Source organism: Providencia sp. AGC89, from assembly GCF_053543535.1.
Map to the genome: position 1 here is coordinate 1 of NZ_JBIXLP010000002.1, position 57,671 is coordinate 57,671.

At 41.2% G+C, this 57,671-nt stretch carries 48 protein-coding genes, 6 tRNA genes and 1 rRNA gene; 42 read left to right on the plus strand and 13 right to left on the minus strand.

Features of this window, described 5'->3' with window-relative positions; translation table 11 throughout:
- The 3 genes from rrf to ACIPUA_RS00770 form a co-directional block, all read left to right on the plus strand.
- Window positions 1-91, plus strand: a 5S ribosomal RNA gene (gene rrf / locus ACIPUA_RS00760); the annotation flags it as partial.
- 62 nt (window positions 92-153) lie between these two features.
- Window positions 154-230, plus strand: a tRNA-Asp gene (locus ACIPUA_RS00765).
- Window positions 231-238: 8 nt separating this feature from the next.
- Window positions 239-314, plus strand: a tRNA-Trp gene (locus tag ACIPUA_RS00770).
- A gap of 663 nt (window positions 315-977) precedes the next feature.
- Here ACIPUA_RS00770 and hdfR read toward each other — a convergent pair.
- On the minus strand, window positions 978-1,835 hold the full coding sequence (gene hdfR / locus ACIPUA_RS00775) for an HTH-type transcriptional regulator HdfR (RefSeq protein ID WP_042845915.1): 858 nt from the start codon (window positions 1,833-1,835) through the stop codon (window positions 978-980).
- Between the two features lie 112 nt (window positions 1,836-1,947).
- Between hdfR and ACIPUA_RS00780 the strand changes: the two genes are divergently transcribed.
- Window positions 1,948-2,286, plus strand: coding sequence for a DUF413 domain-containing protein (locus tag ACIPUA_RS00780; protein WP_042845913.1), 339 nt, complete (start codon window positions 1,948-1,950; stop codon window positions 2,284-2,286).
- 77 nt (window positions 2,287-2,363) lie between these two features.
- On the opposite strand, the gene ACIPUA_RS00785 is transcribed toward ACIPUA_RS00780, so the two are convergent.
- Window positions 2,364-3,890 carry a YifB family Mg chelatase-like AAA ATPase gene (locus tag ACIPUA_RS00785; protein WP_042845911.1) on the minus strand — a complete coding sequence of 509 codons (1,527 nt, stop codon included), beginning with the start codon at window positions 3,888-3,890 and terminating at the stop codon, window positions 2,364-2,366.
- A gap of 485 nt (window positions 3,891-4,375) precedes the next feature.
- Between ACIPUA_RS00785 and ACIPUA_RS00790 the strand changes: the two genes are divergently transcribed.
- From ACIPUA_RS00790 to ilvA, 6 genes are all read left to right on the plus strand, one after another.
- Window positions 4,376-4,477: an IlvGEDA operon leader peptide gene (locus ACIPUA_RS00790; protein ID WP_071548712.1), complete on the plus strand. Its 102-nt coding sequence runs from the start codon at window positions 4,376-4,378 to the stop codon at window positions 4,475-4,477.
- Window positions 4,478-4,611: 134 nt separating this feature from the next.
- Window positions 4,612-6,258 carry an acetolactate synthase 2 catalytic subunit gene (gene ilvG, locus ACIPUA_RS00795; protein ID WP_449059188.1) on the plus strand — a complete coding sequence of 549 codons (1,647 nt, stop codon included), beginning with the start codon at window positions 4,612-4,614 and terminating at the stop codon, window positions 6,256-6,258.
- Window positions 6,255-6,524, plus strand: coding sequence for an acetolactate synthase 2 small subunit (ilvM, locus tag ACIPUA_RS00800; RefSeq protein WP_042845909.1), 270 nt, complete (start codon window positions 6,255-6,257; stop codon window positions 6,522-6,524). Before ilvG ends, ilvM begins: the two co-directional genes overlap by 4 nt.
- An 11-nt stretch (window positions 6,525-6,535) precedes the next feature.
- On the plus strand, window positions 6,536-7,462 hold the full coding sequence (locus ACIPUA_RS00805; protein WP_042845908.1) for a branched-chain amino acid transaminase: 927 nt from the start codon (window positions 6,536-6,538) through the stop codon (window positions 7,460-7,462).
- Between the two features lie 67 nt (window positions 7,463-7,529).
- The gene (gene ilvD / locus ACIPUA_RS00810; protein WP_042845907.1) at window positions 7,530-9,380 is read left to right on the plus strand and encodes a dihydroxy-acid dehydratase; all 1,851 of its coding nucleotides are present in this window, start codon (window positions 7,530-7,532) and stop codon (window positions 9,378-9,380) included.
- 2 nt (window positions 9,381-9,382) lie between these two features.
- Window positions 9,383-10,957 carry a threonine ammonia-lyase, biosynthetic gene (gene ilvA, locus ACIPUA_RS00815; protein ID WP_272692663.1) on the plus strand — a complete coding sequence of 525 codons (1,575 nt, stop codon included), beginning with the start codon at window positions 9,383-9,385 and terminating at the stop codon, window positions 10,955-10,957.
- Here the strand turns inward: ilvA and ilvY are convergent.
- On the minus strand, window positions 10,949-11,845 hold the full coding sequence (ilvY, locus tag ACIPUA_RS00820) for an HTH-type transcriptional activator IlvY (RefSeq protein ID WP_042845904.1): 897 nt from the start codon (window positions 11,843-11,845) through the stop codon (window positions 10,949-10,951). The two genes, ilvA and ilvY, sit on opposite strands and share 9 nt — an antisense overlap.
- Before the next feature lie 174 nt (window positions 11,846-12,019).
- Here ilvY and ilvC point away from each other — a divergent pair, with 174 nt between their 5' ends.
- Both ilvC and rep read left to right on the plus strand, forming a co-directional pair.
- Window positions 12,020-13,492, plus strand: a complete 1,473-nt coding sequence (gene ilvC / locus ACIPUA_RS00825; RefSeq protein ID WP_449059189.1) for a ketol-acid reductoisomerase — start codon at window positions 12,020-12,022, stop codon at window positions 13,490-13,492.
- A 369-nt stretch (window positions 13,493-13,861) separates the two neighbouring features.
- Window positions 13,862-15,895 (plus strand): DNA helicase Rep, encoded by a 2,034-nt coding sequence (gene rep / locus ACIPUA_RS00830; RefSeq protein WP_042845901.1) that lies wholly within the window; start codon window positions 13,862-13,864, stop codon window positions 15,893-15,895.
- 41 nt (window positions 15,896-15,936) lie between these two features.
- Here rep and gppA read toward each other — a convergent pair whose 3' ends face one another.
- Window positions 15,937-17,439: a guanosine-5'-triphosphate,3'-diphosphate diphosphatase gene (gene gppA, locus ACIPUA_RS00835; protein ID WP_129466658.1), complete on the minus strand. Its 1,503-nt coding sequence runs from the start codon at window positions 17,437-17,439 to the stop codon at window positions 15,937-15,939.
- Between the two features lie 11 nt (window positions 17,440-17,450).
- Window positions 17,451-18,737: an ATP-dependent RNA helicase RhlB gene (rhlB, locus tag ACIPUA_RS00840; protein ID WP_042845897.1), complete on the minus strand. Its 1,287-nt coding sequence runs from the start codon at window positions 18,735-18,737 to the stop codon at window positions 17,451-17,453.
- A 117-nt stretch (window positions 18,738-18,854) separates the two neighbouring features.
- On the opposite strand from rhlB, the gene trxA reads away from it, so the two are divergent.
- The 19 genes from trxA (at window position 18,855) to ACIPUA_RS00935 (ending at window position 36,908) form a co-directional block, all read left to right on the plus strand.
- The gene (trxA, locus tag ACIPUA_RS00845; RefSeq protein ID WP_042845895.1) at window positions 18,855-19,181 is read left to right on the plus strand and encodes a thioredoxin TrxA; all 327 of its coding nucleotides are present in this window, start codon (window positions 18,855-18,857) and stop codon (window positions 19,179-19,181) included.
- Between the two features lie 722 nt (window positions 19,182-19,903).
- Complete coding sequence (gene rho, locus ACIPUA_RS00850) at window positions 19,904-21,163, plus strand: transcription termination factor Rho (protein WP_042845893.1); 1,260 nt, start codon at window positions 19,904-19,906, stop codon at window positions 21,161-21,163.
- 628 nt (window positions 21,164-21,791) lie between these two features.
- Entirely contained in the window at window positions 21,792-22,877 is a 1,086-nt protein-coding gene (gene wecA, locus ACIPUA_RS00855) for a UDP-N-acetylglucosamine--undecaprenyl-phosphate N-acetylglucosaminephosphotransferase (protein ID WP_042845892.1), read from the plus strand.
- 29 nt (window positions 22,878-22,906) lie between these two features.
- The gene (gene wzzE, locus ACIPUA_RS00860) at window positions 22,907-23,965 is read left to right on the plus strand and encodes an ECA polysaccharide chain length modulation protein (protein ID WP_042845890.1); all 1,059 of its coding nucleotides are present in this window, start codon (window positions 22,907-22,909) and stop codon (window positions 23,963-23,965) included.
- 98 nt (window positions 23,966-24,063) lie between these two features.
- A complete protein-coding gene (gene wecB / locus ACIPUA_RS00865; protein ID WP_048605856.1) occupies window positions 24,064-25,194 on the plus strand; it encodes a non-hydrolyzing UDP-N-acetylglucosamine 2-epimerase in 1,131 nt (376 codons plus the stop codon).
- The gene (gene wecC, locus ACIPUA_RS00870) at window positions 25,191-26,453 is read left to right on the plus strand and encodes a UDP-N-acetyl-D-mannosamine dehydrogenase (protein WP_042845888.1); all 1,263 of its coding nucleotides are present in this window, start codon (window positions 25,191-25,193) and stop codon (window positions 26,451-26,453) included. The genes wecB and wecC overlap by 4 nt, the downstream gene beginning before the upstream one ends.
- Window positions 26,450-27,517, plus strand: a complete 1,068-nt coding sequence (gene rffG / locus ACIPUA_RS00875) for a dTDP-glucose 4,6-dehydratase (protein WP_210788863.1) — start codon at window positions 26,450-26,452, stop codon at window positions 27,515-27,517. Before wecC ends, rffG begins: the two co-directional genes overlap by 4 nt.
- Before the next feature lie 8 nt (window positions 27,518-27,525).
- Window positions 27,526-28,407 carry a glucose-1-phosphate thymidylyltransferase RfbA gene (gene rfbA / locus ACIPUA_RS00880; protein WP_048605787.1) on the plus strand — a complete coding sequence of 294 codons (882 nt, stop codon included), beginning with the start codon at window positions 27,526-27,528 and terminating at the stop codon, window positions 28,405-28,407.
- Window positions 28,385-29,125: a dTDP-4-amino-4,6-dideoxy-D-galactose acyltransferase gene (rffC, locus tag ACIPUA_RS00885; protein WP_042845883.1), complete on the plus strand. Its 741-nt coding sequence runs from the start codon at window positions 28,385-28,387 to the stop codon at window positions 29,123-29,125. The genes rfbA and rffC overlap by 23 nt, the downstream gene beginning before the upstream one ends.
- A complete protein-coding gene (rffA, locus tag ACIPUA_RS00890; protein WP_166696435.1) occupies window positions 29,112-30,242 on the plus strand; it encodes a dTDP-4-amino-4,6-dideoxygalactose transaminase in 1,131 nt (376 codons plus the stop codon). Before rffC ends, rffA begins: the two co-directional genes overlap by 14 nt.
- Window positions 30,242-31,492, plus strand: a complete 1,251-nt coding sequence (gene wzxE / locus ACIPUA_RS00895) for a lipid III flippase WzxE (protein ID WP_042845879.1) — start codon at window positions 30,242-30,244, stop codon at window positions 31,490-31,492. The genes rffA and wzxE overlap by 1 nt, the downstream gene beginning before the upstream one ends.
- Complete coding sequence (locus ACIPUA_RS00900) at window positions 31,489-32,571, plus strand: TDP-N-acetylfucosamine:lipid II N-acetylfucosaminyltransferase (RefSeq protein ID WP_042845878.1); 1,083 nt, start codon at window positions 31,489-31,491, stop codon at window positions 32,569-32,571. The genes wzxE and ACIPUA_RS00900 overlap by 4 nt, the downstream gene beginning before the upstream one ends.
- Complete coding sequence (gene wzyE, locus ACIPUA_RS00905) at window positions 32,568-33,923, plus strand: ECA oligosaccharide polymerase (RefSeq protein ID WP_042845876.1); 1,356 nt, start codon at window positions 32,568-32,570, stop codon at window positions 33,921-33,923. Before ACIPUA_RS00900 ends, wzyE begins: the two co-directional genes overlap by 4 nt.
- A gap of 9 nt (window positions 33,924-33,932) precedes the next feature.
- Window positions 33,933-34,685: a lipopolysaccharide N-acetylmannosaminouronosyltransferase gene (wecG, locus tag ACIPUA_RS00910; RefSeq protein WP_042845875.1), complete on the plus strand. Its 753-nt coding sequence runs from the start codon at window positions 33,933-33,935 to the stop codon at window positions 34,683-34,685.
- A 223-nt stretch (window positions 34,686-34,908) separates the two neighbouring features.
- Window positions 34,909-36,285, plus strand: a complete 1,377-nt coding sequence (gene thrP, locus ACIPUA_RS00915) for a bifunctional threonine/serine APC transporter ThrP (RefSeq protein ID WP_042845874.1) — start codon at window positions 34,909-34,911, stop codon at window positions 36,283-36,285.
- A gap of 167 nt (window positions 36,286-36,452) precedes the next feature.
- Window positions 36,453-36,529: transfer RNA gene (locus ACIPUA_RS00920), tRNA-Arg, on the plus strand.
- A 79-nt stretch (window positions 36,530-36,608) separates the two neighbouring features.
- Window positions 36,609-36,684, plus strand: a tRNA-His gene (locus ACIPUA_RS00925).
- Between the two features lie 15 nt (window positions 36,685-36,699).
- A tRNA-Leu gene (locus ACIPUA_RS00930) sits at window positions 36,700-36,785 on the plus strand.
- 46 nt (window positions 36,786-36,831) lie between these two features.
- Window positions 36,832-36,908 (plus strand) — tRNA-Pro (locus ACIPUA_RS00935).
- Window positions 36,909-37,675: 767 nt separating this feature from the next.
- Here the strand turns inward: ACIPUA_RS00935 and ACIPUA_RS00940 are convergent.
- Window positions 37,676-37,903, minus strand: coding sequence for a hypothetical protein (locus ACIPUA_RS00940; RefSeq protein ID WP_042845873.1), 228 nt, complete (start codon window positions 37,901-37,903; stop codon window positions 37,676-37,678).
- 346 nt (window positions 37,904-38,249) lie between these two features.
- Here ACIPUA_RS00940 and ACIPUA_RS00945 point away from each other — a divergent pair, with 346 nt between their 5' ends.
- Window positions 38,250-39,047, plus strand: a complete 798-nt coding sequence (locus ACIPUA_RS00945; protein WP_042845872.1) for a DUF1460 domain-containing protein — start codon at window positions 38,250-38,252, stop codon at window positions 39,045-39,047.
- Between the two features lie 134 nt (window positions 39,048-39,181).
- Here ACIPUA_RS00945 and hemY read toward each other — a convergent pair whose 3' ends face one another.
- From hemY to hemC, 4 genes are read right to left on the minus strand one after another with little or no spacing between them, the layout of a single operon-like run.
- Window positions 39,182-40,375, minus strand: a complete 1,194-nt coding sequence (hemY, locus tag ACIPUA_RS00950; protein WP_129466654.1) for a protoheme IX biogenesis protein HemY — start codon at window positions 40,373-40,375, stop codon at window positions 39,182-39,184.
- Window positions 40,376-40,377: 2 nt separating this feature from the next.
- The gene (gene hemX / locus ACIPUA_RS00955) at window positions 40,378-41,613 is read right to left on the minus strand and encodes a uroporphyrinogen-III C-methyltransferase (protein ID WP_048605790.1); all 1,236 of its coding nucleotides are present in this window, start codon (window positions 41,611-41,613) and stop codon (window positions 40,378-40,380) included.
- A gap of 3 nt (window positions 41,614-41,616) precedes the next feature.
- Entirely contained in the window at window positions 41,617-42,372 is a 756-nt protein-coding gene (locus ACIPUA_RS00960; protein ID WP_042845868.1) for a uroporphyrinogen-III synthase, read from the minus strand.
- Complete coding sequence (hemC, locus tag ACIPUA_RS00965) at window positions 42,369-43,313, minus strand: hydroxymethylbilane synthase (RefSeq protein WP_042845867.1); 945 nt, start codon at window positions 43,311-43,313, stop codon at window positions 42,369-42,371. Before hemC ends, ACIPUA_RS00960 begins: the two co-directional genes overlap by 4 nt.
- A 668-nt stretch (window positions 43,314-43,981) precedes the next feature.
- Here hemC and ACIPUA_RS00970 point away from each other — a divergent pair.
- Complete coding sequence (locus tag ACIPUA_RS00970; protein ID WP_449059190.1) at window positions 43,982-46,561, plus strand: class I adenylate cyclase; 2,580 nt, start codon at window positions 43,982-43,984, stop codon at window positions 46,559-46,561.
- A 16-nt stretch (window positions 46,562-46,577) separates the two neighbouring features.
- Here the strand turns inward: ACIPUA_RS00970 and cyaY are convergent, their stop codons facing one another.
- A complete protein-coding gene (gene cyaY, locus ACIPUA_RS00975; protein WP_042845862.1) occupies window positions 46,578-46,895 on the minus strand; it encodes an iron donor protein CyaY in 318 nt (105 codons plus the stop codon).
- A 216-nt stretch (window positions 46,896-47,111) separates the two neighbouring features.
- Here cyaY and lptM point away from each other — a divergent pair, with 216 nt between their 5' ends.
- The 9 genes from lptM to ACIPUA_RS01020 all read left to right on the plus strand — a co-directional run bounded on the left by lptM (window position 47,112) and on the right by ACIPUA_RS01020 (window position 55,366).
- A complete protein-coding gene (gene lptM, locus ACIPUA_RS00980) occupies window positions 47,112-47,297 on the plus strand; it encodes an LPS translocon maturation chaperone LptM (RefSeq protein WP_042845861.1) in 186 nt (61 codons plus the stop codon).
- A 21-nt stretch (window positions 47,298-47,318) separates the two neighbouring features.
- Window positions 47,319-48,143 carry a diaminopimelate epimerase gene (gene dapF / locus ACIPUA_RS00985; RefSeq protein ID WP_042845859.1) on the plus strand — a complete coding sequence of 275 codons (825 nt, stop codon included), beginning with the start codon at window positions 47,319-47,321 and terminating at the stop codon, window positions 48,141-48,143.
- Between the two features lie 41 nt (window positions 48,144-48,184).
- A complete protein-coding gene (locus tag ACIPUA_RS00990; protein WP_042845857.1) occupies window positions 48,185-48,889 on the plus strand; it encodes a DUF484 domain-containing protein in 705 nt (234 codons plus the stop codon).
- Window positions 48,871-49,800, plus strand: a complete 930-nt coding sequence (gene xerC, locus ACIPUA_RS00995) for a tyrosine recombinase XerC (protein ID WP_042845855.1) — start codon at window positions 48,871-48,873, stop codon at window positions 49,798-49,800. The genes ACIPUA_RS00990 and xerC overlap by 19 nt, the downstream gene beginning before the upstream one ends.
- On the plus strand, window positions 49,800-50,516 hold the full coding sequence (gene yigB / locus ACIPUA_RS01000) for a 5-amino-6-(5-phospho-D-ribitylamino)uracil phosphatase YigB (protein WP_071548707.1): 717 nt from the start codon (window positions 49,800-49,802) through the stop codon (window positions 50,514-50,516). The genes xerC and yigB overlap by 1 nt, the downstream gene beginning before the upstream one ends.
- Before the next feature lie 218 nt (window positions 50,517-50,734).
- Window positions 50,735-52,897, plus strand: coding sequence for a DNA helicase II (uvrD, locus tag ACIPUA_RS01005; RefSeq protein WP_048605792.1), 2,163 nt, complete (start codon window positions 50,735-50,737; stop codon window positions 52,895-52,897).
- Window positions 52,898-53,099: 202 nt separating this feature from the next.
- Complete coding sequence (locus tag ACIPUA_RS01010; RefSeq protein ID WP_449059191.1) at window positions 53,100-53,777, plus strand: hypothetical protein; 678 nt, start codon at window positions 53,100-53,102, stop codon at window positions 53,775-53,777.
- A 245-nt stretch (window positions 53,778-54,022) separates the two neighbouring features.
- On the plus strand, window positions 54,023-54,607 hold the full coding sequence (locus tag ACIPUA_RS01015) for a 2OG-Fe(II) oxygenase (RefSeq protein WP_042845847.1): 585 nt from the start codon (window positions 54,023-54,025) through the stop codon (window positions 54,605-54,607).
- Window positions 54,608-54,772: 165 nt separating this feature from the next.
- Window positions 54,773-55,366 carry a hypothetical protein gene (locus ACIPUA_RS01020; protein WP_449059192.1) on the plus strand — a complete coding sequence of 198 codons (594 nt, stop codon included), beginning with the start codon at window positions 54,773-54,775 and terminating at the stop codon, window positions 55,364-55,366.
- Between the two features lie 44 nt (window positions 55,367-55,410).
- On the opposite strand, the gene prfH is transcribed toward ACIPUA_RS01020, so the two are convergent.
- Both prfH and ACIPUA_RS01030 read right to left on the minus strand, forming a co-directional pair.
- Window positions 55,411-56,022 carry a peptide chain release factor H gene (prfH, locus tag ACIPUA_RS01025; protein WP_226693414.1) on the minus strand — a complete coding sequence of 204 codons (612 nt, stop codon included), beginning with the start codon at window positions 56,020-56,022 and terminating at the stop codon, window positions 55,411-55,413.
- Window positions 56,022-57,155, minus strand: a complete 1,134-nt coding sequence (locus ACIPUA_RS01030; protein ID WP_449059193.1) for an RNA ligase RtcB family protein — start codon at window positions 57,153-57,155, stop codon at window positions 56,022-56,024. The genes prfH and ACIPUA_RS01030 overlap by 1 nt, the downstream gene beginning before the upstream one ends.
- Window positions 57,156-57,671: the final 516 nt, after the last annotated feature.

Sequence of the window (57,671 nt, forward strand, 5' to 3'; positions counted from 1 at the left end):
CACCTGACCCCATGCCGAACTCAGCAGTGAAACGCCGTAGCGCCGATGGTAGTGTGGGGTCTCCCCATGTGAGAGTAGGGAACTGCCAGACATTAATTAAAAATTTATTGCTTATAAGAAGCAGTAAATTGCCGAAAGGCGAAAAGAATAAGTGGAGCGGTAGTTCAGTTGGTTAGAATACCTGCCTGTCACGCAGGGGGTCGCGGGTTCGAGTCCCGTCCGTTCCGCCACTTAATTTAGGGGCGTAGTTCAATTGGTAGAGCACCGGTCTCCAAAACCGGGTGTTGGGAGTTCGAGCCTCTCCGCCCCTGCCAGTTACCAATTAAGTAATAATAAAAGAAGTATCTATTGATAACCCGATTACCTTAATCGGGTTTTTCTTTATATACCATCCGGTTGCCACGTAATAACTCCTTTCCATTTATATTAATAATCCCCTTACTAATCCATGAATAGCTCAATACTTCTGACTATTTATTTAATTTTTATTATTTAATTTTTAAACGCAAAAATTATCTACTTACCTATATCATTGTTTAATAATTGTGCTCTTTTGCTGTTTTAGTTAGCTAATCTATTAGTGGCTTAACTAATTATTTACTCTGAAATTTTTATACTGTGCTCACAGATAAAGGTTAAAGTTTCAGTTGAATAAAATCATAGTTATAAGACGGATAAGTTAGCTAAAGTAGAGGGATGCATGAGTTTTTTTGTTGTTTTTAAGATAACTAGTAATCAATAGACTAAAAAACGTTATAAACCATATACTAATGGACGGTTACATTGCTTTTGGCTTCTGCCATTAATGACCAAGCGCTATTATTCTTAACTTTCATTGATAAGCTTTGACATAAATTTGTATTATTCACCAGAAGTGATTAAAGCAACGTTTATTCATATTAACCCTTTAGTTGATACCCGCTAGGCGTTATTAGTAAATACGGGCAGCTCAGCAATAGTATAGAGACGAGTAAAACTTACTCGTCTTTTGGGTTTTCTTCGGTCAATAGAGCGTTTTTTATTGGTGTTTTAATCAACTGATTAATAAGCGCTTGCTGGTCATTTTTTTGTAACCAGACAGCATAGAGAGGTTTACTTATTGAAGTTTCTGAGAGAGTTTTTAAGCCTGGGTATTGATATACCCAATGTGCAGGTAAAAATGCAGCTGAAAGCGATACAGGAAGTAATTGACGGGTAATATGAGCAGAGGTGGTTATCATTACTGGCGTATCATCTTGCGTTAATATGGATTCACTTTTAGGCTGAAAATCGGCCCCCCACTCAAGCTTGATATAATTATATTTTGTTAATGCAACATTTTTTTGTGAAGCCATCAGTTGTAAGTCAATAGTACCAATAATGGTACTTTCGAACTCATCCATTTTGGGCGGTTCAGTGGCAATTAATAAATCTAATTCTCTTGAATGAAGCTGTTTGACTAATGATTGACGTGTAGAAACCCTTGCTTCAAGCCGTAACTCATCGTGTTGACTATAAAGAGCTTCTATCCAGTCTACTAAATAGCCTTCCCAAAGAGATGCTGTTGCACCAATTGAAAGCTCTGTATGTTGTGATGCATGGGATATTTCTTTTTTGGCTTGTAACCATGTATTCATCAATGATTCAGCATATGGAACGAGTCTTTCACCTGCTGCGGTTAAGCGGATATTATTTCTATGGCGGGTAAAGAGACTTGTTCCGAGTTGAGTTTCTAATTGTCGAATACGAAAGCTGACTGCTGATTGTGTCAAATAGAGTGATTCTGCGGCTCTACCGAAGTGCCTAGTTTTACTAACTTCTAAAAAAGTTCTCAATAACTCGCTGTCCACACTCATCTCCAATTTTTTTTGTCGTGATGATTTAAATGTTTTGTTTTACAGATTGCTTATGCTGTCTAATACTCCGCGCCATATAGAGTTTGACTGTAATAAGTTAGGAGTGTGTCAGATGGCAGATAGCTTCATCACGACTAATCGTTTTTTTGATAACAAAAATTACCCACGTGGCTTTTCTCGTCATGGTGATTTCACCATCAAGGAAGCCCAGTTACTAGAACGCCTAGGCCAAGCTTTTAATGAGCTAGATACTGGTAAACGTGCGGCACAGACAGAAGAAGAAAAACTTTTCGTTGCTGTATGTCGCGGCGAGCGTGAACCAGCTACCCCTGAAGAAAAAGTTTGGGCAAAATATTCTAGTCGTATTAACCGTCCAAAACGTTTCCATACTTTATCAGGCGGCAAACCTCAGATAGACCCATCGGAAGACTACACCGATACAGATGATTAATATTGTCATCGTATGTTAAGAGGGACTTCGGTCCCTTTATTTTTATCCGATAATTAATATTCTCTTCTCTACCCCGCTCAGCTTACTTGTTTTTGCAAATGAAGCAATAACTTATCCATTGTCCTGTACCCAAGGGCTTCTAATAAATGTGCCCGTTCTATATGCTCAGATGCATTAAGATCGGCAATGGTCCTAGAAACCCTTAATACCCTGTGCCAAGCCCGAATAGAAAGCCCTAACTTATTTAACGCATGCTCTAAGAATAACGCATCTTTATCCTTTAGCGGGCAAAATTGTGTGGTTTCTCTCGACGTGAGTAAATTATTTATTTTTCCTGCACGCTCAAGTTGCCTATTTCTAGCCGTGATCACTCTTTGCCTGACTTGTTCACTAGTTTCACCTTGATAATTTTGATTGCTTAATGAGCCGATAGGTAATAATGGTATTTCAATCGAAATATCAAATCTATCTAGAAAAGGGCCTGATATATGCGAAAGATAGCGCAATATGCGGGCGGGAGATGAGCGGCTCATTTCACCTTGGTAGTGACCTGTTGGACTTGGATTAAGTGCAGCAATGAGTTGAAAGTTTGCAGGGTAGCAAACTTTTGCTTTTGCACGAGAAATACTCACTCTTTTTGACTCAAGAGGTTCTCTTAATGAATCAAGGACAGAACGACTGAATTCAGGTAATTCATCTAAAAATAAAATGCCATTATGAGCAAGAGAGATTTCGCCAGGTTTTGGAAGAGAACCCCCGCCGATTAATGCAGCTATTGATGTGCTGTGATGAGGCGTTCTAAAAGGCCTTATAGGCCAATTCACTTTATCACGAGTGGTTTCAGTCAGGCTATATAATGAAGCGACCTCTAGTGCCTCCTGAGGCGTTAATGGAGGCAATAAAGTCATTAACCTGCTGGCTAGCATTGTTTTTCCTGTACCAGGGGGGCCTAGTAGAAGTAAATTATGACCACCTGTGGCGCAAATTTCTAATGCACGTTTTCCTTGTTCTTGCCCAATAATATCATTGATATCACCTTCATATCGAGCCGATGAGGGGGCTTCGTGGATTTGTTGGTTACTGGCTAAGACCTGTTTACCATGTAAGAAGTGGCAAAGTTCTAACAAAGATGTTGCAAAATGGACGCTATTGTCAGCGAGTAAGCTTAATTGGTGCTGATTTTCAATTGAAAGTATTAATACTCGACGTTGTTCTAATGCTGATTGTGCTGCAGGAATGGCACTGTTGACGTAACGTATCAGACCAGATAATGCCAGTTCACCTAAAAACTCATGTTGATTTAATGTTTCATTAGGAATTTGTCCAGATGATGCAAGAATAGCAATTGCAATTGCAAGGTCGTAGCGCCCACTTTCTTTTGGTAAATCTGCAGGCGCTAAATTTACGGTCATTTTTTTAGCGGGATATTCAAACCCACTATTTAGTAAAGCACTTCTTACCCGATCCCTAGCTTCTTTGACGGCGGTTTCAGGGAGACCAACAAGTGTTAGGCCAGGAAGCCCATTACTAATATGAGCTTCAACAGTGACAAGTGGAGCTTCCATGCCAATCGATGCTCTAGTATAAACAATCGCCAATGTCATAAGCCCTCCAATATTATTTGAGTTAACAGAGTAATATTCTGTTGAGAATAAATTGATTTGTAGAGCTGTTTTGTTGTATTTGCGAAGCGGTTCGATAATTTAATTACTTAGTTTCATAGCTGTTTCAGTTTTTTAGAAAACGGCTCGAAATGTTGGTATAACAAAGGTTGCCGTTATTTAATAAAGAATTAAGAATGGAGATACCTTGGATAGGCATCAATAAAACTAATCAATGGGTAGGTGTATTTTTACCTGCTTTTATTTGTGGAGTCTGGATGATGTAGCTGATTGTGCTATCAATTACATTTAAAATTACTGTGAAATTACCTTTTTAATGGTTTTTTATTCTTATTTTTATTTAACATTATGATTTTAAAGTAGTTAAATATTTTGAAAATAAATAAATTAAATAAAAGTTGTCAAAGTGATTTTAAAATGATACCTCTTTAATAAAGATAATTAAGAATGTTGAAAAATTAAAACTCATGAACGCATTTATCCAAGCAGTTAGCCTAATTATTATTCGTGTGGTGGTGATTATTATCCCACCGTGCGGGGCTGCACTTGGACGACGAAGGCTAAAATAACAGCCAGATCTCACGAGAACCCCGCACCGAAAGGCGCGGGGTTTTTTTTGACACTAAAGTTTGTTAAAGCAAATAAAATAGATAAAACATAATAAATACAAATAGATAAAAAGTGGACGGACAGGAGATAAAGCATGAACGGAGCACAATGGTTAGTTCAAGCATTGCGAGCACAAGGTGTTGATACGGTATTTGGCTATCCTGGTGGTGCAATTATGCCAGTTTATGATGCGTTATATGACGGTGGTGTGGAACATCTGCTGTGTAGGCATGAACAAGGCGCAGTGATAGCAGCAATAGGTTATGCGCGCTCAACAGGTAAAACAGGTGTGTGTATCGCGACATCAGGGCCTGGGGCAACAAATGTTATTACAGGATTGGCGGATGCTTTGTTAGACTCGGTTCCGGTTGTTGCTATCACTGGTCAAGTTGCCTCTGAGTTTATCGGAACAGATGCTTTTCAGGAAATTGATGTCTTAGGGTTATCTTTGGCCTGTACTAAACATAGCTTTTTAGTTGAAGCGATAGAAGATTTACCTCGCATCCTTGCTGAAGCTTTCGCAATCGCAAATAGTGGACGTCCTGGACCTGTACTGATTGATATTCCGAAAGATATTCAACTACAACATGCTGAACTATCTCCATTCCTAATGCCTGTTGAACAAGAGACGACCTCTCCATTATCTGAAATCCAGCAAGCAAGAGCATTATTACAACAATCCGAAAAACCGATGTTGTACATTGGTGGCGGTGTTGGGATGTCTGGAGCTGTTAGTGAATTACGAAAATTTATTGAATTTACAGGTATTCCCTCTGTTGCAACATTGAAGGGCTTAGGTACTGCACACCCATCTGATGAAAATTATTTGGGGATGTTGGGTATGCATGGCACTAAAGCAGCAAATATTTCCGTACAACGCTGTGATTTACTGATAGCTGTTGGTGCTCGCTTTGATGACCGAGTCACAGGTAAATTAAATACTTTTGCTCCGAATGCTAAAGTCATTCACCTTGACATCGACCACGTTGAGCTGGATAAGCTAAGGCAAACTCACGTTGCATTACATGGTGATGCGAAGGCTTTATTACCTGAACTGGCACTTAAAAAATCAATCGCTCCTTGGCAGCAGGAAGTTCAGCAACTGAAGAAAGAATTTGGTTGGCGTTATGATCACCCTGGAGAGCTCATCTATGCGCCACTCTTATTGAAACAACTATCAGATAAAATGAAGCCAAATACGGTGATTACGACGGATGTCGGACAACACCAAATGTGGTCTGCACAACATATCACCGTCGATGGCCCAGAGAATTTTTTAACATCAAGTGGCTTAGGCACGATGGGGTTTGGTATCCCAGCGGCAATTGGAGCCCAAGTTGCAAGACCTGAAGATGTTGTTGTCTGTGTATCTGGTGATGGTTCTTTTATGATGAATGTCCAAGAACTTGGAACCATTAAACGTAAACAGCTTCCCGTAAAAATTCTGTTAATTGATAACCAACGCTTAGGCATGGTTCGCCAATGGCAAGAACTGTTTTTTGAGCAGCGTTATAGTGAAACTATTTTGACAGATAACCCAGATTTTATCGCATTAGCTAGCGCATTTGGCATTAAAGGCCGACGTATTACTGACAAATCTGAAGTGAATGCTGCCCTTGATGAGCTGTTAAATAGTGAGGGCGCTTATTTATTACAAGTGTCCATTAATGAATTAGAAAATGTCTGGCCATTGGTTCCACCTGGGGCTAGTAATGAAAAAATGATGGAGAAACCATTATGATACAACATCAACTCTCAATATCGGCCCGTTTCCGTCCTGAGGTTTTAGAGCGTATATTAAGGGTCACCCGCCATCGCGGATTTCGTATTAGTGCCATGAATATGGGCCAGTCAATAGATGGCGATAATGTTAACATTAAACTGACCGTAAGTAGTCCGAGGCCGTTAACGCAACTTTGTGCTCAGTTAACTAAGCTCTCAGATATTACGGAAGTTGAAGTACTACAACAAGAATCACGACTATTAAGCACACAAAGTGCAATGTAAGGAATATACAAATGACTAAGAAAGCTGACTTTATTTGGTTTAACGGTGAAATGACGCCATGGGCTGATGCAAAGGTTCATGTAATGTCTCATGCTCTGCACTATGGTACATCTGTGTTTGAAGGCGTCCGTTGCTATGATTCACATAAAGGTCCTGTGGTCTTTCGCCATCGTGAACACATGCAACGTTTGCATGATTCAGCAAAAATTTACCGTATGCCTGTCAGCTATAGCGTTGAAGAATTAATGGAAGCATGCCGTGAGACGCTGCGTAAAAATAACTTAGTCAGTGCGTATATTCGTCCATTAGTATTTATTGGTGATGTCGGCATGGGTGTAAACCCACCAGAAGGCTACAACACCGATGTCATTTTAGCTGCTTTCCCATGGGGTGCCTATTTAGGTGAAGAAGCACTTGATCAAGGTATTGATGCAATGGTGTCTTCTTGGAATCGTGTCGCACCAAATACCATTCCTACAGGTGCAAAAGCGGGTGGTAACTACTTATCATCTTTGTTGGTTGGTAGCGAAGCACGTCGCCATGGCTATCAAGAAGGTATCGCACTAGATGTTCATGGCTATTTGTCAGAAGGTGCGGGTGAAAATATTTTTGAAGTGAAAGACGGTATCTTGTACACCCCACCATTTACCTCTTCAGCTTTACCGGGGATTACGCGTGATGCAATCCTAACACTAGCAAAAGATATGGGCATTGAAGTACGTGAACAGACACTGTCTCGCGAATCACTGTATTTAGCAGATGAAGTCTTTATGACAGGAACCGCAGCAGAAATCACCCCTGTTCGTAGTGTTGATGGCATTCAAGTAGGAATTGGCCGCTGTGGCCCTGTGACGAAAAAAATTCAGCAAGCATTCTTTGGCCTGTTCACTGGAGCAACTGAAGACAAATGGGGCTGGTTAGATCAAGTAAACCCTTAATAACTAAATTGAAATAGATGTTACAGGCGGACGTTCCCCGCCTGTTTTAAACACGGGAGTTAAAGATATGCCTAAGTACCGTTCAGCAACAACAACTCATGGTCGTAATATGGCTGGCGCTCGTGCATTATGGCGCGCGACAGGTATGACCGATGCTGATTTTGGAAAACCCATTATTGCAGTTGTTAACTCATTCACACAGTTTGTTCCTGGCCATGTGCATTTACGTGACTTAGGCAAACTAGTTGCAGAGCAAATCGAAAATGCGGGTGGCGTTGCGAAAGAGTTTAATACGATTGCCGTTGATGATGGGATTGCCATGGGGCATGGCGGAATGTTGTATTCCTTACCTTCCCGTGAATTAATTGCTGATTCAGTTGAATATATGGTGAATGCACACTGTGCGGACGCGATGGTGTGTATTTCAAACTGCGACAAAATTACTCCGGGTATGTTGATGGCGGCATTACGTCTAAATATTCCTGTTATTTTCGTTTCAGGTGGGCCGATGGAAGCTGGAAAAACCAAGCTTTCAGACCAAATTATCAAGCTCGATCTAGTCGATGCAATGATCCAAGGTGCTAACCCAAATGTTAGTGATGCAGATAGTGAACAAATCGAACGCTCTGCTTGCCCAACCTGTGGTTCATGTTCAGGGATGTTTACAGCAAACTCAATGAACTGTTTAACGGAAGCGCTGGGGCTTTCTCAGCCGGGTAATGGTTCATTATTAGCGACACATGCAGACCGCGAAACACTCTTTATTAATGCGGGTAAGCGTATTGTCGAATTAACTAAACGTTACTACGAACAAGACGATGAAAGTGCGTTACCACGCAATATCGCTAATAAATCTGCATTTGAAAACGCGATGACTCTTGATATTGCTATGGGAGGGTCAACGAATACGGTACTTCATTTGTTAGCAGCAGCACAGGAAGCCGATATTGACTTTACCATGGACGATATAGACCGATTATCACGTCAAGTTCCTCATTTGTGTAAGGTTGCACCAAGTACGCAAAAATATCATATGGAAGATGTTCACCGTGCTGGTGGTGTTATCGGTATTTTAGGTGAATTAAGCCGCGCAGGCTTGCTGCAAGAAAATGTAACGAATATTTTAGGGTTAACCTTCCAAGAGACATTGGCGCAGTATGATGTGATGTTAACCAAAGACGAAGGTGTGAAGTCGATGTTTTCCGCGGGCCCTGCCGGTATCCGCACGACAAAAGCGTTTTCACAGAACTGCCGCTGGCCGTCATTGGATACTGATCGTGAAAATGGGTGTATCCGTAGCATTGAACACGCCTATAGCTTAGATGGTGGCTTAGCCGTCTTGTCCGGTAATATTGCCGAAGATGGTTGTATTGTGAAAACTGCAGGGGTTGATGAAGGCAGCTTAACATTCCGTGGCCCAGCCAAAGTATTTGAAAGCCAAGATGACGCAGTAGAAGCCATTCTGGGTGGTAAAGTCGTTGAAGGGGATGTGGTTGTTATTCGCTATGAAGGGCCTAAAGGTGGTCCGGGTATGCAAGAAATGCTTTATCCAACCTCTTACTTAAAATCAATGGGATTAGGCAAAAGCTGTGCATTAATCACGGATGGCCGTTTTTCGGGGGGGAGCTCCGGTCTCTCTATCGGTCATATTTCACCAGAAGCGGCAAGCGGCGGGCTATTAGCATTAGTTCATGATGGCGATATTATTGATATTGATATTCCAAACCGGACAATGGTGCTTGATGTTAACGAAAGTGAATTGAACCAACGTCGTGAGGCTGAATTAGCTCGTGGTGATAAGGCCTTTACTCCACGTGGTCGTCAGCGTGAAGTTTCTTTTGCGTTACGTGCTTATGCTTCCCTCGCTACCAGTGCTGATAAAGGTGCGGTGCGTGATAAGTCGAAGTTGGGAGGCTAATTGTGGCTGCAGCAAAACCCTTACCCGCAACTCCAACTGGAGCGGATTACTTAAAAGCGGCGCTAAGTGCGCCGGTTTATGAAGCTGCGCAAGTTACGCCTCTTCAGCAAATGGATAAAATATCTTCGCGTTTAGGTAATACAATTTTAGTGAAACGTGAAGATAGACAACCCGTGCATAGCTTTAAGCTACGTGGTGCGTATGCCATGATCGCTAGCCTAACAGAAGAACAAAAAGCTAAAGGGGTAGTGACTGCTTCAGCAGGAAACCACGCCCAAGGTGTTGCATTATCAGCAAACCGTGTTGGTGTAAAAGCAAAAATTGTTATGCCTGTGGCAACGGCAGATATCAAAGTTGATGCAGTGCGCAGTTTTGGCGGTGAGGCTATTTTGCACGGTGCTAATTTTGATGAAGCCAAAGCTAAAGCTATTGCGATGGCGCAAGAAGAGGGTTATACCTTCGTCCCGCCTTTTGACCACCCTTCTGTGATTGCAGGCCAAGCGACCATTGCTCTGGAATTATTACAACAAGACGCGCACTTAGACCGTATTTTTATTCCTGTCGGTGGTGGTGGTTTGATTGCTGGTGTTGCTGTTTTAATCAAACAGTTGATGCCAGAAATTAAAATTATTGGTGTTGAATCGGAAGATGCTGCTTGCTTAAAAGCGGCATTGGAAGCTGGTCATCCTGTTGATTTACCTCGCGTTGGGTTATTCGCTGAGGGAGTTGCAGTAAAGCGTATTGGTGATGAAACTTTTAGGCTGTGCCAACAATATGTTGATGACGTCATAACTGTTGATAGTGATTCTATTTGCGCAGCCCTTAAAGATATTTTCGAAGATGTCCGCGCAATCGCAGAGCCTTCAGGCGCATTGGCTTTAGCTGGGTTGAAAAAGTATGTTCAGCAGTACAATATCAAAGGTGAGCGATTAGCGCATATTCTTTCTGGCGCGAATATGAATTTCCATGGCCTTCGTTATGTTTCTGAACGCTGCGAAATTGGTGAGCAACGCGAAGCCTTGTTAGCGGTGACTATCCCTGAGCAAAAAGGCAGTTTTTTACGTTTTTGTCAGTTACTCGGCCATCGGTCAATTACTGAGTTTAATTATCGCTATACGGATGCCGACCCAGAACGTGCTTGTATCTTCGTTGGGGTGCGTTTAAGCGGCCGTGAAGGGGAACGTGGTGAGATTATCCAAGAACTCAGAAATAATGGTTATGAAGTCGATGACTTATCTGATGATGAAATGGCAAAACTACACGTACGCTACATGATTGGTGGTCGTCCTTCTAAGCCACTAGATGAACGCTTATACAGTTTTGAGTTCCCTGAGTCTCCGGGAGCATTATTGAAGTTCTTAGAAACACTCGGAACATATTGGAACATAACGCTATTTCATTATCGTAGCCATGGTACGGACTACGGGCGTGTACTTGCCGCATTCGAACTTTCTGGGCCAGAAGTGCGCTTTGACCGGCACCTTGATGCGCTAGGTTATGAATATCATGATGAAACTGGAAATCCGTCTTTCCGCTTTTTCCTAGCGCCACAAGATAACCAAAAAGTTTTAGATTGATTGGTCTGGGAGCAGTTCCCAAAAGGCTTTAATCAATGGCTCGCTAAGGCGTTTGCTTAATAAACAGACGCCGAGCTCGAATGGTTCGACCATCGAGATATTATCGAGCTGTGAAATACGGCTACGGACTGGTTCAGGGCTGTTGTCGACAACCACACTGGGGATTAGGGCGATACCACAACCGAGAGCCACCATTGACACTATTGCTTCATGGCCAGAGACAGTTGCATAAATAACTGGGTTGTTTATGTTGTGGCGACGAAACCAGAGTTCAATACGTTTACGAGATGGCCCATGCTCGGGCAAGATAAACGGTACTGTTGACCAATCAGGTTCGGCTTCGGTTACCATCGTTCGTACGGCACATGGCAGTGATGGCGCAATCAATACCAGTGGGATTTCACCAATTTTAGTGAATCGGACGTTGTCAGGTAAGCGCTCTGGTTTCCCTGCAATACCAAGGTCGGCTTCATTTGTTTCGACCTTTTCGACTGCATCAGCGGCATCACCTGTTGTGAGTTTTATTTCCACTAGAGGGTGCAATGCTCGGAATTTATCGAGCACTTGAGGTAAGTGGCTATAAGCCGCGGTAACAGAACAAAATAGACGTAGTTCTCCACTCAGCGAGGGGCTTTGTTGGTTAAGGGCATGTCGAAGTTGTTGGTATTGCAATAATGTTTGTTGAGCAAACTGTTTCAGGTGCTCACCAGCCTGAGTTAGCTTTACGGAACGGTTATCCCTTACAAACAATGGATGGCCAAGCTGCTCTTCTAGGCGCTGTATTTGCCTAGAGAGAGTTGATGGGCTGACATGCATCGCTTTAGAGGTGCGCCCGAAATGTAAGCTCTCCGCCAAATGTAAAAATAGCTTTAAATCACGGATATCCATTTTGCCCTCGATGAAGTAATTAATGGTGTTGCAAATATCGCAACATTGTATTGTTAATATATCAATTTAAGCAATGCAAAACATCGCATATAGTAAATCCATAACCGCTCAGAATGAGCGACAGGCAAATAACTGCCTGACATAACGAACACAACAGAACAATGGAGTATGACAATGGCGAATTATTTTAATACATTGAATTTGCGTGAGCAGTTGGCTCAATTAGGCAAGTGTCGCTTTATGAAGCGCGAAGAATTTGCAGACGAAGCAGGTTATCTGAAAGGTAAAAAAATCGTCATCGTCGGTTGTGGTGCTCAAGGTCTGAACCAAGGCCTGAATATGCGTGATTCTGGTTTAGATATTGCTTATGCATTGCGCGCTGAAGCGATCAGTGAAAAGCGTGCTTCATGGCGTAAAGCAACGGAAAACGGCTTTAAAGTTGGGACTTATGAAGAACTTATCCCAACAGCAGATTTAGTTATTAACTTAACGCCAGACAAACAGCACTCTACTGTTGTTCGTGCTGTTCAGCCTATGATGAAACAAGGTGCGGCTCTGGGCTACTCTCACGGCTTTAACATTGTTGAAGTAGGTGAAGAGATACGTAAAGATATTACTGTTGTGATGGTTGCTCCAAAATGCCCAGGTACAGAAGTTCGCGAAGAATACAAGCGTGGTTTCGGTGTTCCGACATTGATCGCTGTTCACCCAGAGAATGACCCTAAAGGTGAAGGTATGGCCATTGCTAAAGCATGGGCGGCAGCAACAGGTGGTCATCGTGCAGGGGTACTGGAATCTTCATTTGTTGCCGAAGTTAAATCTGACCTGATGGGCGAACAAACTATCCTGTGTGGTATGTTGCAAGCCGGTGCGTTATTAAGTTATGACAAAATGGTTGCAGATGGCGTAGAGCCGGGTTATGCAGGTAAATTGATTCAATTTGGTTGGGAAACTATCACTGAAGCGCTGAAGCAAGGTGGTATCACGTTGATGATGGACCGTTTATCGAATCCAGCAAAAGTACGTGCGTATGCATTATCTGAGCAATTGAAAACCATTATGGCGCCATTGTTCCAAAAGCATATGGATGACATTATTTCAGGTAAATTCTCATCAGATATGATGGCAGACTGGGCAAATGATGATAAAAACTTGCTGACATGGCGTGAAGAGACCGGCAAAACACCATTTGAAAACTACCCTGAGTATGAAGGTAAAATTGCTGAGCAAGAATATTTTGACCATGGCGTTCTGTTAGTCGCGATGGTTAAAGCAGGCGTTGAGTTAGCATTTGATACGATGTTAGAAGCAGGTATCTATGAAGAATCAGCCTATTATGAGTCGCTGCATGAGTTGCCGTTGATTGCCAATACTATCGCACGTAAGCGTCTGTATGAAATGAACGTTGTTATTTCAGATACTGCAGAGTACGGTAACTATTTATTCTCATTTGCGGTTGTTCCAATGCTAAAAGATTTTATGACTAAATTGCAAGCAGGGGATTTAGCAAAACCAGTTGCTGATAATGGAACTGATAACGCGCAGTTACGTGATATCAATGAAGCAATCCGTAATCATCCTATTGAGAAAATCGGTAAGACATTACGTGGTTATATGACGGATATGAAGACGATTGCGGTCGGCTAACTCATTTTTCGTCACTCTTCGCGTGATAGGCGCGTTGGCAGCACTCGGTTACCCAAGTCACATACTTAATATATGCTCCTTGGGATAACCTAATTTTTCGTCACTCTTCGCGTGATAGGTGCGTTGGCAGCACTCGGTTACCCAAGTCACATACTAATGTATGCTCCTTGGGCTAACCTCCTTTGCCGCCTTCCTCTAACACGAATAGTTTAGAAAAATGCATTATTGATATAACCACATTGTTCTAGTGAATAGTGTGGTTTTTTTGTTTTTTATAAATAGACGGGATCGTTGCTCAAGAGTTGGTTGGGTTTCTGCTACAATCTGTAGCGAGTTCCATTTTGAATAACTAGGTGATGTAGAAAAACCATGCGATTAAACCCAGGCCAGCAACAGGCAGTTGAATTTGTCGATGGCCCTTGCCTTGTATTGGCAGGGGCAGGATCAGGCAAAACACGTGTTATTACGAATAAAATTGCGCATTTAATTCGCCAGTGTGGCTATCAACCTCGGCAAATTGCAGCGGTGACTTTTACCAATAAAGCGGCTCGCGAAATGAAAGAGCGTGTTGCTCAAACATTAGGGAAAAAAGAAGCCCGTGGTTTGATCATTTCTACCTTTCATACATTAGGACTAGAAATTATTAAACGTGAATATAAGGCATTGGGTATTAAAGCCAATTTTTCATTGTTTGATGACCAAGACCAGCTAGCACTACTTAAAGAGCTGACTTTTGATTTGCTTGAAGAAGATAAGGATCTTTTACAACAGCTGATCTCTTCGATCTCTAATTGGAAAAATGATCTTCTTTCACCAGAAAAGGTGGTGGGGCAGGCTCGTAGTGAGAAAGAGCATCATTTTGCCGAGTGTTATCGCCGCTATGAGTTACATTTAAAAAGCTGTAATGTGCTGGATTTTGATGACCTTATCAGCAAACCCACTTTGTTGTTATATCATAATGAAGAAGTGCGTGAACGCTGGCAGCAAAAAATCCGTTACTTGCTGGTGGATGAGTATCAAGATACCAATACGAGTCAATATCAACTTGTTAAATTACTCGTAGGAAAGCGAGCAAGGTTTACCGTTGTGGGGGATGATGACCAATCAATCTACTCATGGCGTGGTGCTCGCCCACAAAACCTTGTTTTACTTAGCCAAGATTTCCCTAAGTTGAATGTCATTAAACTTGAGCAAAATTACCGTTCTTCAGAGCGAATTTTGAAAGCTGCGAATATTTTAATTGCGAATAACCCCCATGTGTTTGAGAAAAAGTTATTCTCTGAATTAGGATATGGCGCACCATTAAAAGTCTTAACTGCCAATAATGAAGACCATGAAGCGGAAAAAGTTATTGGGGAACTGATTGCTCATCATTTTATCAATAAAACAGAATATAAAGATTACGCTATTTTGTATCGTGGTAATCACCAATCACGTATTTTCGAAAAAATGTTGATGCAAAACCGCATCCCATATCGTATTTCCGGCGGGACATCATTCTTTTCACGCCCTGAAATCAAAGACTTATTAGCTTATTTGCGAGTACTAACTAACCCTGAGGATGATAGTGCATTTTTACGTATAGTGAATACACCGCGTCGGGAGATTGGTCCCAAGACAATTCAAAAACTAGGCGAATGGGCGAACCAACGAGGTAAAAGCTTATATCAAGCTAGCTTTGATTTGGGGCTAGAGCAAACACTAAAAGGTAAAGGCTTAGAAGCATTACAACGATTTACACATTGGATGGATGGAATTGTACAAACTTCGCAAAGAGAGCCTTTGATTGCTGTACGTGATTTATTGCGAGAAATGGATTACGAAAGCTGGTTATATGAAACATCCACGAGTACTAAAGCGGCTGAAATGCGAATGAAAAACGTCAACCAATTGTTCACATGGATGAGTGAAATGGTTGAAGGCGATGAACTTAATGACCCAATGACTTTGAGCCAAGTGGTAACACGTTTTACGCTACGTGACATGATGGAGCGTGGAGAAGACGATGAAGAATCCGATCAAGTTCAGCTTATGACATTGCATGCATCTAAAGGTCTTGAATTTCCATATGTTTTTCTTGTTGGTATGGAAGAGGGGTTACTGCCACATCAAAGTAGTATCGATGAAAATAATATTGATGAAGAGCGCCGTTTGGCTTATGTAGGGATCACTCGAGCACAAAAAGAGCTGTTTTTTTCTCATTGTCGTGAGCGTCGGCAATATGGCGAATTAATCCGCCCTGAACTGAGCCGATTTTTACTTGAGTTACCTCAGGATGATGTATTGTGGGAGCAGGAACGCAAAGTGGTTAGTGCGCAGGAGCGTATGCAAAAAGGGCAATCGGCATTAGCAGATATTAAAGCGCGCTTAGGGTTAAATAAGAAAACAGAAAATAACAATTAATTAGGTTCCACACTAGGTTTCCCCTAGTGTGGAAAGAACTCTCAATTTGAACTATTACGTTCTTCTAGCTCTAATAGCCAATTTACATAACCTTGCCATTGGACTTCTTGCTGTAAATTTTCTGCGCGCAAAGGGTGCTCTGCTAACCAACGATAAGGCAGCATAATTGTTAACCCATTAGCATCCGTATTGAGCCTCAAAGCTGGCAATGTATCATCACGTCTACGGCTAGAAAAAATAATGGCTAGCCGCAGTAAACGGCATAAATAGTATGCCTGCTGTATGGGTAATGCATTTTGTTGGCTCAAAGATGCTAAGTCGACAGGGCCTTGTTGGTTTCTTAATAGTGCTGCGAGTAACCGTTTTTGCGCAGGGGTAAAACCGGGCAAATCAAGGTGTGTTATTAGATAGCTGGCGTGTTCAGGGCTTTTACGGAAATCAACGCTGAGGCCTATTTCGTGTAAAGCACAAGCACTTGATAATAAATCACGACAACGAGTATCTAACCCCCAATTTTTTGCCACTTGTAGGAAAAAGTACTCCGCAAGTTGACGAACTCGACTCGCTTGCTCAATGTCAACTTGGAAGCGACGTTGAATATTACGAACAGTACGGGCTCGAATATCTTGCTCGATAGGTAATTGCAACATACCGTAGACGAGCCCTTCTCGAAGAGCGCCCCCAGCTAGTGTCATGTTATCAATCCCCAAAGCTTCGAAAATTGCGATTAGAATCGATAATCCACTTGGAAAAACAAGGGCTCGCTCAAAGGTTAAACCCTCAATTTCAAGTTCTTCAAGTTTTTGGCATTGAATTGCTTTACGCTTAAGCTGTTGTAACTTTGAGAGGGTGATTAATTCATCCATGCCTTGAGCAATCATAATTTCTTGAATTGCTTGGACTGTTCCTGATGCTCCAACACAAATTTTCCATCCATGGGTTTTTAAGGCGTCAGCAATTGGGGCGATGACTTCTTGTGCAGCGGTTTGGGCTGCAGAAAAATTTTCTTCTGTTAAACTTCGGTCGCTAAAATAGCGTTCAAGCCAAGTAACACAGCCCATTTCAAGGCTATAAAGTTGCTCCGCTTTAGCTCCAGTCCCTGTGACTAGCTCAGTGCTGCCCCCGCCAATATCAACGACTAAACGTTGATCAGGGCCGCCTGTCGTATGTGCGACACCTTGGTAAATTAGGCGAGCTTCTTCTTCTCCTTGAATAACTTTAACGGGGTTTCCTAGGATATTACTGGCTTTCTCGATAAATAGGTCAGCATTTTTAGCTAAGCGTAATGTCGCTGTGGCGACGACTCGAATTTGCGTGTTCGGAATATCTTGTAGGTGTTCCGAAAATAGGCGCAGACACTGCCAGCCTCGTTCCATCGCTTGTTCAGAAAGAAGGTTGTTTTTATCTAACCCAGCCGCAAGCCGAACTTTGCGTTTAACCCTAGAAATAACCTGAATGCTGCCAGCAGTTTCGCGCACTACTAGCATATGAAAACTGTTTGAACCCAAATCGATGGCAGCATAAAGAGAAGAAGATTTCAGCATATCGTTTTTACTCAGCCTGGACGTTTATGGTTATTACGTGGGCCATTGTGGCGACGCGGCGAATTTGAATTGCGGCGAGGGCCCCCAGGGCGAGGACGATGACGGCGTTTTGGTGCCGGTAAATCATCCAATAGTGCTTCGCTATTATATTTACTCACAGGGATTGAGTGTTGAATATACTCTTCGATAGCCGGTAAGTTGAGTGCATATTCTTCACACGCGAGGCTGATTGAGCAACCACTTTCGCCAGCACGGCCAGTACGACCAATTCGGTGAACATAATCTTCACAATCGTCAGGTAAATCATAGTTAAAAACATGAGTTACAGATGGAATATGTAAACCCCGAGCAGCCACGTCAGTTGCGACGAGAATATCAAGGCTACCTTGTGTGAATTGCTCTAAAATACGTAGGCGTTTTTTCTGTGCGACATCCCCAGTAAGTAGCCCCACTCGGTGACCATCTGCAGCTAAATGAGCCCAAATATCATCACAACGATGCTTTGTATTAGCGAAAATGATACAACGTTCCGGCCATTCCTCTTCAAGTAAGGTTTGGAGTAAACGCATTTTTTCTTCATTAGAAGGGTAAAATAACTCTTCTTTGATACGATGACCTGTTTTTTGCAAAGGTTCTACCTCAACATATTCAGGGTTATTCATTTGTTCAAATGCTAATTCTTTGACGCGGTAAGATAGTGTTGCGGAGAACAGCAGGTTAAGCCTTTCTGTTGCAGCCGGAATACGGCGAAATAGCCAACGAATATCTTTAATAAACCCAAGGTCATACATGCGATCAGCTTCATCGAGAACAATGACTTGGATTGCGCTTAAATCGACGTAGTTTTGTTTGGCATAGTCGATAAGACGACCCGTTGTGCCAATTAAAATATCGACGCCATTTTGTAGAACTTTTAATTGTTCATCATAACCATCACCACCATAGGCTAGGCCCATTTTCAGGCCAGTATATTCAGCAAGCTCTTTAGCATCTGAGTATATCTGTACTGCCAGTTCACGAGTTGGTGCCATAATTAGCGCGCGAGGCTGGTTAGTTTTTTTCCCCTCAATAGCGGGATGAGTTAATAAATAATGAAATGTAGACGTTAAAAATGCTAACGTTTTACCTGTACCAGTTTGCGCTTGACCCGCTACGTCTTTGCCTTCGACAGTAAAAGGCAAAGTGGACGCCTGAATTGGCGTGCAATAATCGAAGCCTTTTTTATTAAGAGCTTCAATGACTTTAGGGTGCAATGCGAAGTCGGAAAACTTCTTTTCTGTCAAGTGTGCTTTACTCATAGTATGTTAGAATATCAGTTAACGGTTGGTTTACGAAAGTGTATCTTTTGAAATAAAGCATACTGCTGCCAATAATGTTACACTAAGTCTGCAAAAGATGAATTTTTGGAGTACAACATGAGCGATAAAATTATACATATAACTGATGCAAGTTTTGCAACTGAAGTTTTGAACGCAAGTTCACCTGTTCTCGTCGATTTCTGGGCAGCATGGTGTGGTCCTTGTAAAATGATCGCGCCTATTCTTGATGAAATTGCTGATGAATATACAGGCAAATTGACCATCGCAAAACTGAATATTGATGAAAACCCGGCTACCGCCCCAAAATATGGAATTCGTGGTATCCCGACACTTCTTTTATTCAAAAATGGTGAAGTTGCTGCAACCAAAGTGGGCGCATTATCAAAAACGCAACTGAAAGAATTTCTAGACGGAAATCTGTAAGTTATCGTTATATACAAGCCAAAACGTTTAGCGGTATATCTATTTTATCTAGAGAGCCGCTAGACGTCTTCACTTAAGCATGATAAGTTATCATTATTCCTCGTATAGCACCCATATGAATTACTTTGTATTCCATTGCTCTTATCTTATATATCTAGTTTGTTAGTTCTGTATTGTGATAATTGTTTCGTAATGATTGTTAATGATCAAAAACTGATGACACAATGATTTTAAATATGAAAATTGAGAATTTAGACGTTGAGTTCAAGCTACTGCTGCATTCAATATCATTTATTCCAATGTGTTTTTCATCTTAGTTAAAGATAGTGCATAAGCTACAGTAATGTAATCTAATGTTATTAGATCTTAGGGGATAGTAACAAACTGGGAAAAGTTAACGTTCAGTTCAAATGTGTTATTTAATGCGGTTCTGGCGTTAAATTTGCGATATTGGGATAGATGTTGTCCTAAATGTACAAAAAACTATTGCTAATGTTGTGTGTGTTTCTAATAATATACCGAACATCTTTCAGGTGAATCGTAGTCACATGTTAGAAAAATCATTAGTAATGACTAGCAAAAATTTTTATGCATTGTTGTGAGCGTATGATGAATCCGTTACCAACAGGGCTGTATAAAGTTAAACTGGCACTTAGTTATTAAGTTGCCGTCAATTTACGTTCATAGTTCGAGAATTACCCCGAGTTAAAGAACCCACCATTATGAATCTTACCGAATTAAAAAATACGCCAGTATCAGAATTGATTACGTTAGGCGAAAACATGGGGCTAGAGAACTTAGCCCGTATGAGAAAGCAGGATATTATTTTCTCTATTTTGAAGCAGCATGCAAAAAGTGGAGAAGATATTTTCGGCGACGGCGTACTGGAAATATTGCAGGATGGATTTGGTTTCCTCCGTTCAGCTGATAGTTCTTACCTCGCAGGTCCTGATGATATCTACGTTTCTCCTAGCCAAATCCGCCGTTTTAACCTACGTACAGGTGACACAATTTCAGGAAAAATTCGTCCTCCTAAAGAAGGTGAACGCTATTTTGCCCTCCTGAAAGTCAACGAAGTTAACTTCGACAAACCTGAAAATGCCCGCAGTAAAATCCTTTTTGAAAACTTAACACCATTACATGCCAATAGTCGTCTGCGTATGGAACGCGGTAACGGTTCTACGGAAGATTTAACTGCGCGTGTACTGGATTTAGCTGCACCAATCGGTCGTGGGCAACGTGGTTTGATCGTGGCTCCACCTAAAGCAGGTAAAACAATGTTACTGCAAAATATTGCAGCAAACATTGCACATAACCACCCTGATTGCGTTCTGATGGTACTGCTTATTGATGAGCGTCCAGAGGAAGTGACAGAGATGCAGCGTTTAGTTAAAGGTGAAGTTATTGCTTCGACTTTTGATGAGCCAGCTGCACGTCACGTTCAAGTTGCTGAAATGGTGATTGAAAAAGCTAAACGTCTGGTTGAACATAAAAAAGACGTTATTATCTTACTTGATTCCATTACGCGTCTTGCTCGTGCATATAACACCGTCGTTCCTTCATCCGGTAAAGTATTAACCGGTGGGGTTGATGCCAACGCATTACATCGCCCAAAACGCTTTTTTGGTGCTGCTCGTAACGTTGAGGAAGGTGGAAGCCTAACAATCATTGCGACTGCGTTAGTCGATACCGGCTCTAAAATGGATGAAGTTATCTATGAAGAGTTTAAAGGTACAGGTAACATGGAATTGCATCTTTCTCGTAAGATTGCAGAAAAACGTGTATTCCCTGCTATCGATTACAACCGCTCTGGTACCCGTAAAGAAGAGTTGCTGACGTCGCAAGATGAGCTACAAAAAATGTGGATCTTACGTAAGATTATTCATCCTATGGGTGAAATCGATGCGATGGAGTTCCTCATTAGTAAACTCGCAATGACTAAAACAAATGAAGAGTTTTTTGACTTCATGAAAAGAGCATAGCAGCTAAGATTTTCAAATCTTATAAATAGGTGCCATTATTGGCACCTATTTTTTTGCACCCATATCTTTGCTGAATACAAAAAATGAAGTTATAAAATAAGCTATAAATGATATTTATTGTTGTATGGTGTTAGTTTAGATAAATTAACCCTATGTTTTATTTCTTTATTTACACGCTGTATTAGTTAAACAAGTGTATATTCTCTACGCTACAATAATTAAAGACATACAAAACAATGGTTTTCTTTTAGTTCATTGAATTTAAAGAAATTAATTGGTTTTATATATTTTTGTGATTGAAATTAAATTTATTTAGGGCGTTTTATTATTTAATCTTTAAATGATTATTTAATGGTCAATTGATTAACTCTATTTTAGCGTATTGATTTTATGGCATGCATATTGCAGCTATAAAGTATAAACTTGGAAATGTTTCGTTATCGAATTAAAAACACACGTGTAGTGTGTATATTGATAATGTTATAGGAGTCTTTGTACGAATGAAGATTCGTCTTATAGCGGATTTTATTGCCAAGATGATAATGCATTGGCGCTTGCTTACTTATCGGCATTCACCAAAAAAAATTTAGTTTTGAAAGTTAAATATAAAGATTAAGAGAGTCGAACAGTGGACACCATACACTTTGTAACCAACCTCTTCTACGTTTTCTTGTTTTCGTTAGCCTTTATTTTTCTGGCCCGAGTTGTTGCGATAAAAATCGGGTTAGTTGATAAGCCTAACTTCAGGAAAAAGCACGTAGGATTAGTTCCTCTTGTTGGGGGAATTTCCGTTTTCTTTGGGATCTGTTTTGCGTTTTATATAACTGAAGAGTATATACCCCATAAATGGCTGTATATCAGTTGTGCAGGTTTATTGGTCTTTATCGGTGCGCTAGATGATAGGTTTGATATTAGTGTAAAATTAAGGGCAGGGATCCAAGCAATTGTTGCGGTTGTTATGATGACAGCAGCAGGGCTAAAACTTGAATCATTAGGCCATGCATTTGGGCCATGGGAACTCGTTCTTGGTCCATTTGGTTATATTGTCACTCTCTTTGCCGTATGGGCTGCAATCAATGCATTTAACATGGTTGATGGTATTGATGGGTTACTTGGGGGGTTATCTTCGGTTTCCTTTGGGGCACTCGGCTTTTTACTTTATCAAAATGGTAATTTTGCATTAGCCTTTTGGTGTTTTGCCTTTATTGCAGCTATCCTTCCTTATATTCTGTTAAATTTAGGCGTGTTAGGGCGTCGTTTTAAAGTATTTATGGGGGATGCAGGAAGTACTTTGATCGGTTTCACCATTATTTGGATCTTAGTCGCTTCAACTCAGGAAGAAGTTCACCCTATTAACCCAGTAACAGCTTTATGGATTATTGCGATCCCATTAATGGATATGGTTGCCATTATGTATCGCCGAATTCGTAAAGGTATGAGTCCATTCTCACCAGACCGCCAACATATTCATCATTTGATTATGCGTTCCGGTTTCACGCCAAAAGGTGCATTTGTATTGATTACTTTATCTGCAGCTATCTTGGCATGTATCGGAATTATTGGCGAAAGGTTAACATTTGTACCAGAGTGGGTAATGTTGGCATTATTTTTGCTTGTATTTATGATGTATGGTTATTGCATCAAACGAGCTTGGAAAGTCGCCCGTTTTATTAAACGAGTTAGACGTAGAGTCCGTCGAGGTGCAGTACGGTAACGACAAAACGAAAATAGAGGTTCTGTGCAGTGAATAACTCAGAAACACAACCGAGTCAGCATCAAACACCAATAGAGCCGGAATTGGATATCCGTGGTTTATGCCGCTCATTGTGGCAAGGCAAAATTTGGATCATTGCATTTGCAGTTATTTTTGCTGCAATTGCATTGGGAGCATCTTATTTTATGCAACCCAAGTGGAGCGCAACCGCAATCACGGATTTACCAACTGTAAATAATCTGGGAAGCTATTACTCTCAGCAGCAATTTCTGCGCAACCTCGATTCCCGTATAAATAATACCGGGCAAGAAGGGCAATTACCGACGATCGCAAAAGAAGCGTACCAAGAGTTTACAAAACAACTTGGTTCTTATGATACACGCCGTCAATTTTGGTTGAGTACTGATTACTATAAGCAACGCTTGGAAAATGACCCAAAAGCGGATGCTGCATTATTGGATGAACTCATCAATAATATTGAATTTACTCCCGCCGATGAAATCAAAAACCTAACAGATAGTATTAAGTTAGTGGCTGAAACATCAGCAGATGCGAATCAATTATTGCGCCAGTACACTCAGTTTGCGAATCAACGCGCAACAACGAACCTGAACGATGAAATTAAAGGTACTTGGGCAACTAAAATGCAATCCATGAAAGCCTTAGTTAAGCGTGAAGATATGGTTGCCAACGCGGCTTATGAAAGACGTCTGAATGTCTTAGAACAAGCACTTAAAGTCGCGGAAAAACAAGGTATTGTGCGTAATCAAAGTACAACACCAGTGGATGAACTCCCTGACTCTAAAATGTTCATGTTAGGTGCCCCATTATTACAGGCACAAATTGAAACATTGAAAGCTACAGGTCCTGATCATGATACCGATTATGATCAAAATATTGCCATGTTATCAACATTGAGCGTAGGACCAACTCTCCAAGATAATTTCCAAGCATATCGCTACCTGCGGACTCCTGAAGACCCCGTAAAACGCGATAGTCCTCGTCGAGCCTTTATGATGGTTCTTTGGGGAGCCATAGGGTTGTTAGTTGGTGCCGGAGTGGTACTTGCTCGCCGTCGCCCATCTTGATTTTGGGATATGCCACTGATGTTTTCATCAGTGGCATTATGAAGTCATTAAGATTACAAAAGCAGCACACTGCGAAAGATAAATATAAGAGAGTCACTGTGAAAGTATTGACTGTATTCGGCACACGGCCTGAAGCTATTAAAATGGCACCGTTGGTTCATGCACTTGCTGCGGATGAATTTTTTGAAGCAAAAGTATGTGTCACCGCTCAGCATCGTGAAATGCTAGATCAAGTACTGAAACTGTTTGAGATCACTCCCGATTATGATCTCAATATTATGAAACCTGGGCAAGATTTAACCGATATTACATGCCGTATTCTCGAGGGGTTAAAAGCTGTCTTTGCTGATTTCCAACCTGATGTTGTCTTGGTTCATGGAGATACAGCAACAACGATGGCGACTAGCCTCGCCGCATTTTATCATCGTATCCCAGTCGGGCATGTTGAAGCTGGGTTACGCACTGGTGATCTTTATTCACCGTGGCCTGAAGAAGCAAACCGTAAAATTGCAGGCCATTTAGCCATGTATCATTTTGCTCCAACTGAAAATTCGCGCCAAAATCTATTAAAAGAGTCAATCCCTGATAGCCATATTTTTGTCACGGGTAATACGGTTATTGATGCACTATTGTGGGTGCGCGATAAAGTAATGAGCGACCAGTATATGATGGAAAAATTGGCAGCTAATTATCCATTTATTGACCCAAACAAAAAAATGATTTTAGTTACAGGCCATCGTCGCGAAAGTTTTGGTGGTGGTTTTGAACGTATTTGCCATGCATTAGCAGAGATTGCCCAAGCACACCCAGATGTCCAAGTTGTTTACCCAGTTCACTTGAACCCTAATGTGGGTGAACCAGTTAAACGTATATTGCATGACATTGATAATATTATTTTAATTAGCCCTCAAGAATATTTACCGTTCGTTTACTTGATGAATCATTCCTATTTGATTTTGACGGATTCTGGCGGTATTCAAGAGGAAGCTCCTTCTCTCGGTAAGCCGGTTTTGGTTATGAGAGACACCACAGAACGCCCTGAAGCAGTTGATGCAGGTACAGTTCGCCTTGTGGGGACAGATACACAAAAAATTGTGGAAGAAGTTAATCGGTTACTGACAGATGACGCGGAATATCATGAAATGAGCCGCGCACATAACCCGTATGGGGATGGTCATGCATGTCAGCGTATTCTTGCAGCATTAAAAGGTAATCAGGTGAAATTATGAGTTTTGAAACTATTTCTGTTATTGGCCTTGGTTATATTGGTTTACCGACAGCAGCAGCCTTTGCATCACGTAAAAAGCAAGTGGTTGGTGTAGATGTTAATCAACACGCCGTTGACACCATTAATCAGGGGAAAATCCACATTGTCGAACCTGAGCTGGATGTTGTGGTGAAAAAAGCCGTTGAAGAAGGTCACCTGAAAGCCTTTACTACACCACAGCCTGCCGATGCTTATCTTATTGCTGTGCCAACACCGTTTAAAGGTGAGCATGAGCCTGACCTCACTTATGTTAGGGCTGCGGCAGAGTCGGTCGCTCCAGTGCTGAAAAAAGGCGATTTAGTGATCCTTGAGTCGACATCCCCAGTGGGAACGACTGAGCAAATGGCACAATGGATGGCAGAGGCTCGTCCTGATTTAACTTTCCCTCATCAAGCTGGTGAAGAGGCAGATATCGATGTTGCATATTGCCCTGAGCGTGTATTACCGGGGCAAGTCATGGTCGAATTGATTAAAAACGACCGTGTCGTGGGTGGAATGACGCCAAAATCTTCCCTACGAGCCAGTGAGTTGTATAACATTTTCCTTGAAGGTGAATGTGTTATTACCAACTCTAGAACAGCTGAAATGTGTAAACTAACGGAAAATAGCTTCCGTGATGTTAATATCGCTTTTGCAAACGAATTATCATTGATTTGTGCTGAACAAGATATCAATGTGTGGGAACTAATTAGCCTCGCTAATCGCCACCCTCGCGTTAATATTCTTCAGCCGGGACCGGGTGTTGGAGGGCACTGCATCGCAGTTGACCCATGGTTTATCGTATCGCAAAATCCAAAACAATCCCGCTTAATTCATACGGCGCGCTTGGTCAATGATGGCAAGCCTATTTGGGTAGTTGATCAAGTAAAAGCTGCGGTTGCAGATTGTTTAGTGGAAACGGGTAAAAAAGCCAACGAAGTGACGATTGCGTGCTTCGGTTTATCTTTTAAACCGAATATTGATGACTTACGTGAAAGCCCAGCGATGCACATTACTAAAATGGTGGCGAACTGGAACCCGGGTAAAACCTATGCGGTTGAGCCTCATATCCATGAATTACCAACCTCTTTAAAAGGTATTTCTGAATTAGTATCGATTGAACAAGCCGTTAATGAAGCGGATGTGATCCTCATGTTAGTTGATCACAATATGTTTAAAGGTATTCAAGGTTCAGCTATTCCACAAAAATGGGTTGTTGATACAAAAGGAGTGTGGCGTTGAAACGCATATTAATTACTGGGGGCGCAGGGTTTATCGGTTCTGCGGTTGTTCGTCACATCATTGAGAACACTGGCGACAGTGCGGTCGTGGTTGATTGTTTAACTTATGCTGGCAATTTAGAGTCCTTAGCGGCTGTTGCCAGTCACCCCCGCTATGCTTTTGAGCAAGTGAACATTTGTGATAGAACGGCACTAGACAAAGTATTTGAACAATATCAACCAGATGTAGTCATGCATCTGGCTGCTGAAAGCCATGTTGATCGCTCCATTGATGGCCCTGCTGCATTTATTGAAACCAATATAGTAGGGACTTACACACTGTTAGAAGCCGCGCGTTCCTACTGGTCTGCATTGGATGAAGAGAAAAAAGCTGCATTCCGCTTTCATCATATTTCCACTGATGAAGTGTATGGCGATTTAGAAGGCCCAGAAGGGTTCTTCACTGAAACAACACCTTATGCACCAAGTAGCCCATATTCTGCGTCTAAAGCATCGAGTGACCATTTGGTAAGGGCATGGGAAAGGACTTATGGTTTACCAACCATGATCACTAATTGCTCGAATAATTATGGTCCATATCATTTCCCTGAGAAATTGATCCCATTAATTATTCTCAATGCATTAGCGGGCAAGCCATTACCTGTATACGGTAAGGGGGAGCAAATTCGTGATTGGTTATTTGTTGAGGACCATGCGCGTGCATTGCATTTAGTGGCAACAACAGCTGAACCGGGCACCACTTACAATATCGGCGGGCATAATGAGCGCCGTAATATCGAAGTGGTAGAAGCGATTTGTGAGTTATTGGAAGAGCTACAACCACAGAAACCACAAGGCGTTGCTCACTACCGTGATCTCATTACCTATGTGAAAGATAGGCCGGGCCACGATATGCGTTATGCGATTGATGCTGAAAAAATTGAGAGTGAATTGGGGTGGAAGCCCCAAGAAACATTTGAGTCTGGCATTCGCAAAACCGTGCAGTGGTATTTGAATAACGAAACCTGGTGGCGTCGTGTGCAAGATGGTTCCTATGCCGGCGAGCGCTTAGGTCTTGGCAATTAGGTGAAAGTATGAAAGGTATTATATTAGCAGGAGGGTCGGGGACGCGATTGCACCCAATCACTCGTGGCATTTCTAAACAGTTATTGCCTATCTACGATAAGCCCATGATTTATTACCCGCTATCAGTACTGATGCTAGCGGGGATCCGTGAGATTTTAATTATCTCGACACCTGACGATTTACCCATGTTCAAACGCTTATTAGGTGATGGACATGAATTTGGTATTGAGTTGAGCTATGCGGAGCAGCCATCACCGGATGGTTTAGCACAAGCCTTTATTATTGGTGAAGAATTTATCAATGGGGATTCATGTTGCTTAGTGCTGGGTGACAATATTTTCTTTGGTCATTCATTTAGCCCGAAATTAAAAACAGTCGCGCAAAGGCAGCAGGGGGCAACCGTATTTGGCTACCAAGTCATGGACCCTGAACGTTTTGGTGTGGTGGAGTTTACTGATGATTTTAAAGTGCTCTCCATCGAAGAAAAACCTAAAAAACCAAAATCTAACTGGGCTGTTACAGGGTTATACTTCTACGACCAACAAGTCGTTGAATTTGCTAAGCAAGTAAAACCTTCTGAGCGTGGTGAATTAGAAATTACTTCAATTAACCAAATGTATTTAGAACGCGGTGAGTTGAATGTTGAGCTATTAGGAAGAGGTTTTGCTTGGTTAGATACTGGTACGCATGACAGCTTAATTGAAGCGGGCACATTTGTACAAACTGTTGAAAAACGTCAAGGTTTTAAAGTTGCTTGTTTAGAAGAAATAGCATGGCGTAATGGCTGGCTTACTGATGAGCAAGTTCAGGCTTCAGCAGAGCAACTGAAAAAAACCGGTTATGGGCAATACTTAGAGGATTTATTACGTGTCCGTCCGCGCCAGTATTGATAGTTTGCAATGGGAGAGCGATTTTTTTCAACGCTCGACCGCAAAATTAAATTTCACGGGGGGGAACTCCAATATTATTCTTGCTTATCAGATGGATAAGTTTGATATCGTACAGGCTAAAGTCATGGCGTCTGAAACGGGGCTAATCGATGACTTAGCAAGTATGGGGTTTTCTTTTGTTGAAGGTGAAATTGACTTTGCACTCACTATTGGCACAGAAAATGCTTATCTTAAAGCAGGTTTAACAGCGGCAGATAATATTGTTACAGCGCAAGTGGATGATATCCCTGCACTGAAACAAGCTGCTGCTTCTGTCTTTAGCAAAAGTCGCTTCCGAGCACCTTGGTATAATGAAGGTGATAGCGGGCGGTTTTATGCTTTATGGATAGAAAAATCAGTACTTGGTACGTTTGATCACACTTGTTTATTAGTTAAAGACGCATCTGGCACAATTTTAGGGTTTGTGAGTTTACGCCATCTTGATGCAGACACAGCACGTATTGGGCTGTTAGCGAAAGTGCCAGAAGCGACAGGGCAAGGAGTGGGTCGTAAGTTGATGTCAGCCGCATTTGATTGGTGTGTGCAACACCAAAAAAGACAGTTAAATGTTGCCACTCAAATCAGTAATGTTGCTGCATTAAATCTTTATTCACGTAGTGGTGCTGCCATTGCAAGCACTGCATATTGGTTATACAGGGGACAACATGATTCCATTTAATAAACCGCCAATTGTAGGTACTGAATTAGAGTATATGAAACAAGCCATGGAAAGTGGCAAACTGTGTGGTGACGGTGGTTTTACTAAACGTTGTGAAGAGTGGATGGAAAAACGTTTTGACTGCCCGAAAGTTCAATTAACACCCTCTTGTACTGCTTCATTAGAGATGGCGGCGATTCTAATCGATATTAAGCCGGGCGATGAAGTGATCATGCCTAGTTTTACGTTTGTATCAACATCAAACGCATTTGTGCTGCGCGGCGCAAAAATTGTTTTTGTTGATATCCGTCCAGACACAATGAATATTGATGAAACTAAAATTGAAGCGGCGATTACAGAGCGTACGCGAGCAATCGTGCCAGTTCATTACGCAGGTGTAGCCTGTGAAATGGATACCATCATGGACATTGCCAAAAAGCATGATTTATTCGTTATTGAAGATGCCGCACAAGGTGTGATGTCAACCTACAAAGGTAAAGCGCTGGGTACCATTGGCCATATCGGTTGCTATAGTTTTCATGAAACCAAAAACTACTCTTCGGGTGGTGAGGGTGGGGCAACATTGATAAATGATAAAGATTTAATCAATCGTGCTGAAGTGATCCGTGAAAAAGGGACCAACCGTAGCCAATTTTTCCGTGGGCAAGTCGATAAATATACTTGGCGTGATATTGGCTCAAGCTATCTGTTATCCGACTTACAAGCTGCTTACTTGTGGGCTCAATTAGAAGAAGCTGACAAAATTAATGATCGCCGTTTACTGCTTTGGCAACGTTATTACGACGCGCTACGACCTCTGGCAGAAGCAGGGCGTTTAGTTTTAGCCACAGTACCGGAAGGTATGAAACATAATGCCCATATGTTCTACATTAAGCTTAAGGATGTGGAAGAACGTACGGTGTTTAATGACTATATGAAATCTCACGGTATTTTGACTGTATTCCATTATGTGGCATTGCACACGAGCCCTGCGGGCTTGGAGTTTGGTCGTTTTCATGGTGAAGACCAATATACAACGTCTGAAAGTGACCGTTTAGTACGCTTACCGATGTTTTACAATATGACGGATGACGAGCAACAAGTCGTCATTGAGCGAATCAAAGCGTTCTTTGCCTAATGTCGTTAGCTAAAGCATCGGTTTGGACTGCTGGCTCTACCCTAATTAAAATTGGGGTAGGCCTGTTAATTGTCAAATTATTTGCTGTCTCGTTTGGTCCTAGTGGCGTCGGGCTGGCGGGGAATTTCCGTCAGTTAATTACGGTACTAGGGGTACTATCTGGTGCAGGGATCTTTAATGGTGTCACAAAATATGTGGCGGAACATCATCAAGACCCACAGAAACTGCGTGCAGTACTCGGGACGTCATCAACGATTATCCTTGGTTTTTCGACCTTATTGGCGATTGTTTTTTTACTTTGCAGTGTGCCAATTAGTGTAGCGCTATTTGATAGTGAGAAATATAGCTCTGTTATTCAAGTAGTTGCCTTGATTCAAATGGGGATAGGTTATTCAAATTATTTCTTGGCTATTCTAAAAGGCTATAGGGACGCATCTGCTAATGCATTAGCGATTATTTTAGGTAGCATAATTGGGGTTTTTGCCTATTATTTATGCTATTTAGTGGGTGGCTACGAAGGGGCACTCGCAGGGTTAGCATTGGTGCCAGCATTGGTCGTATTACCTGCGGCTGGTATGGTTATTAAACGCAAACAGTTTGCGTTGTCATCGCTAAAACCTGCATGGGACAAAGCGATTGCGACTAATTTGGGTAAATTTACCGTCATGGCAATGTTAACTGCGGTGACTTTGCCAGTTGCCTATATCATGATGCGAAATTTACTGGCCCAAACCTATAGTTGGGATGACGTTGGCTTATGGACAGGGGTTACTACTATCTCTGATGCCTATTTACAGTTTATTACCGCCACATTTTCGGTTTATTTGCTGCCAACATTATCTCGTTTGCAGCATAAAAGTGAAATCTCAGCAGAGATCATCAAAGCATTGAAGTTTGTCTTACCCGCAGTGGCCGCAGTGAGTTTCACTGTTTGGTTATTGCGTGACTTTGCGATTTGGTTGCTATTCTCTGAAAAATTTATAGGAATGAGAGACCTTTTTGCTTGGCAGTTAGTTGGAGATGTACTGAAAGTAGGGGCTTATGTATTCGGCTATCTAGTGATTGCCAAAGCCGCATTACGTTTTTATGTTTTAACTGAAGTGAGCCAGTTTGTGCTATTGATGGTTTTTGCACATTGGTTTATTCCAGAGCATGGCGCTGTTGGGGCCACGCAGGCATATATGGCCACCTATATTGTATATTTTACTCTCTGTTGTTGCGTATTTTTGATTTACCGTAGGCGAGCATGACAACCTTAATACATGTACTGGGATCAAACCTCCCACACCATAATCAGACGGTATTGACGTTTTTTAATAACGTAATTTGCCAAGAAATGGCACCGTCAACAAAACCGCATTTTATGGTCGTAAGTGATGATGCGCAGCTTGCTGACGCATATCCACAGCTCGAAATAGAAGTTTTTAGTAGTAAAAAGTCGGTTGCTAATTGCGTGATCCAGCGGGCAAAAGCTGAGCGCCGGACCCGGTTTTTCTTCCATGGGCAATTTAACGCACCAATTTGGCTAGCATTGCTATTTGGCCAAATTAAATCCCATCAGTTTTGGTGGCATATTTGGGGTGCTGATCTTTATGAGGAATCTAACTCATTAAAGTTTAAATTGTTTTATATTCTGCGCCGTTTGGCTCAGAAAAAAGTCGGCCATGTTGGGGCAACACGTGGCGATTTGTGTTATTTCCATCAATCGAATCCGAAAGTGCCTGCATCGGTCTTGTATTTTCCGACTCGAATGGACCCTGCATTGACGATTACTGAGCGTAAGCCCCGTGAAGGTGAGCAATTAACTATCTTACTCGGTAACTCAGGTGATCGTTCTAATCGCCATGTAGAGGCTCTGAGCGCGATTAAACAGCAATTTGGCGATAAGGTTAACGTTATTGTCCCAATGGGCTACCCAGCGAATAACCAAGGTTATATACAGCAAGTCGAACAAGCAGCAAACAGTGAGTTCACCGCAGGGCAAGTGCAAATTCTAAAAGACCGTATGGAATTTGATGATTACCTTAATTTGCTGAAGTCTTGTGACCTTGGCTATTTTATTTTTAATCGCCAACAAGGTGTGGGGACGGTCTGTTTACTTATCCAGTTTGGGGTTCCATTTGTGATAAGCAGGCAAAATACATTTTGGCAGGATTTAACTGCGCAGAATGTACCTGTATTTTTCTATGGTGATGAACTGACAACCTCGCTGGTGGATGAGGCTCAACGTCAAATGAGCTTACTTGATAAACAACATATTGAATTCTTTGCTCCTAATTTCACTGAGGGTTGGAAAGATGTTCTCAGTGCCGCGGAGGAGCGAGCATGACACATGCAGAATTAGGTGGCTTGGCGTTTGTCTACCTGATATCAATTATTTTTATTGGTACTTTGCTTTATAAAGAGTTTGTGCGTGTTCGCTTTAATTTCAATATTTTCTTTTCAATGTTGTATTTATTAACATTTTATTTTGGCTTTCCGCTAACTTGCGCTTTGGTATTCCAATTTGATGTCGCAGTGGTACCGGCGGATTATTTGCTTTATGCACAGTTAGCTGCGACCAGCTTTTATGCAATCTATTACGTTGCCTATAAAACGCGGATTTCGAAGCGTACAGAGGTATCAGGGCGTGCTCTGTTTAGCATGAACAAAGTTGAAACCAATCTAACGTGTATGCTGTTGATATTAATAGCTGTAGTAACAGTTGGTATCTTCTTCATGCAAAATGGTTTCTTATTGTTTAAGTTGAAATCTTATAGCCAAATCTTTTCTAGCCAAGTGTCCGGTGTCGCACTAAAACGCTTTTTCTATTTCTTTATTCCTGCGATGTTGATCGTTTATTTCTTACGACCAACCCAAAAGCGTTGGGTATTCTTCCTTGTGAGTACCGTTGCCTTTGGCTTTTTAACGTATGTTATCGTGGGTGGAACAAGAGCGAATATTATCATCGCTTTTGCTTTGTTTTTATTCATCGGTATCGTGCGTGGTTGGATCACCTTGTGGATGCTAGCTGCAGCAGGGGTAGCTAGTATTGTTGGTATGTTCTGGCTTGCTCTTAAACGTTATGGCCTTGATGTGAACGGAGCAGAAGCTTATTACACTTTTTTATATTTGACCCGAGATACTTTCTCACCGTGGGAAAACTTGGCTCTGCTACTCAGCCATTATGATGAAATGGATTTCCAAGGCCTTGCGCCAATTATCCGTGACTTCTATGTTTTTATCCCATCTTGGGTTTGGCCAGAACGGCCAGATACCGTTTTGAACTCTGCTAATTATTTTACGTGGGAAGTGCTAAATAATCACTCAGGACTGGCGATTTCACCGACGCTTATCGGCTCTTTGGTCGTGATGGGCGGTGTGATTTTTATTCCGTTGGGCGCGATAGCCGTTGGCTTAATTATAAAATGGTTTGACTGGATTTATGGCATGAGCCTAAAAGAACCGAACCGTTATAAAGCCGCCATTATGCAGGCCTTTTGCTTCGGCGCCATTTTTAACATTATTGTTTTAGCGCGAGAAGGGGTCGATTCTTTCGTCTCACGAGTGGTTTTCTTCTGCTTAATATTTGGACTTTGTCTGATTTTAGCAAAATTATTGTATTGGCTATTTGAAACTGCGGGGCTTATCCGCATAAAAACAGCTTCTCTTTTGAGAAGCCAACAGCGTGAAAGTCGCTAAAGGAGTATCATGGAACCGTTATCAACTCAGGCTTCATCCGTTCCACAATATTGCATTCGTGGTCATAATATTTGGGGCTTCAAAAATATGGCCCATTTTTTAGATTATTTGTTTGCAGATGGAGAAACCAAAACGGGAACGCTAGTTGCGATTAATGCGGAAAAAGTGATGATCGCTGAAAAAGATACCGCGTTAAATACCTTACTAGGCCAAGCAGAGTACTTGTATGCTGATGGTATTAGTATCGTACGTGCTATTCGCCGTAAATACCCACAAGCGGACGTTTCTCGTGTTGCAGGTGCCGATTTGTGGGAAGGCCTGATGGAAAGAGCAGGAAAAGAAGGCACTCCCGTTTTTTTAGTCGGTGGGAAACCTGAAATTTTAGAGCAGACAGAAAGTAAGCTTCGCGCTCAGTGGAACGTGAATATTGTCGGGTCTCAAAACGGTTATTTTACTGCAGAAGAAAGGGATGCGTTGTTTGAACGTATCCATGCGAGCGGTGCGAAAATAGTGACTGTTGCAATGGGCTCTCCAAAGCAAGAAATTTTCATGCGTGACTGCCGACAGGTACACCCTGAAGCTTTGTATATGGGCGTGGGAGGTACTTATGACGTGTTTACTGGTCATGTCAAACGCGCCCCTAAAGTATGGCAAAACTTAGGGTTAGAATGGTTATATCGTTTGTTATCGCAGCCATCACGGATCACTCGTCAATTTAAGCTGCTGAAATTTTTAGGCTACTATTACGGTGGTAAGTTGTAACTCTTCCAATAAAGAGACTTGCGTAATAGCTGGTCTCTTTCTTCAAATATTTCTATAATCCCTCAAAAATTAAAGCAATAACGTCGGTTTGTGCTCAATTTTCCTCACAATATGTTTTTAAAATTTGCCTAACTGACATTTTTCGACTGATTACAGTGGTGATGACTACTAAGCTTTAATTAACGCTGTAATTTAACCATGGTAATTTTTGACAGGGGTATTTATGGAAAATCCACAACAGGGACTTCAGCGTGGGCTAGAAGCTCGCCATATCGAGCTTATTGCACTTGGTGGAACCATTGGTGTTGGGCTGTTTATGGGCTCAGCCAGCACGTTAAAATGGGCAGGGCCTTCTGTTCTATTAGCCTATATCATCGCGGGTATTTTTGTTTTTTTCATCATGCGCTCGATGGGAGAGATGCTATTTCTTGAGCCTGTCACGGGGTCTTTTGCTTCTTTTGGTTATAAATACCTTAGCCCATTTTGGGGATGCCTGACTGCTTGGGGTTATTGGTTTATGTGGGTTGCCGTTGGGATCTCAGAAATCACCGCAATCGGTTTTTATGCGGAATACTGGTTTCCTGAGGTACCACAATGGGTTTTTGCTATTATTGCAGTGGTATTAGTTGCTTTAGCAAACTTAGCGGCTGTACGTTTGTATGGGGAATTAGAGTTTTGGTTTGCTATGATCAAGGTCACCACGATTGTGGTCATGATTTTGATTGGTTTAGGGCTAATATTCTTTGGTATTGGTAATAACTTTGAACCTATCGGTTTAGGGAACTTAACAGAGCATGGGGGCTTTTTTGCTGGCGGCTGGAAAGGTTTTCTATTTGCTTTGTGCATTGTTGTAGCTTCATATCAGGGTGTTGAATTAGTAGGGATTACAGCAGGGGAAGCGAAGAACCCCAAAGTCACGTTGAAAAAAGCCATTAATAATATCTTATGGCGTATTTTGATTTTTTATGTAGGGGCGATTTTTATCGTTGTTACGCTTTTTCCTTGGACTGAAGTGGGTCAACAAGGAAGCCCATTTGTTTTGACCTTTGCAAAAGTTGGTATTGTCTCTGCGGCAGCAGTCATCAATTTTGTGGTGTTGACCGCTGCGTTATCAGGTTGCAATAGCGGTATGTATAGCGGTGGGCGGATGCTATACGCATTGGCACAAAATAAACAATTACCAAGTTCATTTTTAAAACTCACAAAAAATGGCGTTCCTGGGCGTTGTGTGGGCTTTACTATCTTGTGTCTGGTTGCAGGCTCTAGTCTCAACTATATTATTCCAAACCCTGAGAAGGTATTTGTGTATGTATATAGTGCTAGTGTTTTGCCGGGGATGGTGCCATGGTTAGTGCTTCTTACTAGCCAGATCCGCTTTCGCCAGCAAAATAAAGAAAAGCTTGAGGGGCACACTTTCAAGTCGATACTATTTCCATGGGTGAATTATGCCACATTACTTTTTCTGGCTTGTGTGTTGATTGGAATGGCGATTAACCCAGATACACGCTTGTCATTAATCGTAGGGGCAATATTTTTATTGGTGGTTTCGGTTCTTTATTTTTTAATTCGCTGGGTGAATAGAGAAAATCAACAGGCCTAGCTAAAGTATTTTGGGGTATTTTTAGCGGAAATTGGTTGTCTGAGGGGGTGAATATGCTCTCTTTCTCAGCGAAATGGATAAAAGGCAAGCAATCGATATTTTTATTTCAAAAAGGACTAGACAGCGAGAGGATAAATCCGTACTATCCTCTCCCGCAACGGCGTTAAGCGCCCGTAGCTCAGCTGGATAGAGCGCTGCCCTCCGGAGGCAGAGGTCTCAGGTTCGAATCCTGTCGGGCGCACCATTTTTAGTACGCCGCTACGGTTGGCAAAATGACGTTGTATGTAGTAGAATAGCAACGCTTTGAAAAAAGTGAAGTTATGGTGGCTATAGCTCAGTTGGTAGAGCCCTGGATTGTGATTCCAGTTGTCGTGGGTTCGAGTCCCATTAGCCACCCCATTTTTTTGTGACATTGCGAGGGTGGCGGAATTGGTAGACGCGCTAGCTTCAGGTGTTAGTGTCCTATGGACGTGGGGGTTCAAGTCCCCCCTTTCGCACCACGAAAAAAGATAACTAATGCTATAAAAATCAGTACTACAAAAATTTCGGCGAGTAGCGCAGCTTGGTAGCGCAACTGGTTTGGGACCAGTGGGTCGGAGGTTCGAATCCTCTCTCGCCGACCAATTTAAAGAACCCCGCTTAATAGCGGGGTTTTTGCTTTTTATTGCCTGGTCTTTTTATTGGCTTCTTTGTCAAAACTTCTTTTCTTTCCCCTTCAGTTGGATCACTTTTGTTGATTGTGTTTTCACATAAGTTTTTTTAAAACAGGTAATATTTTGGAACTGTGAGAATTGCTATTTAACTTATTGTTTTTTCTTGAGAAGAAGATAAGTGTCGTGATCTTGATACAACCCTCTACTTACTTGTCTCCAAAAGGAGACATTTTAATCATTGATTTATAAGAAAAAATAAATAATGAATTTATGATGTCTCTAAATTGAGACAAGCAGGTGTAACGAAATATGAGAAGGGACACTCATAGAGAGAAATTATCTAGCTAGGTTGGATTGATGATTAAAAATAGCGAGTCAATCCGAGGGGTAGAGAGAAATAAAAAAAAATAGGCCCAAAAATATAGCTTTTATAAAAGTTGGCACGCATCCTGCATTATTATAGATGTAGATGCTCATCTCACTTCTTATGACAGCAAAGCTTCATAAACCCAGAGATGACGCAAAGCCGATTATCGGTGCCTATTGTCCAACTTAGATGATCAAGAGCTCATCCTCTTACCATCAACGAACGGGCGAAACGTTGAGTGAGGCACCATCCGTCTGTAGACCTGATTGTATTTTACACCTGCCTTGTGCAGGTGTTTTTTTTTCTGCAATACAAGCGACTTAGCCCCTTTACTGAAAACGTGAAAGAGGCTGTTAAACAAGATAAGAGACTATTTTTTGCCTTTACTAAACCATTTGCTGAACCAGCGAGTAATGTAGGTATAGCAGAGGATGATGAACGTAATAATAAAAATGTCTTTACTGAGGTCTTCTGTATTAAAGCCAATAAATAGGATAAAAACAAAAGGCGATAAAACTAGCAGAAGAAGATCAAAAAATATTTGTAAACGGTTTGGACTTGCAATAACCCAACGCCAAATAGTTTTAATTACATTCATATAGATATCCCACATTCATTCAAGCCAAGATGTATATTATGCTTTATACACTATGTATTTCCTTTATGACATAGTAATCACAAAATTTGTTTATACCTTGGCACATAAGTGGTTTTATTTTTTTATGATTATGTCACCTAGCGTGATATTTGTATTTTGTTTCTTTATTTTTGACAGTGTAAAACATTCGTTTGAATTAAAGTGAAACGCTGTTATTTTTCGCTTAAAAATACACATTACTAGTATTTAAATTAAACCTTAAATAAACAATTTCTTACTTTACCTTGTCAGTAAAAATAAATCATCTTTAACTGATGATTCATTTTCCCAAGGAAAGGTATTTAAAATGAAATTTTTATTTTTTGCATTGCTTTCTTTTTGTGCAGTCTCTTTTTCATCAACTAACCAGCCAAATTATTTATTAGATATGAGTGATGATTCTAAATTAGCATTGGATCAGATTATTCATAAAGTAATAATACCAAATCAAGGTCTACCCTATGGCAATCTTATTGATCAAGTTTCTAGTATTTTTCTGGGGATGCCGTATGTCGCCAACACATTAGTTGGTGGACCAAACGTCAGTGAAGTACTTGTTGTTAATTTAGAAGGTGTTGACTGTTTTACTTATCTGGATTATGTCGCGGCACTAAGCAAATCAAACAGTAGGAATACGTTTTTAAGCGCCCTTGTGAATACGCGTTATAAAGACAGTGATGTTGCTTATTATAAAAGAAAACACTTTTTTACTGACTGGTATGCGGTATCACCACAAAATGCGACAGATGTGACAGCATTAATTAGCTCTGAGTCGGTTACAGTTGAAAAAAAATTAAATCAAAAAGCAGATGGTAGTGAGTTTATTAAAGGATTAGGTATTCACTCAAGAAAGGTAACCTATATTCCTACTCATGCAATTAATGAAATGGTTCTTAATAACTTAAAAACAGGCGATTATATTGGTATTTATTCACCAATTAAGGGGTTAGATGTTTCCCATACAGGTATTGTGATTAGAAAGGATAATCAGGTTTTGTACCGAAATGCATCATCACTTTCAAAGAATATGAAGGTTGTTGATACAAACTTCCTAGAATATATATCCTCCAAGACGGGTATTATCGTTCTTCGTCCTATTATCTAATTGGATATATGGGGCTAACAAATATGAATTAGCCCGTTATTTTACTTAACGATAAACTAACGGGTAGGTTTGTATACTAAATAAAATAGCCCCTAAGGTAACTTCTTGGGGGCTATTATAATTAATATAGCCTTTTATGAACGCTCTTGGTTCAATGAGTGTATTAAGGCCTCTTGGCGAATTTTTGCTGCTTCATTCGGTTTATGTAATTTGTCGAAAGCATCAGCTAACCATGATGCATCTTGTACATCAAAACGTTGAGCTAAGGCAGCTTTGAAATAAGTTTCTGCTTTATCCCATTGAGCATGCTGCAGTGACAAAACCCCCAATGTACTGTTTAGTAATGGCGTTGCCCCATTTTGCTTTTGCAGATGTAAAAGCGTTTTTTCAATAATTTCAGGGTGTTCGCTATTAAGCTTCGGCACTAACAATAACAAGCGCTCATCATATTGCTGCTTTAAGCCGTCAATGATCATTTTTTCAGCACTATTAATGTCGCCACATTCAATTAAGTGTTCTGCTAAAAAAGCCTGCAATGCAGTTTCATGGCGGACGCGACGAGGCTGAGCTTTCCACCAAGCCTTCAAGCCATCACTCCCACCTTCAGCCATACATTGGTTCATTAACCCTTTGTAAGCTTTCAGTTTTAATGCGTCTAACTCGTCTTCAGTGTGTAATTGTACTTTGGCCATTACAGGTAATAATTCGATCAGTGCTTGGTAAGCCCCTGAACGTAAATAAGCTTGTTCGGCTAGGCGTAAAACCTCTGGGTGCCTCGGTGCTTTATCGAGAAGTTTATCAATGCCGTTACGAGCCGCGTGTACTTCGCCTTCAGCTAATTGGATGCGAACGCGACTAATATCAACAGGGAGTTGATCATTACCTGCGGCTTCTGCTGCCCTATCTAAGTATTGGTGGGTACGGTATTCATCACCGCGCTGTTGCGCCGCCTCTGCTGCCATTAAATAGTTGATTACAGGTTGTTGGGAAAAATCAGCATGCTTGCTCATCAATTTTTCAACCTGCTCAAAATCACCTTCAGCTAACTTGAGTAGGGCTTTTTGCGTTTGGGTGTGTGCTTTATGATATTTACGCCCACTTACCCAACCTTTAGTCCGTGATGTGGTGCTCATAAAGCGGCGGTAACACCAACCAAGAAATAGCAACACGAATTGGAGTAAAATAAAGCCCAATATCAGGCTCGTTACACTGGTTGTAATGTCGTAGTTATCGGTGCGAATAAAAACATAGCCTTGGTGACCGGCTAATAGTGGCCCTAAGATGACACCTGCGATAAGAACAATAAATAGGATCAGTACCTTAATCATTGTTACCCCCTATTTCCAGCAGGCTCAGTTGACTCAAAAGGGTGTGGTGTATCTGCTGGTTCTGCTTTTTGTGTCTCAGTCGCGGGAACTGCGGCATCTGCTGCTGCATCAACAGCACCATCATTTGCCTTAGTATTGTCAGAGGATTGAGCAAGTAAGCTACGCACTCGCGTTTGCATGACTTTCTCTAGCTTTTCTTGGCTTTCTAAGGCGTCAGGCATTTCAACATCAATCGGTTGATTAATTAGCTCGTCAATGGTTGATAAGAACGCTTTCGTTTCCGGCGCTTCAGTATCAAAATAAGCTCTTACCCATGTTGAAGCCTGCTCAAGCGACTGTTTGTATGTTTCTTCTTGGAAGCGAGGAACGGCTTGAGCTGCGATGAGCAACTGTGAACGAATGTTTTCACGAAGGTAAATGTCTTGATTTGGGGCTAGTAGTGGTGCTTCAGAACCGTCACGAGCCCTGACGGTGATGAAATCGTTAGTGAAGCTTTTCCAACTACGAGATAAGTTTTGTTGCCAATCAGAAATGTCATCACTGACTTCGGCATTATCTTCATTTTTAGCATCACCACTGTTTAAGTCGGCTAAACGTAAGTTATCAACGTCGTTACTGAGTTGGTTTAGGCGTAAGATAATACCGTCATAGTCGACTTGATTGATGGCGGCTAATTTTGCCATGTCATTGTTAATTGACTTGCGAATATCGAGCAGACTTGGGTCGTTCATTTCAGCCAAACTAGAGTCTGCACTTTTTAATAGGACAGCTGCTGTGACAGGGTCGTGGTCGTTCCACAGTTTTCTTCCTGCCATTTTTACCATAAAGTCAGCTTGTGCAATCAGCCAGCTTTTAACATCACTACTGGAAAGGGCAGTCACGTGAGCTTGCAGTTCTTGCATGCGACGATTGAGCCTATCTTCATACTCGCGAGATTGGTTTTTCATCTCAGTATTCGCGGTAATTAGGGCATCTAAACGTTGTCTATCTGAATTTTGTTGTTCGATTAAATCACTCAATTGCTGTTTTAGTTCATTGTTTTCATTTACTAAAGTTGCATTGTTTTGTTGAGTGAAATAATAAAGACCACCACCAATGGCGATGATAATAGCGATAGCAATTACTCCGCCAATGAGACCAGAACGTTTTTGTTCCGAAGAGGTTTTTTTTTCGGAGTGCTGTTGTTTTGCACCTGTTTCTGGGGTAACCGTCTCGGTTGTTTTATCGTGTTCCGTCATAAATTAGCATCCCATGTCGGTTGAAATTAATGCTTCTAATAAAGCATTATTATCTGCACTATTAGCTACACAGACCCTCTGCCATCCAGCTTGGCGAGCTTGATCTGCAATCCGTTCACTGACAACGAGTAAGCGGCGGGTAAACCACCAATTTTGATACTCTTCAGCGATTAATTCTTCTAGTAAAGCTAACATTTGGCCACTGGTTATCACAATGTCAGTGATATCAACTTGAAACCATTTGCGATTAAATTCGTTTTTTTCGTAAGGGATTGGGTGCCTTGCATAACATTCACAATAGTCGACTTGCGCACCTCGAGCCCTTAATGTTGAAGCAAGAAGTTCTCGGCCACCATTTCCACGCAATAAAAGGGCGTGTTTCCCTTCGAGAAACTGGAGATCAGGAAGCGTGAGTAGCACTTCGCTGGTTTCCCCTTGTTCAGCCCAATGGGCTGGCTTCCCGGTTACTTTCTTGAAAAACTGGGCGGTAGAGCGACCAATACCATAGTAAGATAGCTTATCTGACCAGTTACGTCCCATTTGTTCAAGTGTTAAATTTGCGTACTCGACTGCATTTTTAGATAAAAGAAAGACTAAGTCGTTTGTATTGAGGTGATCAAGGCGTGAAACTAGCGTGTTTAATTCAGCGCCTGGTCCAATACTGATCAAAGGGGAAGAGTAGGCTTCTCCCCCTTTAGCGGTGATTGCCGTTATTAGCTCCGAACCTGTGGGTTCAGGGCGTGTAACAAGAACCCTCATGCAGGTGGGTTCCCGTTATAAACTTCGGCTAAAATTTCCCTTGCACCGCGTTCGAGGAGTTCTTCCGCGAGTGATACACCCGCTTGGCTTGCTTCATTTGGGGCGACAAGCCTTTCTCCACGAATAATAATACTCCCATCAGGTGCGCCAACAAGAGCACGTAGCCATATTTTGTCGTCTTGCCAAATAGCATAACTACCAATAGGGACTTGGCAGCCCCCTTCTAAACGCATATTCATTGCGCGTTCAGCAAGAACACAAATAGAAGTCGTATCATTATTAAGCTTAGCGAGCAGCTCTCGTGTAACACTATCGTTTAATCGACACTCAATGCCAACGGCCCCTTGACCAACAGCAGGGAGACATTGTTCCGGTGCAAGAGCTGTGCGTATACGTGCTTCTAACCCTAAACGTTTTAGCCCTGCTACCGCTAAGATAATGGCGTCATATTCACCATTATCGAGTTTAGATAACCGTGTGCCTACGTTACCGCGGAGATCCCGAATGACTAAATCCGGACGAAGTTCTCTTAATTGGCATTGGCGACGTAAGCTAGATGTCCCAACGATGCTGCCTTTTGGCAACGCATCAAGATTGTCATAGTGGTTTGAAACAAAGGCATCTCGAGGGTCTTCGCGTTCACAAATAGTGACTAGGCCCAAGCCTTCAGGAAATTCAACAGGAACATCTTTCATTGAATGAACGGCAATATCTGCACGCCCTTCTAATAAAGCCAGTTCAAGTTCTTTGACAAACAAGCCTTTTCCCCCCACCTTTGCGAGCGGAGTGTCAAGGATGATATCCCCTTTTGTCACCATCGGAACCAGCTCAACCTGCAAGTTAGGATGTAATTGCTCTAGCTTATCTTTGACAAAATGCGCTTGCCATAAGGCCAAAGGGCTTTTGCGCGTAGCAATGCGCACAATATTTGTTGATGTCATTTTACTGTTTTCTCTAGCGAAGAACGCCGTAGATTAACCATACAATTGACGTTAGTTTTAACATGTTAAGGATATTTTTTCCAGCTGAGCTCAAAGCCACCGCTGTGTGGCTATCTTAGTGTTTGCTGTTGTTTGGTTCATTCCACTACATTCTTTACCCACCTTCACTTACTCAACATGAAATTCGGCCCATACACTGACAAATCGTGATGTTACTTTTCGATGGTCTCTTGATAAATATTTTCCGGTGATGCGTGCTAACCAAAGAATTATTTTAGCTTTTCGTGCTGTTTTTTTTGTTGGGTTACCTGTAGGTTTCATCTGTTCATGTTGAAGCGTTCAAGCATAGATGCTGCATGTATTACGCTTACATGGCATTTTACATAGTGGTTTTGTTGTTCAATTTGCATCAAAAGTATTATTCCATTGAAAAACAAGGGATATTCTGATGCATTAAAAAATAAAAACCTTTTTATACAATATGTTGAAAAGCATTTAGTATCAAAAATAAGCACGTAAAATAATGTGATCTACTTTACCCTTTTGCTGCAAGGTGTTAAATTGATCACGTTTCCGACAATTCATTTGAAAACTTTTTTAAATCTATCTCTATCTGTTGGGTGCTGGGAAATTCCCAGATTTGTATTACATTCAGTCAGGCGTAACTCTTGTATCTCTATATTGAAACCTTAAAGCAAAGACTTGATGCGATAAACCAATTACGGTTAGAGCGCGCAACAGCATCTATGAGTGAAACCTTTTCGAAGGTTTATAACCTGCTGCCTGTCTTGTTTCATTATCATCATCCAATGATGCCTGGTTTTATTGAAGGTAATGTACCCCATGGCGTCTGCTTTTTCTCTCCAGATACAGAACAAATGAAGTGGTTGGGGCAATTTGAACGCTTCCTACCAATCGAAAAGCCCACTAATGGTGAATTACCCATAACTGGGATTTATTCAATGGGCAGTACCTCCTCTGTAGGGCAAAGCCATTGTTCAGATATCGATGTTTGGGTTTGTCACCCTTCTTGGTTAGATCACGAAGAAAAACGTTTTTTACAAAAGAAATGCACATTAATTGAACAGTGGGCAGCGTCTTTAGGCATTGATGTAACCGTTTTTCTAATCGATGAGAATCGTTTTCGCCATCATGCGAGTGGGCATATAGGCGGGGAAAACTGTGGTTCAACGCAACATATTCTATTGTTAGATGAGTTTTATCGTACTGCGGTTCGAATGGCCGGCAAACGCTTATTGTGGGCGATGGTACCTGTTGAAGAAGAACAACATTATGATGAATATGTTATGAGGTTATATGCACAAGGTGTATTAACGCCAAATGAGTGGTTGGATTTAGGCGGATTGAGTGAACTTTCAGCCGCAGAATACTTTGGTGCAAGCTTGTGGCAACTTTATAAAAGTGTTGATTCCCCTTATAAAGCAGTATTAAAAAGTATCTTATTAGAGTCTTATTCATGGGATTATCCTAATGGCAAACTACTGGCTATGGAGTTTAAGCGCCATTTACATGCCGGTGAAATCGTGTGTTATGGCTTGGATTCCTACTGTTTAATGCTTGAACGCGTCACAAGGTATCTTGTTGAAATTAACGACTTAACTCGTCTTGACCTTATACGTCGTTGTTTTTACCTTAAAGTTTGTGAAAAACTTTCTGAAGAAGATAGCAATGCTTTTTCTGGTTGGCGTCGAGATGTCTTATCCCAATTGGTGGCATCATGGGGCTGGGGAGCAGAACGTTTAACAGTACTAGATACACGCAGCCAATGGAAAATTGAGCGTGTCCGTGAAGCGCATAATGAGCTACTCGACACCATGATGCAAAGTTATCGTAATTTAATTCGCTTTGCGCGGCGAAATAATTTAAGCGTTAGTGCAAGCCCACAAGATATTGGGGTATTAACTCGTAAATTATACGCAGCCTTTGAAGCGCTTCCGGGTAAAGTGACGTTAGTTAACCCTCAGATTTCACCGGATTTAAGTGAAGAGCACCTCACTTTTATTTATGTGCCAGCAGGGCGTGCAAATCGTAGTGGTTGGTATTTGTACAACCAAGCCCCGAATATTGATGCGATTATTGGGCACCAGCCTCTGGAATATAACCGTTACTTAAATAAATTAGTGGCCTGGGCATATTTTAATGGCTTACTAACTGAAACGACACAAGTTTATATGCATAATGGGCAGTCGCAGTGTGACGAAAGAAAACTGCTTGAACTTATGCATGACGTCTCAAATCATTTCCCAATTAGGTTGCCGGCTCCAACACCAAAAGCGCTATATAGCCCCTGTGAAATTCGCCACCTTGCAATAATCGTTAACCTAGAAAAAGACCCGACTCAAGTTTATTCAGAGCAAGTGGTTCATGTCGATTTTAGGAAATTAGATATTTTCAGCTTTGGCGAGTCACAGCAGTGTCTCATTGGTAGTATTGATTTGTTGTATCGTAATTCATGGAATGAGGTAAGGACGCTCCATTTCAGCGGTGAGCAGTGTATGCTAGAAGCGTTAAAAACGATTTTAGGTAAAATGCACCAAGACGCTTCACCACCGGAAGCTGTTGAGGTCTTTTGTTATAGTGAGCACTTACGGGGGCTTATTCGTACTCGTGTACAGCAATTGATATCGGAATGCGTAGAACTGCGTTTATCAAGTAATAGTAATGACCCTGGGCGCTTTAAAGCGCTCCGCATAGCAGGGCAGACTTGGGGGCTGTTTTTTGAACGCCTGAATGTCTCAGTACAAAAACTAGAAAATGCGGTTGAATTCTATGGCGCAATTTCCCATAACAAGTTACATGGCTGGCCGGTCAAACTTCAGGCAAAAAGTGATAACCATTTGCCAGCTGTTGTTGATGGTTATGCGAGTGAAGGGATTGTACAGTTTTTCTTCGAAAATACGGCGGATAACACAGGTTTTAATATTTACGTATTAGATGAAGCTAACCGTGTGGAGATTTACTCTCACTGTGAAGGTTCCAAAGAAGACTTGGTGCGTGATGTCAGTAAGTTCTACTCCTCCTCCCATGACCGCTTTACCTATGGTGCTAATTTTATCAACTTCAATTTACCGCAATTTTACCAAATTATTAATCATGACGGTAAAAACCAAGTGGTTGCCTTTTCGGGCGCAACGTGGCCATTTACATCAGAGTCAGAGGATGATGACGAAGTGGGGCATGATATGCATTTAAGCCAATCAGGGCACCCACAAGCGCATTACTTTTAGTGATAGTTGTTTAAAACTAGAACGAAAATGGCTGTTGGCTTTGGAAAGCAATGGCTTCCGCTAACTGGTTTTTAAACTCATTGCCAGAACGGTCACAGACCCATTCCCCTTGTTTGTAATCATAATGGTATCCGCCTTGTTTGGTCGCTAGCCAAATTTGGTGAAATGCCTCTTGTTTGTTGATGATGATTTTGCTGCCATCTTCAAAACTGAGTGTCATAACACCGCCATTTATCTCACAATCGATATCGGCATCACCATCGTAATTGTCCAAATGCTCTTCAATAGAGCCCAGTAGCGCTTCTGCTAGCTGGTGAAATTCACTGTCATTCACGGTTAAAATCCTGTTTGCTCACAATTAGTTAATTAAAATTATAGGAGGGATCAAGCATTGGGGTCAATCTCAGTGCGCTGACTAAAAATTTCAGATTAAATTTAGCCTAGAGTATATAATATAAGCATGCTTGATAAACAGACGTGATTTGCTAGGTCACTCCTGTTATTGTGTAAAATATCAGATGTCAAAAGTTAGTATCACAGGCGAAAAAGAATGAAAAAAAGTTTATTTGGGCTTAGTGCACTTGTTATGTTATTTACCTTATCTGGTTGTGGCTTGAAAGGCCCTCTTTATTTCCCGCCGGAAGAAACTGTTGCTCCTGCTCAGGCGCCTGATGTGCAACCAACAGCGCCAAGCAGCTCAACCGAAGAGCCTGCTACAACAAATCATAACCAGTAAGTTGCCGCTATGGAGCGTGAAATGCAATTCTCTAAAATGCATGGCTTAGGCAATGACTTCATGGTTGTCGATGGTGTCACACAAAATGTGTATTTTTCGCCAGAACTTATTTGCCGGCTGGCAGATAGGCATACTGGTGTCGGTTTTGATCAGCTATTATTAGTTGAAGCCCCCTATGACCCTGACCTTGACTTTCATTATCGCATTTTTAATGCGGATGGCAGTGAGGTGTCACAATGTGGTAATGGGGCGCGTTGTTTTGCGCGCTTTGTTCGGCTTAAAGGTCTGACTAATAAGCAAAAAATTAAAGTTAGTACCCAATCAGGCCGGATGACATTAACCATAAATGAAAATGATGATGTCTGCGTTAATATGGGAGAGCCTGATTTTGAGCCTCAAAGGGTGCCATTTCGCGCTATTAAAGAAGAAAAAACCTATATTATTCGAGCTCAAGAACGTACAGTGTTATGTGGGGTTGTTTCAATGGGTAACCCACATTGCGTCATTCAGGTTGAAAGTATTCATACCGCAGAGGTTGAAATTTTAGGACCAGCTTTAGAGAGCCATGAGCGCTTTCCCGAACGCGCTAATATTGGTTTCATGGAAATTATTAATGCTGAGCATATTCGCTTGCGCGTTTATGAGCGTGGTGCAGGTGAAACTCAAGCATGTGGTAGTGGAGCATGTGCCGCAGTGGCTGTTGGGATCACTCAAGGGTTATTGGCGAAACGAGTACGTGTTGATTTACCCGGCGGGTCGTTAAATATAACTTGGGAAGGTCCAGGGGCTCCGTTGTATATGACAGGCCCAGCAACTCATGTCTACGATGGGGTCATCCAGCTATAAAAGTCACACAGCGATAATTTTACCGAGTTGAAGAGGGGAATATGGATAAAACCGAAAAAGCACTGAAGAGAAAACATCAACTTGATGAATTCGATGTGGTGCAATATCTAAAGGAAAATCCTTACTTTTTTCTTCGTAATGCACAATTATTGGAGCAGTTGAAAGTTCCACATGTTGTACAAGGTGCTATCTCATTACCTGAATTAGTGATGAATCGCCAACGTTTGAAAATCAAAGAGCTTGAGCAAGATATCCGTTTTATGGTAGAGCAAGCGCATGAAAATATAGAGCTTTTTGATGAGTTATTGGTTCTGGTGATAGACATGTCATCAGCCAAAAGCTTACAAGAAATGTTACTTACTTTAAATCGCTGGGCAAAAAAATTAGGTTTATCAGGCGCATCGGTTCGTTTATTCAGTGATAGTTGGCATTTATCAGCCCCTTTAGATGCCCATCAACTGGTGATTTCGCGTCGTGTTTTTGAGCCTATCAGAATTCAACGATTTGGCGATAAACGTAACTATCTTGGTCGTTTAAATGGCCCTGAAATCCAATTGCTTTTACCAGATGCGCTCAATGTCGGCTCTGTGGCTATCTCATTATTTGGTCATCATGGTGAATCGGGCATGGTTATTTTTACTAGCCGCGACCGCGAGCATTATCAACATGGTATGGGGACGGTTATGTTGGAAAAAGTGGCTCAAATTCTCCCGAGGTTATTATGCCAATGGATAGAACGCCTGTAGAGTCTCAGCCGAAAGGGCTGATGATGCAAGTTGAGGCCTTCTTACGTTATCTGCGAGTTGAACGTCGGTTAAGCCCTGTCACTATTACTAATTATCATCGTCAATTGAGTGTTATTGTTGAAATGCTAACCTCATTGAAAATCACTGAATGGCAAAAAGTTGATACAGCTATCGTACGGAATATCGCGGCTAAAAGTCGCAAATCAGGCCTACAGGCTGCAAGTATGGCTTTACGATTATCGTCATTGAGAAGTTTTTTGGATTGGATGGTGCATCAAGAGGCGTTGCCTGCAAACCCAGCCAAAGCAATTCAAGCACCCAAATCCAAAAAACGTCTTCCTAAGAATATGGATGTAGATGAGGTCTCCCAACTGCTAAATATGGATAGCGGTGATCCACTAGTTGTGCGCGACCGTACTATGCTGGAAGTGATGTATGGTGCTGGATTGCGTTTATCTGAACTTGTTGGTCTTGATGTTCGTCACCTCGATTTAAGCACTGGTGAAGTTTGGGTGATGGGAAAAGGAAGTAAAGAGCGAAAAATTCCAATGGGAAAAACAGCGGTGAGCTGGCTACATCGTTGGTTAGAAATGCGTGAGTTATATGAGCCAGAAGATGATGCTGTTTTTATCTCAACCCAAAGTGGGAAACGAATTTCGAATCGAAATGTACAAAAACGTTTTGAACAATGGGGAATAAAACAGGGGGTTAATAGTCACATTAATCCTCATAAATTACGCCACTCCTTTGCGACACATCTCCTTGAATCAAGTGGTAATTTACGTGGGGTGCAAGAACTTCTTGGTCATGCGAACTTATCAACAACACAAATTTATACGCACCTTGATTTTCAGCACTTAGCCAACGTTTATGATGTGGCTCATCCGAGGGCAAAGAGGGAGAAACCTTAATGCATTTTTACCGCCCACTGTCACCAATTATGGCGATTACGTTTGATTTGGATGACACGCTTTATGATAACCACCCAGTTATTGATAAAACGGAAGAGGAAGTCTTACGTTTTGTTCGTGAATACGACCCTCGATTCAATCATTTTAGCAATGATGACCTCTATGCTTTTCGCCGCCTTGTGGAAGAACAAGAGCCTGAGATCTGCCATGATATTTCCCGTTGGCGCTGGCTTTCTTCAAAAATGATGTTTTGCCATTATGGCTATTCGCGAGAAGATGCACAAAAAGGGGCAGATGACATCATGGCACATTTCACTTACTGGCGTAATAAAATAGATATCCCTGAATCTACACACGCAACACTTGCCAAATTAGTTGAAAAATTACCGTTAGTTGCGATAACCAATGGTAATGCAGAACCTGAAGCGTGTGGGTTAGGCCAATACTTTCAGTTTGTTTTAAAAGCCGGGCCAGATGGCCGTTCAAAACCTTATTGTGATATGTACCGTTTAGCTGCACAGCGCCTTGATCTTGAACCGAAATTCATTCTTCATGTTGGGGATAATCTACTGACAGATGTTGAAGGCGCAATCAATAGTGGTATGCAAGCCTGCTGGATTAACCTTGACCAAAAAACCCTAATGGGGGAGAAAGACGTGCGTTTATTGCCGCATGTAGAAATTTCTCAGTTGGCTTCTCTTTTATCATTGGTATAATCATTTCTCTGTATAAAAACACAGTGGTATTTGCTATTGTCGTGCTGCTACCAAACCTATTAAGGTTGGTAGTAAGTCGAATAGGTCATTTAAAATAAATCAGGAAAATCAATTTATTGGTTTTTGATTGATAACACAAAGTGGGAAATTACGTTTTTATTCCCCTTTGTTAACAACCTCACAGTGGTATTTTCCACTGCTTTGCTTTGATGGTAATTATGGACGTCTCTTATCTGCTTGAAGGTCTCAATGACAAACAACGCGAAGCGGTTGCCGCACCGCGTACTAATTTACTTGTGCTCGCGGGGGCGGGCAGTGGTAAAACTCGCGTATTGGTACACCGAATTGCCTGGTTAATGTCGGTGGAAAATGCATCACCATTTTCTATTATGGCAGTGACGTTTACTAACAAAGCAGCGGCAGAAATGCGCCATCGAATCAATCAGTTGATTGGCAGTAGTGAAGGTGGGATGTGGATTGGCACATTCCATGGTTTAGCACACCGCTTGTTGCGCCAACATTATATGGATGCCAATTTACCGCAGGATTTTCAAATCTTAGATAGTGATGACCAATATCGCTTAATTCGACGTTTGCTTAAAGCAATGAATTTAGATGAAAAACAATGGCCCCCACGTCAAGGAATGTGGTACATCAACGGCAAAAAAGATGAAGGTTTACGGCCCCAACATATTGAAAGCTATGGTAACCCTGTTGAAGCGACGTGGTTGAAAGTATATCAGGCGTATCAAGAGGCTTGTGATAGAGCAGGTTTGGTCGATTTCGCTGAGCTGTTACTTCGAGCTCATGAATTGTGGTTGAATAAACCCCATGTATTACAACACTACCGTGAACGTTTTACTAATATTTTAGTGGATGAATTCCAAGATACTAATAATATTCAATATGCATGGATTCGAGTATTAGCAGGGGAAACAGGCAAGGTCATGATTGTTGGTGATGACGATCAATCAATTTATGGCTGGCGTGGTGCCCAAGTAGAGAATATCCAACGGTTTCTTAATGATTTCCCCGGTGCAGAAACAATTCGTCTTGAGCAAAACTATCGCTCGACAAATAATATATTAAAAGCGGCGAATGCTTTAATTGCGAATAACAGTGATCGGCTAGGCAAGAATTTATGGACAGAAGGAGGGGATGGTGAACCCATTTCACTCTACTGTGCATTTAATGAATTAGATGAAGCCCGCTATATTGTTGGGCGTATTAAACAATGGCAAGAAAATGGCGGGGCGTTAAAAGATTGTGCCATGTTATATCGTAGTAATGCCCAATCGCGTGTACTTGAAGAGGCGTTAATTCAAACTAACATGCCTTATCGCATATATGGCGGCCAACGGTTCTTTGAACGTCAGGAAATCAAAGATGCACTTTCTTATTTAAGACTGATAGCAAATCGTAATGATGATGCCTCGTTTGAACGCGTGGTCAACACGCCAACACGAGGAATAGGTGAACGTACTTTGGATACCGTTCGCCAAACAGCACGAGATCAACAATTAACTTTATGGGAAAGTTGTGAGTACTTACTTCGTGAGCAAGTACTTGGAGGGCGAGCTGCGGCAGCAATAGAGCGTTTTTTAGAGTTAGTTGAAGCGTTGGCGAAAGAAACGCAAGATATGCCATTGCATGTTCAAGCAGATAGGGTTATTCACGATTCTGGTTTGCGTGCAATGTATGAGCAGGAAAAAGGCGAAAAAGCCCAAGCGCGTATCGAAAACTTGGAAGAGTTGGTGAATGCAACGCGTGACTTTAGCTACCAAGAAGAAGACCAAGATTTAATGCCATTACAGGCATTTCTATCACATGCAGCTCTTGAATCAGGGGAAGGGCAAGCGGATGCCAACCAAGATGCTGTTCAATTGATGACTTTGCATTCAGCCAAAGGTTTGGAATTCCCAGTTGTATTCATTGTCGGAATGGAAGAAGGGATGTTTCCCAGCCAAATGTCAATGGATGAAAGCGGACGTCTTGAAGAAGAGCGTCGGCTCGCTTATGTGGGGGTTACCCGAGCAATGGAAAAACTTACCATTACTTATGCAGAAAGTCGTCGGTTATACGGTAAAGAAGTCTATCACCGTCCATCACGCTTTATTGGTGAGCTACCGACTGAATGTGTCGAAGAAGTTCGCCTAAGAGCCACAGTTTCTCGTCCGGTTAGCCATCAACGCCTTGGTACACCAATCAGTCAAAATGATTCAGGTTATGCGCTAGGCCAGCGGGTAATGCACCCTAAATTTGGTGAGGGGACTATTATTAACCTAGAAGGCAGCGGTGAACATTGTCGTTTACAGATAGCCTTTCAAGGACAAGGGATTAAATGGCTAGTGGCTTCATATGCACGGCTAGAGAATTTATAGTTACCATAAATTTCAAATATAACACCACCGTTCTAGGTGGTGTTATATATAATATAATAATTATATTATGTATCTCTAAAACTATTTAGTTTATTTGTTTTGATTTTTTATATGATCTATTAATTTGTTTTTTTATTTTTATCTTTTAATATTAAATTGTAGTTCATGGCTAACGTAATGGTAATAAATGGAGCTTAATTATATGGATAGTAAACGTATTTCTGCACTAAATGAAAGATTGATAAATATAAAAAATAAAATTAAAGATATAAATGGCTTATTAAAGAGATATAAAAACAGTATAGATGAAATGTCAAATAATATGGAATTAGTAAAAATACAATTAGAGCAGTCTGAGCATCCTAATCGAGTCAAAATGAACAAAATTATGGATGAGGTTAAACAGAAAATAAAGGTCAGAGACAAAGAGCAGAGAGACGAGCTTAAATCACTAGGCGAGTTTTTTAACAAGAAAGAAAAAAATATAAAGACATTTATCAAATCAACAAGTACATATAAGGCAGTCAACTTTGTTAATGTGGGTGGGTTAAAAAGTCGGATTTTTGATTTTATTGCAGTAGTTAATAGGGATAGTGAATTAGTGGAGAAGGAACTTAGTTCTCTTCAGATTGAACTGAGCGAAGTTAGCACGAAATATCCGGGTATTAAGGGTGATTGGTTAGAGGCGTTGCTGAAACCAGATGCACTTATTGGAACAGCGAAACCAGATGCACTTATTGAAATGACAGCGGCGCTAGAGCCGTCTCAGGAAATGACTTCATCTGTAGAGGCACTGGTTGAAACTCAACATAAACCTCTCGTTTTTGTTGCTAAACACAGTTGTTTTGGAAAGACGGCATGGTGTGGAATAACACACTGATAATATTGTTTGATTTTTAATCTGTAAAATAAATCAATCGAAATAATTTATTAGTGTAAGGTACTTATTTATATAGGTACCTTATTCAATCAAATGATTAAAAATACTTACATAATGAAAAATAAAGGGTTTTTAGTTAGAAAGATTGATTCGATAGTTTAATCAATAAGATTTAAGCTTTTAATTTTATCTTTTTGTTTTTTTAGCGTATAAAGTTTTACCGAATAACCTTTCTAGTATTTATCATGTCAATTAATAAACTTATTGATTCACTCTCTACACAGGGCTGGTATGTGTGGGACGGTTTCTTGATCCCGCCTAATATAAAAGCTATCAAGGATTGCATTCCAGAAACACTGCAAGATGCACGTATTGGTCACCGTAATTTGTTACAGGGGAATAAAGCAATTCGAGGTGACCAAACTGTTTGGTTAGAACCTGAAATGGGGGCTCCTATCTGTGATTATATGGAGAAAATGGAACAAATAAGACAGGAAATCAACCGTCAACTTTACCTAGGTTTACGCGGTTTTGAAACGCATTTTTGCCGATATTCACAGGGTGGTTTTTATAAGAGACATGTCGATAACCCTAGGGGTGTTGGGCGGCGTAAGGTCACGACGGTTTTATATATGAATGAATCATGGCAACCTAGTGATGGTGGTGAATTGGTGGTTTACGACCAAACAGGTAATCAACTGTTTACATTAGAGCCGATTGCGGGGCGTATGGTCTTTTTTATGTCAGAAGAGTTTCCCCATGAGGTTTTACCAACTAAATTGATACGTGAAAGTATAGCCGGTTGGTTTTTAACTGAAACAGTATCTTAATTAGTTTTTTCATATTCTAGATACTGTTAGATAGTAAGCTATCTTATCAAGATTTCAACAATAAACTTTTAAAACATACAAACTATAAATTTGTATTTTAACGTTAATAACGATATTTTATTTTACTACGTTAATAGTAGCTTAACTTTAAAAAGGAGTTTTATTATGAAATCTAATTATGGAACGCTTGATAACGTAAAAAATTTGATTCATGAATTAAGTGAATATAATGATGTTGCAGTAGATAAAAAGCTAATAAGTACGCTTGATAAGTTTCAGGAGGGGATAGGTAAAATATCGGATATAACATACACTCTACCTAAAATTTACGCCTCAAAACCGCCGCTTATTCAACATGCTTTTCTATCAAGCTTCAATAATAATATAGAAATGAAATATCTATTTAAAGAAATAAATAGTGAAGTCATTAAATATGTTGATATCATCAAGAAAGACTACAATCCCCAAGAGCAAGTACAGATTTCATCGTTGATTAAAGCAAATCAAAGTAGCGCGTTTCTTCCCCAAAGCCCACCGCAAACTATAGAAGAGCAGGCTAAAGCCTATCGTAAAGTACTTGAGCCACAGAATTTAGCACCAGTTATCGAAGGGTTTAGAGAGGGTACACAAGAAACTTTATTATCGAACCACATGGCGGCACTAAAGCCAGTAGAAAGTCACTCTTTAGATAACAACCTGTCAGCAGATTTTACTATTCACGGCTGCCAGATCTTTATTCCACATCAATATCGTATGTAATAGGTCACGTTGGGGGTCCACCTTTCAGAGTGGACCCCAATTAGTTAGTTACTTCGCTTAAACTCTATTCCAACAAAAGTGATCGTAGCATTTCCCCTTTCTATTTGGTAATGGGAATGATGTCGCTGTTTGTCTAATGAGCTCAGTTGTTGTGAGTAATACTCACTGAGTTTCCACTGGATTAATTGCCTTGCGAGTCTCTTATTTGCGTGTTGACTACGCTCAGACTGGACTTTAACCGCAATACCTGTGGCAATGTGTTTTGCTCTAACTGCAGAAGACGTTTTATTTACATGCTGCCCACCCGCGCCTTGGGCTTTAGTAAATTCAAACTCAATCTCACTTTCTTCAATAGGTTTGATCGCTGAAAAACGCGTGACATTGAGAAACCAATTTTTCCGTTTATGGCGAGGCCTGATGGGGCTTTGACATTGCCATTGAACAGTGCCACACCAAGTATTGGCTAATGTTTCTGTATTTTCACCTTCCAGGCAAACTAATGCAGATTTTAACCCTTGTTTCGATGGGACAGACTCTAACAAATTGACTGTAACTTGGTGTTTATTCGCTTCTTGTAGAAAACAGGCTAGTGCTTTTTCAACCGCAATACAGCATTCTTCAGGGCCTTGTGCAGAGGAAAATTGTAATAACATGATTAACACTCCCCACTGGTTTTGTAGGTAATGATAGGTTTAAGCCTAGCCACCACTTGGATTACTCCAATATTCACCATGCTTTCAATCACAGTATCAATTGATTTATACGATTGTGGGGCTTCTTCATAAATCAGTTGTTTATTGGCGCAAATGACACGACTACCTAGTTCTGTTCGAGATAATTGAACAGGTGTGTAGCGATGAGATAGGCGGCCTTTACACTCCCCTCGCATCCATTTGCGCCCAGCGCCGTGAGCGAGGGAATTCAGGCAAGCGTCATTTCCCTGTGGTGCGACTAAATAACTGTAATCGCCACGCGAACCAGGAATAATTACCAGCCCTCGGTCTGAAGGGGTTGCTCCTTTACGATGTAACCACCCAGTTATGCCATTAATTTGACATGCCTCGACTAAATTATGGTTAACATCTAGGCTTAGTTCACCAGTTGATTTAACCTGTTGCAGCATGCGTAGCCCTATAAGACGGCGATTTACCTGTGCAAAATGTAAAGCACCTTGATGAGCTTTAAGGTAATTATCAGCATCACGAGTGCCTGATAGAAGCCCATTGTGGTTATATTTTTCAATGTGTTGTCGAAGAATTGATTGGCCTAAACCACGCGAGCCGCTATGAACTAATAGCAGTAGCTGTTGCTTATTTAACCCACTCGTAGCAAATAATTCAGGGTGCAATACTTGGTCAATGGTTTGGAACTCTGCAAAATGATTCCCACCACCAATAGAGCCTAATGATGCCATAAATTCACATGTTCTCATTGTGTCTGGCACATGTTCTTCGAGCCATGCTAATGAGGCATGATCTGACATCTGAGATAACTGTTTTTCTAATTTATCGAGGTTAACTTTTGATTGTTTAATATCTGTTTTAAACAGGCTCATACCGCAGCCGATATCATTACCAACTAATGCAGGATAGAAGCGTTTAGTAGAGAAAAATGCCGCACCAATTGGATATCCTCGGCCTGGATGAAGATCAGGCATACCAACAACAGATATCATATCTGGTAAGTTTGCCGTTGTTTGTAATTGTTGGATCGCTTTGCTTTCAATCCATGTATTTTTCGTTGCGATATAACTAACGTGTTCGCTAACGAAATGAAGGGTATTGCCCATAAGCTATTTACTCATTTAAATATTAAAAATAAGGTTATTTAGCGGGCCAATATGAATAGGATCTTTTTTTAAAGAATGGCTATTTTTGACAGTGCCCGCAAAGAGTTTGATTAATTTTTGACATTGTAAACCTCCTTGCAGTTAGTTGATGAATATAAAACGTTGTGAATACTAGCTATAACTTTTTTCTTTTGCAAGCGCTATTTTTACAAAGAAATATTTTTAGTCATTTTCTTATAATAATATATTCTCGTTAATATTTTTCGATAATTTATAACGAGATTGTTTATTGTTATATTATATGATTATTAATTTTAAAATATACTTTTTATTATCGTAATAACAGGTGTGAGGAATATAAAAGTTTGTTACGCTGTGATTCTGTGCTTGAGCCTTTCTGGTTCAAGCTTATTTTTTGGATCAGAAATGAAAAAGCCCCGTTAGTTATTATTAACCAACGGGGCTCGATCCAAACCTAGACAGTTAGGTTTGTGGTTTTAAGCACCTAATTAAAAT

Excerpts from the sequence above, each read along its gene's own strand:
- hdfR (WP_042845915.1), bottom strand. The coding sequence starts at position 1,835 with ATGAGTGTGGACAGCGAGTTATTGAGAACTTTTTTAGAAGTTAGTAAA.
- ACIPUA_RS00780 (WP_042845913.1), top strand. The coding sequence starts at position 1,948 with ATGGCAGATAGCTTCATCACGACTAATCGTTTTTTTGATAACAAAAAT.
- ACIPUA_RS00785 (WP_042845911.1), bottom strand. The coding sequence starts at position 3,890 with ATGACATTGGCGATTGTTTATACTAGAGCATCGATTGGCATGGAAGCT.
- ACIPUA_RS00790 (WP_071548712.1), top strand. The coding sequence starts at position 4,376 with ATGAACGCATTTATCCAAGCAGTTAGCCTAATTATTATTCGTGTGGTG.
- ilvG (WP_449059188.1), top strand. The coding sequence starts at position 4,612 with ATGAACGGAGCACAATGGTTAGTTCAAGCATTGCGAGCACAAGGTGTT.
- ilvM (WP_042845909.1), top strand. The coding sequence starts at position 6,255 with ATGATACAACATCAACTCTCAATATCGGCCCGTTTCCGTCCTGAGGTT.
- ACIPUA_RS00805 (WP_042845908.1), top strand. The coding sequence starts at position 6,536 with ATGACTAAGAAAGCTGACTTTATTTGGTTTAACGGTGAAATGACGCCA.
- ilvD (WP_042845907.1), top strand. The coding sequence starts at position 7,530 with ATGCCTAAGTACCGTTCAGCAACAACAACTCATGGTCGTAATATGGCT.
- ilvY (WP_042845904.1), bottom strand. The coding sequence starts at position 11,845 with ATGGATATCCGTGATTTAAAGCTATTTTTACATTTGGCGGAGAGCTTA.
- ilvC (WP_449059189.1), top strand. The coding sequence starts at position 12,020 with ATGGCGAATTATTTTAATACATTGAATTTGCGTGAGCAGTTGGCTCAA.
- rep (WP_042845901.1), top strand. The coding sequence starts at position 13,862 with ATGCGATTAAACCCAGGCCAGCAACAGGCAGTTGAATTTGTCGATGGC.
- gppA (WP_129466658.1), bottom strand. The coding sequence starts at position 17,439 with ATGCTGAAATCTTCTTCTCTTTATGCTGCCATCGATTTGGGTTCAAAC.
- rhlB (WP_042845897.1), bottom strand. The coding sequence starts at position 18,737 with ATGAGTAAAGCACACTTGACAGAAAAGAAGTTTTCCGACTTCGCATTG.
- trxA (WP_042845895.1), top strand. The coding sequence starts at position 18,855 with ATGAGCGATAAAATTATACATATAACTGATGCAAGTTTTGCAACTGAA.
- rho (WP_042845893.1), top strand. The coding sequence starts at position 19,904 with ATGAATCTTACCGAATTAAAAAATACGCCAGTATCAGAATTGATTACG.
- wecC (WP_042845888.1), top strand. The coding sequence starts at position 25,191 with ATGAGTTTTGAAACTATTTCTGTTATTGGCCTTGGTTATATTGGTTTA.
- rfbA (WP_048605787.1), top strand. The coding sequence starts at position 27,526 with ATGAAAGGTATTATATTAGCAGGAGGGTCGGGGACGCGATTGCACCCA.
- rffA (WP_166696435.1), top strand. The coding sequence starts at position 29,112 with ATGATTCCATTTAATAAACCGCCAATTGTAGGTACTGAATTAGAGTAT.
- wzxE (WP_042845879.1), top strand. The coding sequence starts at position 30,242 with ATGTCGTTAGCTAAAGCATCGGTTTGGACTGCTGGCTCTACCCTAATT.
- ACIPUA_RS00900 (WP_042845878.1), top strand. The coding sequence starts at position 31,489 with ATGACAACCTTAATACATGTACTGGGATCAAACCTCCCACACCATAAT.
- wzyE (WP_042845876.1), top strand. The coding sequence starts at position 32,568 with ATGACACATGCAGAATTAGGTGGCTTGGCGTTTGTCTACCTGATATCA.
- wecG (WP_042845875.1), top strand. The coding sequence starts at position 33,933 with ATGGAACCGTTATCAACTCAGGCTTCATCCGTTCCACAATATTGCATT.
- thrP (WP_042845874.1), top strand. The coding sequence starts at position 34,909 with ATGGAAAATCCACAACAGGGACTTCAGCGTGGGCTAGAAGCTCGCCAT.
- ACIPUA_RS00940 (WP_042845873.1), bottom strand. The coding sequence starts at position 37,903 with ATGAATGTAATTAAAACTATTTGGCGTTGGGTTATTGCAAGTCCAAAC.
- ACIPUA_RS00945 (WP_042845872.1), top strand. The coding sequence starts at position 38,250 with ATGAAATTTTTATTTTTTGCATTGCTTTCTTTTTGTGCAGTCTCTTTT.
- hemY (WP_129466654.1), bottom strand. The coding sequence starts at position 40,375 with ATGATTAAGGTACTGATCCTATTTATTGTTCTTATCGCAGGTGTCATC.
- hemX (WP_048605790.1), bottom strand. The coding sequence starts at position 41,613 with ATGACGGAACACGATAAAACAACCGAGACGGTTACCCCAGAAACAGGT.
- ACIPUA_RS00960 (WP_042845868.1), bottom strand. The coding sequence starts at position 42,372 with ATGAGGGTTCTTGTTACACGCCCTGAACCCACAGGTTCGGAGCTAATA.
- hemC (WP_042845867.1), bottom strand. The coding sequence starts at position 43,313 with ATGACATCAACAAATATTGTGCGCATTGCTACGCGCAAAAGCCCTTTG.
- lptM (WP_042845861.1), top strand. The coding sequence starts at position 47,112 with ATGAAAAAAAGTTTATTTGGGCTTAGTGCACTTGTTATGTTATTTACC.
- dapF (WP_042845859.1), top strand. The coding sequence starts at position 47,319 with ATGCAATTCTCTAAAATGCATGGCTTAGGCAATGACTTCATGGTTGTC.
- ACIPUA_RS00990 (WP_042845857.1), top strand. The coding sequence starts at position 48,185 with ATGGATAAAACCGAAAAAGCACTGAAGAGAAAACATCAACTTGATGAA.
- xerC (WP_042845855.1), top strand. The coding sequence starts at position 48,871 with ATGGATAGAACGCCTGTAGAGTCTCAGCCGAAAGGGCTGATGATGCAA.
- yigB (WP_071548707.1), top strand. The coding sequence starts at position 49,800 with ATGCATTTTTACCGCCCACTGTCACCAATTATGGCGATTACGTTTGAT.
- uvrD (WP_048605792.1), top strand. The coding sequence starts at position 50,735 with ATGGACGTCTCTTATCTGCTTGAAGGTCTCAATGACAAACAACGCGAA.
- ACIPUA_RS01010 (WP_449059191.1), top strand. The coding sequence starts at position 53,100 with ATGGATAGTAAACGTATTTCTGCACTAAATGAAAGATTGATAAATATA.
- ACIPUA_RS01015 (WP_042845847.1), top strand. The coding sequence starts at position 54,023 with ATGTCAATTAATAAACTTATTGATTCACTCTCTACACAGGGCTGGTAT.
- ACIPUA_RS01020 (WP_449059192.1), top strand. The coding sequence starts at position 54,773 with ATGAAATCTAATTATGGAACGCTTGATAACGTAAAAAATTTGATTCAT.
- ACIPUA_RS01030 (WP_449059193.1), bottom strand. The coding sequence starts at position 57,155 with ATGGGCAATACCCTTCATTTCGTTAGCGAACACGTTAGTTATATCGCA.